The organism is Acidovorax sp. KPB24-03, assembly GCF_057546605.1.
Genome location: NZ_BAAJYR010000001.1, coordinates 57,672 through 110,983, shown reverse-complemented (window position 1 = coordinate 110,983; position 53,312 = coordinate 57,672). Strand labels below are relative to the sequence as shown.

General features: G+C 60.5%; 65 protein-coding genes, 1 tRNA gene and 4 pseudogenes (2 of these 70 cut by a window edge). 39 read left to right on the top strand and 31 right to left on the bottom strand.

The genetic code is table 11. From position 1 onward, the window contains the following. Window positions 1-31 carry the 5' portion of a LysR family transcriptional regulator gene (locus AC27KI_RS00610; protein ID WP_487087964.1) on the bottom strand. It extends 863 nt beyond the left edge of the window, so only the first 31 of its 894 coding nucleotides appear in the window; its start codon is at window positions 29-31; the stop codon falls past the left edge of the window. Here AC27KI_RS00610 and AC27KI_RS00605 point away from each other — a divergent pair. Beyond that, a pseudogene (locus AC27KI_RS00605) lies at window positions 6-812 on the top strand (SDR family NAD(P)-dependent oxidoreductase); the annotation flags it as partial. The gene AC27KI_RS00610 and the pseudogene AC27KI_RS00605 overlap by 26 nt on opposite strands. Window positions 813-1,073: 261 nt before the next feature. Here AC27KI_RS00605 and AC27KI_RS00600 read toward each other — a convergent pair. From AC27KI_RS00600 to mfd, 4 genes are all read right to left on the bottom strand, one after another. After that, window positions 1,074-1,859: a MetQ/NlpA family ABC transporter substrate-binding protein gene (locus tag AC27KI_RS00600; RefSeq protein WP_487088005.1), complete on the bottom strand. Its 786-nt coding sequence runs from the start codon at window positions 1,857-1,859 to the stop codon at window positions 1,074-1,076. A gap of 256 nt (window positions 1,860-2,115) precedes the next feature. Beyond that, window positions 2,116-2,829: a phosphoserine phosphatase SerB gene (gene serB / locus AC27KI_RS00595; protein WP_272564097.1), complete on the bottom strand. Its 714-nt coding sequence runs from the start codon at window positions 2,827-2,829 to the stop codon at window positions 2,116-2,118. Window positions 2,830-2,987: 158 nt separating this feature from the next. Then, window positions 2,988-3,965, bottom strand: coding sequence for a Bug family tripartite tricarboxylate transporter substrate binding protein (locus AC27KI_RS00590; protein WP_487087968.1), 978 nt, complete (start codon window positions 3,963-3,965; stop codon window positions 2,988-2,990). A 289-nt stretch (window positions 3,966-4,254) separates the two neighbouring features. After that, window positions 4,255-7,728: a transcription-repair coupling factor gene (gene mfd / locus AC27KI_RS00585; protein ID WP_487112149.1), complete on the bottom strand. Its 3,474-nt coding sequence runs from the start codon at window positions 7,726-7,728 to the stop codon at window positions 4,255-4,257. Window positions 7,729-7,881: 153 nt separating this feature from the next. On the opposite strand from mfd, the pseudogene AC27KI_RS00580 reads away from it, so the two are divergent. Both AC27KI_RS00580 and ispF read left to right on the top strand, forming a co-directional pair. After that, a pseudogene (locus AC27KI_RS00580) lies at window positions 7,882-8,732 on the top strand (IspD/TarI family cytidylyltransferase). 30 nt (window positions 8,733-8,762) lie between these two features. Next, entirely contained in the window at window positions 8,763-9,254 is a 492-nt protein-coding gene (gene ispF / locus AC27KI_RS00575; RefSeq protein ID WP_284399393.1) for a 2-C-methyl-D-erythritol 2,4-cyclodiphosphate synthase, read from the top strand. Here the strand turns inward: ispF and AC27KI_RS00570 are convergent. The 3 genes from AC27KI_RS00570 to AC27KI_RS00560 all read right to left on the bottom strand — a co-directional run bounded on the left by AC27KI_RS00570 (window position 9,235) and on the right by AC27KI_RS00560 (window position 11,867). Continuing rightward, window positions 9,235-10,734, bottom strand: a complete 1,500-nt coding sequence (locus AC27KI_RS00570) for a sensor histidine kinase (RefSeq protein ID WP_272564092.1) — start codon at window positions 10,732-10,734, stop codon at window positions 9,235-9,237. The genes ispF and AC27KI_RS00570 overlap by 20 nt on opposite strands. 76 nt (window positions 10,735-10,810) lie before the next feature. Further along, entirely contained in the window at window positions 10,811-11,542 is a 732-nt protein-coding gene (gene ompR, locus AC27KI_RS00565; protein ID WP_272564091.1) for an osmolarity response regulator transcription factor OmpR, read from the bottom strand. A gap of 88 nt (window positions 11,543-11,630) precedes the next feature. Then, window positions 11,631-11,867, bottom strand: a complete 237-nt coding sequence (locus AC27KI_RS00560; protein ID WP_487112147.1) for a hypothetical protein — start codon at window positions 11,865-11,867, stop codon at window positions 11,631-11,633. A 163-nt stretch (window positions 11,868-12,030) separates the two neighbouring features. Here AC27KI_RS00560 and AC27KI_RS00555 point away from each other — a divergent pair, with 163 nt between their 5' ends. From AC27KI_RS00555 to AC27KI_RS00515, 9 genes are all read left to right on the top strand, one after another. Continuing rightward, entirely contained in the window at window positions 12,031-12,390 is a 360-nt protein-coding gene (locus AC27KI_RS00555) for a hypothetical protein (protein WP_487112145.1), read from the top strand. Next, complete coding sequence (locus AC27KI_RS00550; protein WP_487112143.1) at window positions 12,387-12,782, top strand: hypothetical protein; 396 nt, start codon at window positions 12,387-12,389, stop codon at window positions 12,780-12,782. The genes AC27KI_RS00555 and AC27KI_RS00550 overlap by 4 nt, the downstream gene beginning before the upstream one ends. Next, window positions 12,779-12,952, top strand: coding sequence for a hypothetical protein (locus AC27KI_RS00545; protein ID WP_487112141.1), 174 nt, complete (start codon window positions 12,779-12,781; stop codon window positions 12,950-12,952). Before AC27KI_RS00550 ends, AC27KI_RS00545 begins: the two co-directional genes overlap by 4 nt. 428 nt (window positions 12,953-13,380) lie before the next feature. After that, complete coding sequence (locus AC27KI_RS00540) at window positions 13,381-14,631, top strand: replication initiation factor domain-containing protein (protein ID WP_487112139.1); 1,251 nt, start codon at window positions 13,381-13,383, stop codon at window positions 14,629-14,631. Window positions 14,632-14,660: 29 nt separating this feature from the next. Next, a complete protein-coding gene (locus AC27KI_RS00535; RefSeq protein WP_284407703.1) occupies window positions 14,661-14,975 on the top strand; it encodes a hypothetical protein in 315 nt (104 codons plus the stop codon). Continuing rightward, on the top strand, window positions 14,975-15,184 hold the full coding sequence (locus AC27KI_RS00530) for a hypothetical protein (RefSeq protein WP_284424511.1): 210 nt from the start codon (window positions 14,975-14,977) through the stop codon (window positions 15,182-15,184). The genes AC27KI_RS00535 and AC27KI_RS00530 overlap by 1 nt, the downstream gene beginning before the upstream one ends. A 103-nt stretch (window positions 15,185-15,287) precedes the next feature. Continuing rightward, window positions 15,288-15,425 carry a DUF8106 domain-containing protein gene (locus AC27KI_RS00525; RefSeq protein ID WP_487112136.1) on the top strand — a complete coding sequence of 46 codons (138 nt, stop codon included), beginning with the start codon at window positions 15,288-15,290 and terminating at the stop codon, window positions 15,423-15,425. 2 nt (window positions 15,426-15,427) lie between these two features. Continuing rightward, window positions 15,428-15,640 (top strand): hypothetical protein, encoded by a 213-nt coding sequence (locus AC27KI_RS00520; protein WP_284407700.1) that lies wholly within the window; start codon window positions 15,428-15,430, stop codon window positions 15,638-15,640. Between the two features lie 84 nt (window positions 15,641-15,724). After that, window positions 15,725-15,859, top strand: a complete 135-nt coding sequence (locus AC27KI_RS00515; protein ID WP_487112134.1) for a hypothetical protein — start codon at window positions 15,725-15,727, stop codon at window positions 15,857-15,859. 277 nt (window positions 15,860-16,136) lie between these two features. Here the strand turns inward: AC27KI_RS00515 and AC27KI_RS00510 are convergent, their stop codons facing one another. Continuing rightward, the gene (locus AC27KI_RS00510) at window positions 16,137-16,475 is read right to left on the bottom strand and encodes a hypothetical protein (protein WP_487112132.1); all 339 of its coding nucleotides are present in this window, start codon (window positions 16,473-16,475) and stop codon (window positions 16,137-16,139) included. Between AC27KI_RS00510 and AC27KI_RS00505 the strand changes: the two genes are divergently transcribed. The 3 genes from AC27KI_RS00505 to AC27KI_RS00495 are packed head-to-tail and all read left to right on the top strand — an operon-like array spanning window position 16,470 to window position 19,213. Next, entirely contained in the window at window positions 16,470-17,369 is a 900-nt protein-coding gene (locus AC27KI_RS00505; RefSeq protein WP_487112130.1) for a hypothetical protein, read from the top strand. The genes AC27KI_RS00510 and AC27KI_RS00505 overlap by 6 nt on opposite strands. Before the next feature lie 3 nt (window positions 17,370-17,372). Continuing rightward, window positions 17,373-17,753 carry a DUF2523 family protein gene (locus AC27KI_RS00500; protein WP_284424515.1) on the top strand — a complete coding sequence of 127 codons (381 nt, stop codon included), beginning with the start codon at window positions 17,373-17,375 and terminating at the stop codon, window positions 17,751-17,753. Then, the gene (locus AC27KI_RS00495; protein WP_487112128.1) at window positions 17,750-19,213 is read left to right on the top strand and encodes a zonular occludens toxin domain-containing protein; all 1,464 of its coding nucleotides are present in this window, start codon (window positions 17,750-17,752) and stop codon (window positions 19,211-19,213) included. Before AC27KI_RS00500 ends, AC27KI_RS00495 begins: the two co-directional genes overlap by 4 nt. On the opposite strand, the gene AC27KI_RS00490 is transcribed toward AC27KI_RS00495, so the two are convergent. Further along, entirely contained in the window at window positions 19,214-19,486 is a 273-nt protein-coding gene (locus tag AC27KI_RS00490; RefSeq protein ID WP_487112126.1) for a hypothetical protein, read from the bottom strand. Window positions 19,487-19,617: 131 nt separating this feature from the next. Between AC27KI_RS00490 and AC27KI_RS00485 the strand changes: the two genes are divergently transcribed. Beyond that, window positions 19,618-20,241 (top strand): recombinase family protein, encoded by a 624-nt coding sequence (locus AC27KI_RS00485; protein WP_487112124.1) that lies wholly within the window; start codon window positions 19,618-19,620, stop codon window positions 20,239-20,241. A gap of 126 nt (window positions 20,242-20,367) precedes the next feature. Beyond that, a complete protein-coding gene (locus AC27KI_RS00480; RefSeq protein WP_487087975.1) occupies window positions 20,368-21,084 on the top strand; it encodes an SIMPL domain-containing protein in 717 nt (238 codons plus the stop codon). Between the two features lie 92 nt (window positions 21,085-21,176). Here AC27KI_RS00480 and AC27KI_RS00475 read toward each other — a convergent pair whose 3' ends face one another. Next, window positions 21,177-21,959: a 3-hydroxybutyrate dehydrogenase gene (locus AC27KI_RS00475; RefSeq protein ID WP_284424867.1), complete on the bottom strand. Its 783-nt coding sequence runs from the start codon at window positions 21,957-21,959 to the stop codon at window positions 21,177-21,179. A 69-nt stretch (window positions 21,960-22,028) separates the two neighbouring features. Between AC27KI_RS00475 and AC27KI_RS00470 the strand changes: the two genes are divergently transcribed. The 3 genes and pseudogenes from AC27KI_RS00470 (at window position 22,029) to AC27KI_RS00460 (ending at window position 25,378) form a co-directional block, all read left to right on the top strand. Beyond that, a complete protein-coding gene (locus AC27KI_RS00470; RefSeq protein WP_487088007.1) occupies window positions 22,029-22,979 on the top strand; it encodes an alpha/beta fold hydrolase in 951 nt (316 codons plus the stop codon). 26 nt (window positions 22,980-23,005) lie between these two features. Further along, a pseudogene (locus tag AC27KI_RS00465) lies at window positions 23,006-25,232 on the top strand (RelA/SpoT family protein). A 69-nt stretch (window positions 25,233-25,301) separates the two neighbouring features. Next, window positions 25,302-25,378, top strand: a tRNA-Val gene (locus tag AC27KI_RS00460). Window positions 25,379-25,468: 90 nt separating this feature from the next. On the opposite strand, the gene AC27KI_RS00455 is transcribed toward AC27KI_RS00460, so the two are convergent. The 7 genes from AC27KI_RS00455 to AC27KI_RS00425 all read right to left on the bottom strand — a co-directional run bounded on the left by AC27KI_RS00455 (window position 25,469) and on the right by AC27KI_RS00425 (window position 31,466). Then, complete coding sequence (locus AC27KI_RS00455) at window positions 25,469-26,824, bottom strand: Arm DNA-binding domain-containing protein (protein ID WP_487112122.1); 1,356 nt, start codon at window positions 26,822-26,824, stop codon at window positions 25,469-25,471. A 97-nt stretch (window positions 26,825-26,921) separates the two neighbouring features. Then, window positions 26,922-27,296 carry a hypothetical protein gene (locus tag AC27KI_RS00450; RefSeq protein ID WP_487112120.1) on the bottom strand — a complete coding sequence of 125 codons (375 nt, stop codon included), beginning with the start codon at window positions 27,294-27,296 and terminating at the stop codon, window positions 26,922-26,924. A 129-nt stretch (window positions 27,297-27,425) separates the two neighbouring features. Next, window positions 27,426-28,592, bottom strand: a complete 1,167-nt coding sequence (locus AC27KI_RS00445) for a hypothetical protein (RefSeq protein WP_487112118.1) — start codon at window positions 28,590-28,592, stop codon at window positions 27,426-27,428. Next, entirely contained in the window at window positions 28,589-29,437 is an 849-nt protein-coding gene (locus AC27KI_RS00440; RefSeq protein WP_487112116.1) for a hypothetical protein, read from the bottom strand. The genes AC27KI_RS00445 and AC27KI_RS00440 overlap by 4 nt, the downstream gene beginning before the upstream one ends. Window positions 29,438-29,629: 192 nt before the next feature. Further along, window positions 29,630-29,968, bottom strand: a complete 339-nt coding sequence (locus AC27KI_RS00435; protein WP_487112114.1) for a hypothetical protein — start codon at window positions 29,966-29,968, stop codon at window positions 29,630-29,632. 177 nt (window positions 29,969-30,145) lie between these two features. Beyond that, window positions 30,146-30,364: a hypothetical protein gene (locus AC27KI_RS00430; protein WP_487112112.1), complete on the bottom strand. Its 219-nt coding sequence runs from the start codon at window positions 30,362-30,364 to the stop codon at window positions 30,146-30,148. Between the two features lie 265 nt (window positions 30,365-30,629). Further along, on the bottom strand, window positions 30,630-31,466 hold the full coding sequence (locus tag AC27KI_RS00425; RefSeq protein ID WP_487112110.1) for an ORF6N domain-containing protein: 837 nt from the start codon (window positions 31,464-31,466) through the stop codon (window positions 30,630-30,632). A 495-nt stretch (window positions 31,467-31,961) separates the two neighbouring features. Between AC27KI_RS00425 and AC27KI_RS00420 the strand changes: the two genes are divergently transcribed. Next, window positions 31,962-32,393, top strand: a complete 432-nt coding sequence (locus AC27KI_RS00420) for an Arc family DNA-binding protein (RefSeq protein ID WP_487112108.1) — start codon at window positions 31,962-31,964, stop codon at window positions 32,391-32,393. Between the two features lie 128 nt (window positions 32,394-32,521). Beyond that, on the top strand, window positions 32,522-32,752 hold the full coding sequence (locus AC27KI_RS00415) for a hypothetical protein (RefSeq protein ID WP_487112106.1): 231 nt from the start codon (window positions 32,522-32,524) through the stop codon (window positions 32,750-32,752). Window positions 32,753-33,102: 350 nt separating this feature from the next. Here AC27KI_RS00415 and AC27KI_RS00410 read toward each other — a convergent pair whose 3' ends face one another. The 4 genes from AC27KI_RS00410 to AC27KI_RS00395 form a co-directional block, all read right to left on the bottom strand. Then, entirely contained in the window at window positions 33,103-33,336 is a 234-nt protein-coding gene (locus tag AC27KI_RS00410; protein ID WP_487112104.1) for a helix-turn-helix transcriptional regulator, read from the bottom strand. 109 nt (window positions 33,337-33,445) lie between these two features. Continuing rightward, entirely contained in the window at window positions 33,446-34,135 is a 690-nt protein-coding gene (locus AC27KI_RS00405) for a hypothetical protein (RefSeq protein ID WP_487112102.1), read from the bottom strand. Between the two features lie 107 nt (window positions 34,136-34,242). Continuing rightward, the gene (locus tag AC27KI_RS00400) at window positions 34,243-34,443 is read right to left on the bottom strand and encodes a hypothetical protein (protein WP_487112100.1); all 201 of its coding nucleotides are present in this window, start codon (window positions 34,441-34,443) and stop codon (window positions 34,243-34,245) included. A gap of 153 nt (window positions 34,444-34,596) precedes the next feature. Then, on the bottom strand, window positions 34,597-34,839 hold the full coding sequence (locus AC27KI_RS00395) for a hypothetical protein (RefSeq protein ID WP_487112098.1): 243 nt from the start codon (window positions 34,837-34,839) through the stop codon (window positions 34,597-34,599). 24 nt (window positions 34,840-34,863) lie between these two features. Between AC27KI_RS00395 and AC27KI_RS00390 the strand changes: the two genes are divergently transcribed. Next, entirely contained in the window at window positions 34,864-35,757 is an 894-nt protein-coding gene (locus tag AC27KI_RS00390) for a hypothetical protein (protein ID WP_487112096.1), read from the top strand. A gap of 24 nt (window positions 35,758-35,781) precedes the next feature. Here AC27KI_RS00390 and AC27KI_RS00385 read toward each other — a convergent pair whose 3' ends face one another. The 4 genes from AC27KI_RS00385 to AC27KI_RS00370 all read right to left on the bottom strand — a co-directional run bounded on the left by AC27KI_RS00385 (window position 35,782) and on the right by AC27KI_RS00370 (window position 37,782). Then, a complete protein-coding gene (locus AC27KI_RS00385; RefSeq protein ID WP_487112094.1) occupies window positions 35,782-36,075 on the bottom strand; it encodes a WYL domain-containing protein in 294 nt (97 codons plus the stop codon). 185 nt (window positions 36,076-36,260) lie between these two features. Continuing rightward, window positions 36,261-36,557, bottom strand: a complete 297-nt coding sequence (locus AC27KI_RS00380; RefSeq protein ID WP_487112092.1) for a hypothetical protein — start codon at window positions 36,555-36,557, stop codon at window positions 36,261-36,263. A 62-nt stretch (window positions 36,558-36,619) separates the two neighbouring features. Next, window positions 36,620-36,925, bottom strand: coding sequence for a hypothetical protein (locus tag AC27KI_RS00375; protein WP_487112090.1), 306 nt, complete (start codon window positions 36,923-36,925; stop codon window positions 36,620-36,622). A 626-nt stretch (window positions 36,926-37,551) separates the two neighbouring features. Next, on the bottom strand, window positions 37,552-37,782 hold the full coding sequence (locus AC27KI_RS00370; protein ID WP_487112088.1) for a hypothetical protein: 231 nt from the start codon (window positions 37,780-37,782) through the stop codon (window positions 37,552-37,554). A 1,210-nt stretch (window positions 37,783-38,992) separates the two neighbouring features. On the opposite strand from AC27KI_RS00370, the gene AC27KI_RS00365 reads away from it, so the two are divergent. Further along, the gene (locus AC27KI_RS00365) at window positions 38,993-39,397 is read left to right on the top strand and encodes a hypothetical protein (protein WP_487112086.1); all 405 of its coding nucleotides are present in this window, start codon (window positions 38,993-38,995) and stop codon (window positions 39,395-39,397) included. Window positions 39,398-39,466: 69 nt separating this feature from the next. On the opposite strand, the gene AC27KI_RS00360 is transcribed toward AC27KI_RS00365, so the two are convergent. Beyond that, window positions 39,467-40,252, bottom strand: a complete 786-nt coding sequence (locus AC27KI_RS00360; protein ID WP_487112084.1) for a hypothetical protein — start codon at window positions 40,250-40,252, stop codon at window positions 39,467-39,469. Window positions 40,253-40,336: 84 nt separating this feature from the next. Then, on the bottom strand, window positions 40,337-41,098 hold the full coding sequence (locus tag AC27KI_RS00355) for a S24 family peptidase (protein WP_487112082.1): 762 nt from the start codon (window positions 41,096-41,098) through the stop codon (window positions 40,337-40,339). 81 nt (window positions 41,099-41,179) lie between these two features. Between AC27KI_RS00355 and AC27KI_RS00350 the strand changes: the two genes are divergently transcribed. The 9 genes and pseudogenes from AC27KI_RS00350 to AC27KI_RS00310 all read left to right on the top strand — a co-directional run bounded on the left by AC27KI_RS00350 (window position 41,180) and on the right by AC27KI_RS00310 (window position 47,075). Beyond that, the gene (locus tag AC27KI_RS00350) at window positions 41,180-41,407 is read left to right on the top strand and encodes a helix-turn-helix domain-containing protein (protein WP_487112080.1); all 228 of its coding nucleotides are present in this window, start codon (window positions 41,180-41,182) and stop codon (window positions 41,405-41,407) included. Window positions 41,408-41,724: 317 nt separating this feature from the next. Beyond that, on the top strand, window positions 41,725-42,318 hold the full coding sequence (locus AC27KI_RS00345; RefSeq protein ID WP_487112078.1) for a phage regulatory CII family protein: 594 nt from the start codon (window positions 41,725-41,727) through the stop codon (window positions 42,316-42,318). Between the two features lie 7 nt (window positions 42,319-42,325). Further along, the gene (locus tag AC27KI_RS00340) at window positions 42,326-42,460 is read left to right on the top strand and encodes a hypothetical protein (RefSeq protein ID WP_487112076.1); all 135 of its coding nucleotides are present in this window, start codon (window positions 42,326-42,328) and stop codon (window positions 42,458-42,460) included. Continuing rightward, window positions 42,453-43,340: a hypothetical protein gene (locus AC27KI_RS00335; protein ID WP_487112074.1), complete on the top strand. Its 888-nt coding sequence runs from the start codon at window positions 42,453-42,455 to the stop codon at window positions 43,338-43,340. The genes AC27KI_RS00340 and AC27KI_RS00335 overlap by 8 nt, the downstream gene beginning before the upstream one ends. Continuing rightward, a pseudogene (locus AC27KI_RS00330) lies at window positions 43,340-43,777 on the top strand (DEAD/DEAH box helicase); the annotation flags it as partial. The gene AC27KI_RS00335 and the pseudogene AC27KI_RS00330, both read left to right, overlap by 1 nt. A gap of 136 nt (window positions 43,778-43,913) precedes the next feature. Next, complete coding sequence (locus AC27KI_RS00325) at window positions 43,914-44,897, top strand: DEAD/DEAH box helicase (protein WP_487112072.1); 984 nt, start codon at window positions 43,914-43,916, stop codon at window positions 44,895-44,897. Further along, a complete protein-coding gene (locus tag AC27KI_RS00320; RefSeq protein WP_487112070.1) occupies window positions 44,894-45,835 on the top strand; it encodes a PriCT-2 domain-containing protein in 942 nt (313 codons plus the stop codon). Before AC27KI_RS00325 ends, AC27KI_RS00320 begins: the two co-directional genes overlap by 4 nt. Before the next feature lie 318 nt (window positions 45,836-46,153). Next, window positions 46,154-46,384: a hypothetical protein gene (locus AC27KI_RS00315; RefSeq protein ID WP_487112068.1), complete on the top strand. Its 231-nt coding sequence runs from the start codon at window positions 46,154-46,156 to the stop codon at window positions 46,382-46,384. Beyond that, window positions 46,368-47,075, top strand: coding sequence for a hypothetical protein (locus tag AC27KI_RS00310; protein ID WP_487112066.1), 708 nt, complete (start codon window positions 46,368-46,370; stop codon window positions 47,073-47,075). Before AC27KI_RS00315 ends, AC27KI_RS00310 begins: the two co-directional genes overlap by 17 nt. 161 nt (window positions 47,076-47,236) lie before the next feature. Here the strand turns inward: AC27KI_RS00310 and AC27KI_RS00305 are convergent, their stop codons facing one another. From AC27KI_RS00305 to AC27KI_RS00295, 3 genes are all read right to left on the bottom strand, one after another. Further along, window positions 47,237-48,214: a putative phage abortive infection protein gene (locus tag AC27KI_RS00305; RefSeq protein WP_487112064.1), complete on the bottom strand. Its 978-nt coding sequence runs from the start codon at window positions 48,212-48,214 to the stop codon at window positions 47,237-47,239. A gap of 223 nt (window positions 48,215-48,437) precedes the next feature. Continuing rightward, window positions 48,438-48,974: a hypothetical protein gene (locus AC27KI_RS00300; protein WP_487112062.1), complete on the bottom strand. Its 537-nt coding sequence runs from the start codon at window positions 48,972-48,974 to the stop codon at window positions 48,438-48,440. Between the two features lie 159 nt (window positions 48,975-49,133). Continuing rightward, on the bottom strand, window positions 49,134-50,141 hold the full coding sequence (locus AC27KI_RS00295; protein WP_487112060.1) for a hypothetical protein: 1,008 nt from the start codon (window positions 50,139-50,141) through the stop codon (window positions 49,134-49,136). Between the two features lie 215 nt (window positions 50,142-50,356). On the opposite strand from AC27KI_RS00295, the gene AC27KI_RS00290 reads away from it, so the two are divergent. From AC27KI_RS00290 to AC27KI_RS00265, 6 genes are all read left to right on the top strand, one after another. Further along, the gene (locus AC27KI_RS00290; RefSeq protein ID WP_487112155.1) at window positions 50,357-50,494 is read left to right on the top strand and encodes a DUF2158 domain-containing protein; all 138 of its coding nucleotides are present in this window, start codon (window positions 50,357-50,359) and stop codon (window positions 50,492-50,494) included. A 112-nt stretch (window positions 50,495-50,606) separates the two neighbouring features. Further along, the gene (locus tag AC27KI_RS00285; protein WP_487112058.1) at window positions 50,607-50,906 is read left to right on the top strand and encodes an HNH endonuclease signature motif containing protein; all 300 of its coding nucleotides are present in this window, start codon (window positions 50,607-50,609) and stop codon (window positions 50,904-50,906) included. A gap of 17 nt (window positions 50,907-50,923) precedes the next feature. Next, complete coding sequence (locus tag AC27KI_RS00280; protein ID WP_487112056.1) at window positions 50,924-51,274, top strand: hypothetical protein; 351 nt, start codon at window positions 50,924-50,926, stop codon at window positions 51,272-51,274. Between the two features lie 2 nt (window positions 51,275-51,276). Then, window positions 51,277-51,444, top strand: coding sequence for a hypothetical protein (locus tag AC27KI_RS00275; RefSeq protein WP_487112054.1), 168 nt, complete (start codon window positions 51,277-51,279; stop codon window positions 51,442-51,444). 255 nt (window positions 51,445-51,699) lie between these two features. Then, window positions 51,700-52,086 carry a hypothetical protein gene (locus tag AC27KI_RS00270; protein WP_487112052.1) on the top strand — a complete coding sequence of 129 codons (387 nt, stop codon included), beginning with the start codon at window positions 51,700-51,702 and terminating at the stop codon, window positions 52,084-52,086. Then, window positions 52,031-53,312: the 5' portion of a terminase large subunit gene (locus tag AC27KI_RS00265; protein ID WP_487112050.1), read on the top strand. It continues 650 nt past the right edge of the window; only the first 1,282 of its 1,932 coding nucleotides appear in the window; the start codon lies at window positions 52,031-52,033; its stop codon lies off the right edge, out of view. The genes AC27KI_RS00270 and AC27KI_RS00265 overlap by 56 nt, the downstream gene beginning before the upstream one ends.

Below are 53,312 nucleotides of genomic sequence, written 5' to 3'. Positions count from 1 at the left end.
CGGCAATGGGGGCAAGGAGATCGGGGGACATGGCGCCGATTGTGAAGCACTGCTTCATGCCGCATGCCGCGAGCACCCATTTATCTGAAGCGACGTTGTGCCTATCGTTGGCGCTTCTCCGGCCCGGCGCCGATGGGAATCCCAGCACTTCATTCCTCCACCCTCATCACCCCAAAGGAAAATCCATGAGCTCACTCTCGGGCAAGGTCGCGATCGTCACCGGTTCATCCAAAGGCATCGGTGCCGGCATCGCCGAGCGACTGGCCGCCGATGGCGCGTCCATCGTCGTGAACTACGCCACCGCCGCATCGGACGCGGACGCCGTTGTGCGCCGCATCACCGCCGCCGGTGGCCGGGCAGTCGCCGCGCAGGCAGACCTCTCGCAGCCATCGCAGATCCAGCCGTTGATCGATGCTGCCCTTGCACAGTTCGGTCGGCTGGACATCCTCGTGAACAATGCGGGCATCTACCGCATGGACTCGCTGGATTCGCTGACGGCGGACAGCATCGATGCCCACTTCGCGCTCAACGTGCGGGGTTTGCTTTTGACCACGCAGGCTGCTGCGCGCGTGCTGCCGGCGGGTGGCGTCGTGGTCAACATCAGTTCGGGGCTGGCCAAGAGTCCCTACCCGGTGGTGCATGCCTACTCGGCCACCAAGGGCGCCGTCGACACGCTGACGCGTTCGCTGGCCATAGAGCTTGGACCCCGCCAGATCCGGGTGGTGGGCATCGCCCCGGGCTTCGTGAAAACGGAAGGCAGTGCCGATGCCCCCAAGGAAATGGTCGACATGCTGGTCGGCAAGACGCCGCTCGGCCGGGTGGGGACGCCGGCGGACATCGCCGACGCCGTGGCGTTCGCGGTGTCGCAGCGCGGTGGATGGTCACCGGAACGACCATCGACGTTGCCGGGGGCATGGTGTTCTGAGCCCCATCGGAGTCCGGCGGCTCAAAGCGCCGGTGCGCTGCTGGCGCTGGCCACCGGAGGCGACGGCCGTCTGCAGGCGACGCGGCCCGCACGCATCGCCGCGTGTGCCAGTGCGTGCGGGCCGCGCAGGCGCGACGTTGGTCCGCCCTCAGAACGCGGGCACCACGGCGCCCTGGTACTTGTCCTGGATGAACTTCTTCACTTCCGGCGTGTGCAGCGCCTTCACCAGCTTCTGGATGCGGGGGTCGTTGGCGCGGTCGGCGCGCGCGGCCACCAGGTTGGCGTAGGGCGAGTCAGCGCCTTCGATGAACAGCGCGTCCTTGGTGGGGTTGAGCTTGGCCTCGATGGCGTAGTTGGTGTTGATGAGCGCCAGGTCCACGTCCTGCAGCGCGCGCGGCAGCAGGGCGGCTTCGAGTTCGCGGAATTTGAGCTTCTTGGGGTTCTTCACGATGTCGATCGGGGTGGCCGTGATGTTCTTGGGGTCCTTCAGCTCGATCAGGCCCTGCTTTTGCAGCAGGATCAGCGCGCGGCCAGCGTTGGACGGGTCGTTGGGGATGGCGACCAGAGCGCCTTCCTTGAGCTCGCCCACGGCCTTGATCTTCCGGGAGTAGGCGCCGAAGGGCTCCACGTGCACCTTGCCGTCGGGCACGGCGACGATGCTGCTCTTGCGGTCCTTGTTGTAGCTGTCCAGGTAGGGCTGGTGCTGGAAGAAGTTGGCGTCCAGCTGCTTGTCTTCCACCGCGGCATTGGGCTGGATGTAGTCGCTGAATTCCTTGACCTGCAGGTCCACGCCCTGGGCCTTGAGCTGCGGCTTCACGAAGTTCAGGATTTCCGCATGCGGCACCGCCGAGGCCGCGACCTTGAGCACATCGGCGGCATGCGCCGAGAAGACCAAGGTGGCAACGGCAATGGCGGACAGCGTTTTCTTCAGCATGGAGAGGGCTTTCATTTCAGTCGGTTGGATCGGTCGGCGGACGCCCCAGCGCGCGCCGTTAGAAGACGTGAATGTAGTGAAGGGCGCGGGCATGCGCCATTCTTTTATTTTCATATCGATATAACGAGCGATCCTCTTATGCGATCCAGCGGATCGCAGTTCGAATGAAAAGAGGCTGATGCCCTAGTATCGTTTGGCTTGGTTGCTATTGAAATAATAGCAATCGGGGTGGCGCGCCGATGGGCACGCCAGGGCGTCAGCGCAGCACTTCCAGCAGACGATCCAACCCGCCTTCGTTGATCGCCACCTTGGCCTGGGCCCGCACCGCCGGCTTGGCGTGGTAGGCCACCGACAGGCCCGCGGCTCCCATCATGGGCAGGTCGTTGGCGCCGTCACCCACGGCAATGGCCTGGCTGGGCGAAATGCCCAGGAGCGAGGCCACTTCCAGCAGCGTCCGGCGTTTCTCGGCGCCGTCGCAGATGTCGCCCCAGGCCTGGTCCACCATGCGGCCGGTGAGCACGCCGTCCTCGACCTCCAACTGGTTCGACCGCGCGAGATCGATGCCTAGCCCGGCGCGGACCCGGTCGGCGAAGAACGTGAAGCCGCCCGAGACCAGCAGCGTGGTCAAGCCCGCGGAGCGGGCCGCCGCCACCAGTTCCTTGGCGCCGGGGTTGAAGCGCAGCCGCTCGGCGAACACGTGTTCCAGGTGCCCGACGGTCACGCCGCGCAGCAGGGCCACGCGCTGGCGCAGGCTTTCCTTGTAGTCGGTGATCAGGCCCTGCATGGCGGCCTCGGTGATGGCGGCCACTTCGGCCTTGCGGCCCGCCGCGTCGGCGATCTCGTCCACGCACTCGATGTTGATCAGGGTGGAGTCCATGTCGAATGCGATGAGCTTGAAGTCCGACAGGGACAGCGGGGTGGAAAGGCCTTGGACGACAAGGCCGGGAGCGAATTCGGTGGCGGCACTCATGGATGGGGGGAGGAAAGATCCTGCGGCGAAGACAAAAGGAAGGGGAGGGGACTGCCCGGCGCGCAGCGGCGGCGTTCCGGGACACAGCGGGGATTATCCCCAGGTCGCCTGCCGCTGCCTGCCTCTGCCGGGATCGCTGCCGCTCCCGCCTCGTTGCTTCACTGGGGCGCCAGCCCGGCCGCCTTGACCAGTTCGGCGTGCAGTTTGATTTCCGCGGCGATGGTGTCCTGCAGTTGCTGGGTGGTGCCGGGCGCCACCTCCATGCCGCTGGCCGCCAGCCGGGTCTGGGTGTCACCCGCCAAGGCGGTGTGGGCGGCGCTGCGCAGCCGGTCGATGACGGGCTGCGGCGTCCTGGCCGGTGCCAGCAGGCCGACCCAGGCCGACAGTTCCACCTGCGGCACGCCGCTTTCCGCCATGGTGGGCACCTGCGGCAGCACCGCCGAACGCTGCGCGCTCATCACCGCCAGCGCCTGCAGCTTGCCCGACTGGATGTGCGGCAACGCTTCGGGCAGCACGGCGAACATGAGGTCCACGTTGCCCGCCAGCGTGTCGTTGATGGCCGGGGCACCGCCCTTGTACGGCACATGCAGCATGCTCGATTGCGTGCGGGTGCCGAACATCAGCGCCGCCAGGTGCTGCGGGCTGCCGTCGCCCGACGATGCGTAGGTCACCCGGCCCGGCGCGGCCCGGGCCGCCTGCAGCACGGCGGCCACGCTCGGAAACTTCTGCGCGTCCTTGGCCACCAGCACCATCGGCTGGTTCACCAGCTTGGTGATGGGCACGAAGTCGGCCTGCGGGTCATAGGGCAGGGTCTTGAAGATGCTCTTGTTGGTGGTCAGGAACGACGCGGGCGACACCATGATCGTGTAGCCGTCCGGCGCCGCACGGGCCACCATGGGCGTGCCGATCTGGCCCGAAGCGCCCGCCTTGTTGTCCACCACGAACGGCTGGCCCAGTTCGGCCGCCATCTTCTGGCCCACCATGCGCGCGATCATGTCGGCGCTGCCGCCAGCGGGGAGCGCGACGATCACTTTCACCGGGCGGTCCGGGTAGGTGCCCTGGGCCAGCGCGGGCGCTGCCGTGGCCACGAGGCCGAGGGCGCAGAAAAATGCCGGGATCGGGCGTGCAACACGCATGGGCGGACTCCTTGGATCGGTTGGAACGAATGGCCGCCGGTGCCATCCCGGCGCGTGCCATCGTCCAAGCAATTCCTGCACCCGTTCGCGGTGTGCTGGCGCGTGCGCCAGCGATTGGCATGTCGGATGCTATTATTTTTATAGCTATATGCCCTAGTACTTATTGCGCTCAGGGCACGTTTCGCTCTGAATGCAAAGGGTCCGGCCAGATGGCGGGGCGCCCCGGCCGGAAGGCACCGAACACCGTGCATGGCATGCCGCTCACCACGGCACCGTCCCAAGCCATCCGTCAGGCGGGCGCGCCCTGCGCCAGCGGCTGCCCCAGGCTGCGCAGCACGTCGCGCACCATCTGCACCCGGTCCTTGGCCTCGGGCAGTTCGCGTTCGATGCGCAGCTTCTCGTTGCCGGCCAGCTTGATGTGCTTGTTCTTCTGGATCAGGTGGATGATGTTCATCGGATCGATCGGCGGCTGCGGCTTGAAGGTGATGTGGATCACGCCGGGCGCCGCATCCACCTTGACCACGCCATAGGGTTGGCTCATGCAGCGCAGGCGGTGCACGTCGATCAGGGTCTGCGCCTGCGGCGGCAGCTTGCCGAAGCGGTCCACGATCTCCTCCAGCAGGCTGTCGATCTGGTCGGTGGTCTTTGCGGTGGCCAGCTTCTTGTAGAACGACAGGCGCAGGTGCACGTCGCCGCAGTAGTCATTGGGCAGCAACGCGGGCGCGTGCAGGTTGATGTCGGTGGTGACGGACAGCGGCGCCAGCAGGTCGGGCTCCTTGCCCGCCTTGAGCGAGCGCACGGCCTCCGACAGCATCTCGTTGTAGAGCTGGAACCCCACCTCCAGCATGTTGCCGCTCTGGTTCTCGCCCAGCACTTCGCCCGCGCCGCGGATCTCCAGGTCGTGCATGGCCAGGTAGAAGCCGCTGCCCAGCTCTTCCATCTGCTGGATGGCGTCGAGCCGCTGCGCGGCCTGCTTGGTCAGGCCCTCGATGTCCGGCACCATCAGGTAGGCATAGGCCTGGTGGTGGCTGCGGCCCACGCGGCCGCGCAGCTGGTGCAGCTGCGCCAGACCGAACTTGTCGGCGCGGCTCATGATGATGGTGTTGGCCGTGGGCACGTCGATGCCGGTCTCGATGATGGTCGAGCACAGCAGGATGTTGTAGCGCTGCGCCACGAAATCGCGCATGACCTTTTCCAGCTCGCGCTCGGGCATCTGGCCGTGGGCCACGGCGATGCGGGCCTCGGGCAATATCTCTTCCAGCTTCTGGCGCCGGTTCTCGATGGTCTCGACCTCGTTGTGCAGGAAGTAGCACTGCCCGCCGCGCTTGAGCTCGCGCAGCACGGCCTCGCGGATCACGCCCGTGCCCTCGTTGCGCACGAAGGTCTTGATGGCCAGGCGCCGCTGGGGCGCCGTGGCGATCACGGACAGGTCGCGCAGGCCCTCCAGCGCCATGCCGAGCGTGCGTGGGATGGGCGTGGCGGTGAGGGTGAGCACGTCCACCTCGGCGCGCAGCGCCTTCATCTGCTCCTTGTGGCGCACGCCGAAGCGGTGCTCCTCGTCGATGATGAGCAGGCCCAGGTTGTGGAATTGGGTGGATTCGGAGAGCAGCTTGTGCGTGCCCACCACGATGTCCACCGTGCCGTCGCCAATGCCCTTGATGGCAGAGGTGATCTCCTTGCCCGAACGGAAGCGCGACACCTCGGCCACCTTCACCGGCCACTTGCCGAAGCGGTCCATCAGCGTCTGGTAGTGCTGCTCGGCCAGCAGCGTGGTGGGTGCGAGGAACGCCACCTGCTTGCCGCCCGTGACGGCCACGAAGGCCGCGCGCAGGGCCACCTCGGTCTTGCCGAAGCCCACGTCGCCGCAGACCAGGCGGTCCATGGGGCGGGGCGAGATCATGTCCTGGATGACCGCGTGGATGGCCGCGTTCTGGTCGGCCGTTTCCTCGAAGCCGAAGTCGTTGGCGAACTGCTCGTAGTCCTGTGGCGAGTAGCGGAAGGCGTGGCCTTCGCGCGCCGCGCGGCGGGCGTAGATGTTGAGCAGCTCGGCCGCGGAGTCGCGCACCTGCTCGGCCGCCTTGCGCTTGGCCTTCTCCCACTGGCCGCTGCCCAGCTTGTGCAGCGGCGCCTCGTCGGCGCTCACACCCGTGTAGCGGCTGATGAGCTGCAGCTGGCTGACGGGCACGTACAGCACCGCCTTGTCGGCGTATTCGAGGTGCAGAAATTCCTGCAGCGCGGGCGTGCCGTCGGGGTTCTTCTGGCCCACGTCCATGTTGATGAGCCCGTGGTAGCGGCCGATGCCATGCGCGCTGTGCACCACCGGGTCGCCCACGTTGAGCTCGGACAGGTCCTTGATCAGCGCCTCGACATCGCTCACCTGCTCCTGCTTCTTGCGCCGGCGCGTGGTGGCGCCGGCGGCGAACAGCTCCGTCTCGGTCACGAAGTCGATGCCGTCGCCGAGCCAGCTGAAGCCCGTCGTGACGGCGGCCGTGGCGATGCCCACCTTCTCCTCGGCATGGGTCTGGAACTCGGCCAGCGAGTCGAAGGCCGGCGGGCTCAACTGAGAGGCGCGCAGGAAATCGAGCAGGCTCTCGCGCCGCCCGGCGCTTTCCGCCAGCAGCAGCACGCGGTGCGGGGTGTTGCGGATGTGGGCGTGCAGGCGCGCCAGGGGGTCTTCGGCACCGCGCGCCACCGACAGGTCGCCCAGCTTCTGGAAATGGGCGTTGTCGGCAATGTCCTCCACGCCCGGTCGCAAGGCGAGCTGCGGGTGCGCTTTGGCACGGGTGTAGAACTGCTCGGTGGTGAGGAACAGCGCTTCCGGCGGCAGGGCCGGGCGGTCTGGGTCGCCCTGGATCAGGCGGTAGCGGTCCTTCGTGTCCTGCCAGAACCGCTGGAAGGCCGGCTCCAGATCGCCGTGCAGCACCACGGTGGCCTCGGCGCCGAGGTAGTCGAACACGGTCGCCGTCTCGTCGAAGAAGAGCGGCAGGTAGTACTCGATGCCCGCGGTGGCCACGCCGTTGCCCATGTCCTTGTAGATGCGGCTCTTGGTCGGGTCGCCCTCCAGCATCTCGCGCCAGCGGCTGCGGAATTTGGCCCGCGCGTCGTCGTCCATCGGGAATTCGCGGCCCGGCAGCAGGCGCACCTCCGGCACGGGGTACAGGCTGCGCTGGCTGTCCGGATCGAACGTGCGGATGCTGTCGATCTCATCGTCGAACAGGTCCACGCGGTAAGGCACCAGCGAGCCCATGGGAAAGAGGTCGATCAGCCCGCCGCGCACCGCGTACTCGCCCGGGCTCACCACCTGCGACACGTGGGAGTAGCCCGCCAGCGTGAGCTGCGCCTTGAACTTCGCCTCGTCCAGCTTCTGCTTGACCTTGAAGTGGAAGGTGTAGCCCGCGAGAAAGGAGGGCGGCGCCACCCGGTACAGCGCCGTGGTGGCCGGCACCAGCACCACGTCCGCGTCGCCCTGGCTGATGCGCCACAGCGTGGCCAGGCGCTCGCTGATCAGGTCCTGGTGCGGGGAGAACGTGTCGTAGGGCAGCGTCTCCCAGTCGGGGAACAGCGCGCAGCGCAGCTCGGGGGCGAAGAACGCCATCTCGTCGATGAGGCGCCGCGCATCGGTGGCGTCGGCCGTCACGATGGCGGTGGTGCGCCGCGCGGCTTTCTCTCGCTCGCCCAGGCGCGCCAGCAGCAGGGCATCGGCGCTGCCCACCGGGCGTGGCAGGGTGAAACGTTTTCCGGGGATGAGTTTGGGGAGGTCCATGCGGGTGGCGGTGCGTCGGGCCCGGGACACCGGCCCCGGGGGCGCGGTGTGCGCGGCGGTCGGGCGGTGCGGGCGAGTGGCAATTCTAGGCGGGCGTGCTCTCGGCGCACGTTGTCAGATGGGGACGCCCGCCCCTCCTACAATGGCCGCCCCATGACCGATCTGCTCCCGCACCTTTCGCCGCCACCGCTCTCCGGCCAGGGGCGTTTCTGGGCCCTGGTGCCCTGTGCCGGCGTGGGCGCCCGTGCGGTGGCGCAGCCTTCGGGGATCGACCGGGTGGCGGCAGGCCAGGTGCCGGTGCTGCCCAAGCAGTACCAGCCGGTGGCCGGGCATCCCATGGTCCTGCACACCCTGGCCGCGTTCGCCGGCGTGGGCCGGCTGCTGGGCACGCTGGTGGCCGTGGCCCCGGGCGATGCGTTTTTTCGACGGCCAGCCTCAGCCCACCTTCTTCGTGGCCCCCTGCGGGGGGCGCCACCCGCGCGGCGACGGTGCTGGGCGGCCTGCGCGTGCTGCAAGAGCGCGGCGCGCTGCCCGAAGATTGGGTGCTGGTGCACGATGCGGCCCGCTGCCTGGTCACCACGGCGCAGATCGACGCGTTGATCGACGCCTGCGCCGACGACGCCGTGGGCGGGCTGCTGGCCCACAAGCTGGCCGACACGCTCAAGACCGCGATTGACGGCCCGGGCGGCGTGCGCGTGTCCTCCACGGTGGACCGCACCGACAAGTGGCTCGCCCAGACGCCCCAGATGTTCCGCCTCGGGCCGCTGCGGCAGGCGCTGGAGCACCTGGGCCCGGTGGCCACCGACGAAGCGAGCGCCATGGAGGCCATGGGCCTGCACCCCCGGCTGGTGCCGGGCGGCGCGCAGAACTTCAAGGTGACCTACCCGGCCGACTTCGCGCTGGCCGAGGCGGTGCTGGCGCAGCGCATGCATGCCGCCACCCTGGACCGCTTCGGCGGCGCCCGGGGCGAAGCCTCGGCCGTGCCGGGCAAGACGATTTTTTAGGCGCGCGCAGCGCCTGCAGGAACGCGAACGATGAACATCCGAATCGGCGAAGGCTGGGACGTGCATGCGCTGGTGCCGGGGCGCCGCCTCGTCATCGGCGGTGTGGACGTGCCGCACACCATGGGCCTGCTCGGCCATTCCGATGCCGACGTGCTGCTGCACGCCATCACCGACGCGTTGCTGGGCGCCGCGGCGCTGGGGGACATCGGCAGCCACTTCCCGGACACCGACCCCACGTTCAAAGGCGCGGATTCCGTGGCACTGCTGGTGGAGGCCGCGCGGCGCGTGCGCGCGCAGGGCTACGAGATCGGCAACATCGACAGCACGGTGATCGCGCAGGCGCCGCGTCTGGCCGCCCACATCCCCGCGATGCGGGCCCGCATCGCGCAGGCGCTGTCGCTGCAGGAGGGTCAGGTCAACGTGAAGGCCAAGACCGCCGAGCGGCTCGGCCCGGTGGGGCAGGGCCTCGCCATGGAGGCCCGGGCCGCGACGCTGCTGTTCGTCAAGCCTTCGCCGGCTTAGGGCGGCGCGGGGGCAGGTTGCGCTTGATCTGCGGGCGCTGCAGGCGCTGCTTGGGGTCCTTGCCGCCGGGCAGGTCGGTCGCCCGCTGCAATTGGATGTGGGCCACCAGGCCGCCCGATCCCGAATTGGCCAGGGCGAAGATGCCGCCCATGCGCTGCACGGTCTTGTCCACGATGGACAGGCCCAGGCCCGCGCCGGCGGCCGCCGTGCGGGCCGAATTGCCGCGGAAGAACGGCTTGGTCAGGTTGGCCAGCTGCTCCGGCGGCACGCCCGGGCCGTGGTCGCGCACCTTGATGAGCACCCACTTCTCGCGCCCCTTGGCCGCGATGTCCACGGTGGCCGTGCCGCTGTCGTGCGTCTTGCCGTAGCGGCGGGCATTCTCGAGCAGGTTGGAGATCACGCGCGCCAGTTCGACCTCGTCGGCCAGCACGTTCAGGTCCTCGGGCACGTTCATCGAGATCTGCAGCTCGCGATGGTCCTGCACGGCGTACACGCACGACGACACCACGCCATGCAGGTTGACCGGGTTCAGGGTCACGTTGTCGGGGCGGGCGTAGTCGAGGAACTTGTCGATGGTGGCGTCGAGCTGCACGATGTCGGCCACCATGTGTTCGCGGGCCACGTTGTCCGACACGCTCATTTCGGTTTCCAGCCGCAGGCGGGCCAGGGGCGTGCGCAGGTCATGCGAAATGCCCGCCAGCATCACGGCGCGGTCCTGCTCCAGCTTGGCGAGCTTTTGCGCCATGCGGTTGAAGCCGATGTTCACCTCGCGGATTTCGCTGGTCACGGCTTCTTCGTCGAGCTGGCTGGCGGCGAAGTCGCCGTCGCGCACCCGGTTGGCGGCATACGACAGCTGCTTGAGCGGCCGGTTGATGAGGCGCGCGATGGCTGCGGCACCCGCCAGCGACAGGGCCGCGGCGGTGATGAGCCAGATCATCCAGGTCTTGCCCCCGGCCGCGCTCAAGCGGGACCGGTCCATCAGCAGCCAGTTGGGGTCGCCGTTGATGGTGAAGCCCACCCACAGGCCGCTTTCGCCATTGACGTTGCTCGCCACGATGGTGCCCGGCCCCAGGCGGGTAGTGAGTTCTTCGGTCAGCCGCATGCCGAGCGCCGAGGCGTCCAGCAGGTCGAAGCGGTCGGACGGCTCGCGCGGCAGGATGCGAACGCCTTCCTGGTCGGCCATGGTCTTGATCAGCGAGACGCGCGCGATCGCATCGGCATGCACCAGCGCCGCGCGGCTCAGGTTCACCAGCGAGGCGATCTGCTGCGCCGTCTGCAGCGTGCGCGGCTCGAACTCCAGCGCCCGCAGCGTCTGCAGCCAGGCCAGGATGCTGCCCACCAGCAGCAGCGCGAGCAGGAAGAACGTGCGCCAGAAGAGGTTCAGCCCCACCCGTGCACGCTGCGCCCGCAGGTACACGGGGGCCTCCAGGGGGGCAGGGCTGGTGGCGTCGGACGACGCTGCTTCGTAGTTGGCGCTCATGTCGTGAGAATCATCGGGAAATTGCCGAAGGGCAGAGGGCGCCACGGAGAAAACGCGGCCCTCGGCAAAAGGGAGATCAGCTCGTGCCGTCCGGCACGAACACGTAGCCCACGCCCCAGACCGTCTGGATGTAGCGCGGCGCCGCGGCGTCCACCTCGACCAGCTTGCGAAGGCGGGACACCTGCACGTCCAGGCTGCGGTCGAACGGCTCGAACTCGCGGCCACGCGCCAGCAGGGCCAGCTTTTCCCGCGACAGCGGTTGCCGTGGATGGCGGACCAGCGCCTTCAGCATGGCGAACTCGCCGGTGGTGAGTGGCAGCTCTTCGCCGCTGCGCTGCAGTGCGCGCGTGCCCAGATCAAAGGTGAAGGGACCGAAGGTGACGACCTCGTTGTCGCCCGACGGAGCGCCCGGCGCCTCTTGCGGCGGCCTGCGGCGCAGCACCGCGTGGATGCGGGCCAGCAGTTCGCGGGGATTGAACGGCTTGCCCAGGTAATCGTCGGCGCCCACTTCCAGGCCCACGATGCGGTCCACGTCCTCGCCCTTGGCGGTCAGCATGATGATGGGAGTGCGATCGTTGGCGGCGCGAAGGCGGCGGCAGATCGAGAGGCCGTCCTCGCCGGGCATCATCAGGTCCAGCACGATGAGGTCCACGGTTTCGCGCAGCAGAATGCGGTTGAGGGCCTTGCCATCTTCCGCAACCATGACTTCGAAGCCCTCTTGCGTGAGATAGCGCCGCAGCAAATCGCGAATGCGGGCGTCGTCATCCACCACGAGAATCTTGTCGGTACGGTTGGTTGTTGAGGCCATTTGTTTCCCAAGTCCTATTTGTAACAGAGCCGATTCTGACCACCTTGAACCCCGAAGTTCGGCTTTTTGCCAGATACCTGACCAACTGTTACAAGATTTGCCCGGTGTAGGACGCTAGTTTTTTGGCCCAAAACTCCTTTTCTTCCTCTGGAGTTTTCTCGTAGCACAGGTTCATTGCTGCTATCACTTGCATAGCATCAAGGTTTGCGCTTTCCGCCATTTTTGCGATGGCCATGTCCGGCAGTCTGCGTCTGCCTTTCATGTAGTTAGAGAAGGTGCTGCCATCCAGTCCTAGAGCTTGTGCTGCTTCTTTGTCGAATCGCATTCCACATTTCGACTTATAGACTCCGACTATTGCCTCAATTGCATTCATAGCTATTTCTCCAGGTAAAAGTTTTCAATTTGAAATATAATTTTCAAAACGAAAGTTAATTTTCTAAATTGAATGGAAAGTTAACGCTTCTGACTTTACACCCATGGAGCGACACATGCCAGCCCTGCAGTTTTCTTCACTTGCTCAGTTTGTCAATTCCTATCCAGCCAGTGATAAATCCTTCAATGATGAGTCCGTGCGCTATTCCCTCGGGCTTGTCGCTGTCCTGGAATCTAGTGCTTGTCCTGCTCATGTCAGAGAGAGTCTGTTGCTTGCGCTGGGTGTACCCGTGGCGCATCTGGTTTCCGAGGTCGTAGGCGATAAGGAATGCGTGCTCGGTGGGTATTTCGCTGGCGGCGCCGATTTCCGCCATGCGATCTCGGACGCTCTCCAGAAACTGGCTGATCTGGGCCTCGGCGTCTCTGATGTTGTTGGGTTGATCGCTCATGAATCCTCCGAAGTGAGTGCTTCATGATGCCAGCCCTCCAACTCGGTTTTGAAGAATTTGCTGCGTTTGACGCGGCTAACGATTGCTGCCCTCCCGTCTGTGCAGGTGCATCTGCAGCCCTGGTCGCTCAGGTTGGCGGAGAGGGTGGCATTCAATCCGTTGCCGGGAACGAAAAGCGCAAGGGCCGGCCTGCAAAGCATGTTGATGCCGCCGCGCGCAAGGCTGCTTACCGTGCCGAAAGGGCGCGGATCGACTACACCGACCGTCCTGAAATCATCGCAAAGCTCCGGGAGACTGCTGCAACGTTGGATTGCAGCGTGAACGAGTTGCTGCAGTCGATGGTCCGGTTTGCTGAGTGCAATCGCAATTGGAAGCAAGTCGGCCTCTACGGTGCCCGGAAAAACGGGGTGCTGCAATGAGCGATAACGCCCGGTATCTGGTTCAGTTGCACAGCATCCATGATCGGTTGTGTAAGCAGCGGCGCACCCTCAACAATCAGGCGCAGCTTGATCGCCTGGATGAATTGATGCGTCATACGGCTATCCATATCATTTCCTGGGCCACCTGGGACGGTGCGGGGGTTCCATGAACGGCTTCAAATTTGGTGTCGTTGCAGTCCTTGGCGCTGTTGTTGGGCTGCTCCCTGGCTATTTGTTTCTGTCCCCTGTTGACGCGCGGCCCGAGCCTCCCCGTATGCCTGCCTGCCCCCTCCCTGGAGACAACCTGGGGACCCGTCAAAGCGCGACTAGCGCGTCGAGCGTAGCGAGCTTGACGGGGCAGGGTATGGGCAGCATGCCCATGTTGACCTGCGTGCAACCCGTGCCCCGTGTCATGGTTCGCGAGATTCGCCCTGCATTTGTCCCTGCTTGCCATGGTGTTTGCTCGGCTGCGCTCGGCGCGGAGGGGGCCCCGCTGGCGGGGGAGGCGTCCGCGCAGGCGGCAGGGGCGCAAGCCCTCCCCGATGGTAATCACGGGGATAACAAAAAAAGTGGCAGAGCCCACGCCTGGAGTGACAGCATGACCCGCCCCGCGAAGTCGGTTTTGAACAAGCATGCCCAAACGTGTGCCTTGGTCCTCGATGGCAATCAGGTCAAGGTTCGTTTACAGGCTGAACGGTTGGCCACCGGCGTCCCTGTGCATGTGGACTGGGTTCGTTTCACGGTCTTGCTGCGCAACGCTCCCTTGCCCGGTCCTGAAATCCTTTTCCCTACGCCTTCGGCGGACGACGAATTCGAGCCAGTCAGCGGCATGGAGCGCGATCAGCGCGGTGTGCGTTTGATGCGCCTTCGCAAGCTCCTGGCCCAGTGCAAGGATGCCGATTTTTCCCCTGCTGCTCAGGCTATGGAATTGGCTCAGCGCGTTTGTGAAACCCTCGGCCCCGACTACATGGTCGCCCCTGAGGTCCGCAAGGGTCATGACTTCTATGGTCGTCGTTGGTCCATCGAGCGCAACGACGTTGAGGTGGGTTGGGTTGGCTATTTGGCCTCGGGCGATAGCCCTCGCCAGCAAGCCCAGGCTAAAACCATGCATGTCAACGTGTATGGCTCTGCTTGCACGTTTGCCCAATCCGGTTGGCGCGACCACATGGCCAATCTGATTGATGACGTTGCAGGCGTTATCACCCGTTGCGATCTTGCCCTTGACTTTTTCGACGGCATCCGTGGCGGCATGGATCGTGTCAAGGCCGACTATGAAGCGGGTTTGATGGACTCAGGCGGTCGTCGCCTCAAGTGCAACATGGTTGGCGACTGGTCCAACGGCAAAGGGCGGTCGTTCTACGTTGGTTCCAAGGAAGTTGGAAAGCAAACCAATGTGTACGAAAAGGGCCACCAGCTTTTCGGCGACAAGGATGAATCCTGCTGGATGCGCGCTGAGCTGCGTTGGGGCAACAAAGCCCGCGTCTTGAACACCAACATGCTCCGCCGTCCTGCCGATTTTTTCGCGGGCGCCAGTGATTGGCATGCCGCGATATTGGCCGAAGCCGAAGCCGTTTCGTTTCAGGTCCATGTGCCATGCAATCCCCGTTTGGCTGCTGAAACCATCGAGGCCGAAGTAGTCCGCAATGTGCGTTGGCAAATCGATGTTGCTGCGCCCAGTATCGCCTTGGCTTTCGAGCATTTGGGCATCGATGAGTTTCTCGAAATCGTCATGCACAAAAAGGCTCCTGGCCGTCTGCAGCGGTTTGGAAAACAGGAAATCGCCTGCGCGTATGCAAAGGCATTCAAACGAGTCACCAAGGGTGCCGGCGCTGGTCACGCCATGGCATAGCCCTCAACAAAAGACCAAAGGAAACCATCATGAAATTTCAATCCGAAGTCATCGTTCACGGCGTCAAGGAAAGCGAAGGAACCATCGAGGGCCGTGCATTCAGTTCCACCACGTTCCATTGCGAAGTGGATCTCGCTGAAAACAGTGCAGGCCGCAGCATCGGCCGTGCAACCCGCCCCTTCAAGCTCGGTGATGCGAAGGAATTCGACAAGTGGGCGCACCTGGGAAACAGTCTGCCGGTGAAGGCTGTCGCAACCTTCGAAATGCAAGCCGGCGCGCAGGATGCAACGAAGCTCACGCTGGTGGACATTCGGCCGGTCGATCAGGCCAAGAAAGCAGCGTAATGGCCTACGTCATCCAATCCGGCACTACGGGGGCATTCCTGGCGCCGTCTATGGATGACGGTCAGCCTGAATGGGTCATGTCGTTGCGTGAAGCCTGCCCTGTCGTGGACCTCGAGGACTGTGCCCAGTTGATTGAGGACCATGCAGAGCCCTGGCATCGGGCTCAGGTTATAGACCTGACCCAGCTCCACCGGCCGGTGTCTTTCTGAGGGTTTCAAAACGTGTTGTGGACCGAATGTAGCTCTCGATTCGTTCCTGGTCTTTTTTTTTGCTCAGAGTGTTTAGTAAAACTAAACAGAAAGGATGGAAAACATGGATGACGAACAGGATTGCCCGCACTGTGGCCATAAGGGCAATGTCGATGATTTCGTGAGTGATTCCGAAACGGCAGACGCTGCTGGTGTGTTGGTTTGCCCTGAGTGCGGCGATCTGATTTGGGGCGATGAATAGCCATGAACTTTATCGTCTGCAACGTCCAGACGCTGCCGTGTCCGGCGGATCAGCAGGCGTTCCTGTCTTTCTCGCGTGTCGAGGATTTCGCGGCGCTGGGCTTGACCCCAGAAGTCATTTTGGCCGCTTACGTCTTTGGCGCCGGATCGGTCGTCACGTGGTGGTTTCTCGGATTCGTCATCAGTTTGGGCATCAAGCTCATTTCAAAGGCCTGATTTCAGCCGGTCGCCTTGCGTGCAGGGCATCCGGGTGCAATCCGCATATCGCGGCCCACCGTATTTTTTTTTGGAGCATCCAATATGTCTGAAATCTTCGCAGCAGTCGACCTCACCACCGTTGCATCCGCTGTCGTGGTCATCGGCGTGGCCGTCATCGGCATTCACATGGCCTTCAAGGGCATCGACCTGGGCAAGCGCGGCGTGCGCAAGGCGTAAGGTCTCGCCATGCTGATAGGGGCACTGCTCGCTCTCTTCCTGGTCCTGGTGGCCGTGATGGGGGCGGTCAGTGCCCTTGTCTTTTGCATACAGGTGCGCAATGGTTAAATTGCAATGGATTCGGCCTGTATTGGCCTTTTTGTGTTTGTGCAGTGCTGCTTTGGCCGTGTCTGCAGCAACCTGCGTCGAGTGGTCTGCTGATAACGGTAAGACGTTTCAGGCCTCTACTGCTGCGGCATGTGCGGTTCTTAAGTCTGTGCCTGGGTACGGCAGTGCATCAACGGTCATCACTGTTCAGAGTGAAGGGTCTTGCAGGATTGTGGACAGTGGTACTGCTGTCAGTCTCTTTCAGTTGTTCCGGCGTGATGTTGAGTGTCTGCCCCCTTGTCCCGCGGGCGAGGTCCGAAATGAAGCTGGCCAGTGCATCAAGCCGCTTGATCCGTATTGGGACACGGATGATGGCAAATGCAACGTTGCCAATAACCTTTGGAATGCAGTCGGAAACCCGGACCGAGGAGGCCGTGTCAACGGAAAAATTCCCCTCGGAAAGCCCACGAATGTTTGTGTGGACAGTGGTCAGACCGGTAGTGGTGGAAAGCCTCTCGGCTGCTTGCATGAGTTCACGGGTGCTGCATCGTTTGATACTGGCTCTGGTTGGGTCACTGAGGGAGATTCCTGGGGCGCACGTGGCATCAGTACGGGCACTGGAAATCAGGTTGCAGGGTTGGCCTGTGCCCTTGGCCTGGGCGAAGCGGAAGACCCGACAAAGCCTATTGATGCGAGCAAGCCTGACAGCGATTGCAAGGGCGGGCAAAAAGGGCGGGTGAACGGCGTGGACGTGTGTATCGACCGCAGCAGCGGCGAGCAAACGGGCGTTGATTGGACTCGCATCCGTGATACGGCGGGCAACAGTGTCGATGTGACCACTCAGGTCGATTGCAAGCGTGAAAGCTGCACAGTCACAGAAACTCGCAAGCCTTCGGCTGGCGGTGATTCGACCGTCACGGTGACCAATGGCGTGGACCGTGCCAATTACTGCAATGCCAATCCTAAAAACCCGGTTTGCAGGGGCTTGACGGATCCTACCGGTAGCTCTCGTGGCAACGGTACCAATACGGGAAACGGGACCGGGAACGGAAACGGCAATGGCAACGGCAACGGGAATGGTGAATCCGAAGGTGTCGGTGATGTGGGTTCGGTGGGTAGTGGCAAGGAACACGGTCAGCCCGACCTGTACGAAAGCAAGTATCCCAAGGGCATTAAAGGCGTTTGGGAGGCATCTGGCTTGGGTGGCGATCAGGGCAAGTTCAACGTTCTCGCGCGTGCTTTTATGCCTGACATTTCGGACAACGGCGGTTCTCCCTTGTCGTTCAAGGTGCCGTTGAATTTGGGCATTGTGAACTTTGGAATTGTGGACGTGTCCCCGCCTGCTGCGGTTTGGCCGTTCATCCGCATCTGCATATTGATCACGGCGCTGTGGCTCGCCCGCTCGCTGATTTTTGGAGGTTGACCCATGGCCGAAGAATCGGGAATCACGTCGGCGATACGTGCGATCGTCAACGGTATCCAAAAGGTGGTGGACAAGCTCGATGGCTTCATCGATTGGTTTTTCGAGCTCGTCCCACGCTTTTTCAAATCGCTGGTCATCATCCTGCAGGATTTTTTCTTGTGGTCTCTGGAACAGGTCTTCGGCTTGGTCAAGACCCTGATCGATGGCATTACGGGCATGGATGAGATGGTCGCCAGATTGGCGGGCATCTGGGCTGGTGTCCCTCCTGAGGTCACGTTGATGATGCAAACCATCGGGCTTGGAACGGCGTTCGGCATCATCGTTGCAGCGATCGGCATTAGGCTGGTCCTGCAGTTGATTCCATTCACACGGCTTGGATCATGATCAATCTGCTTGAAGGCGTTCCGGGCTCTGGAAAGAGCTATGAGGCCGTGGTTTACCACGTCTTGCCAGCGCTCAAGATGGGGCGCAAGGTCATTACCAATCTCCCGTTGAAGCTGGAGCAATTTGCGGCGATTGATCCTGGTTACTTGGACCTGATTGAGTTGCGTAAGGCCCCTATGCCTATCTTGGGCAGGTGGGATGCTGAAGCCGCAAACCGTGGCGAGAAAGCCTTCATCGTTGGGGAGTTTGAGGATCAGTCTGAGGACGAATCTTTCAATTTCCCCTCTCGCGGGTTGTCTGTCCTGGGTCGTCGTGTGCAGCCTGCCGTGCAGACGATGATTGTGCATAACGGTAAACCTGCCCGCACGCCCCCTGCAAACCAGCGCTTGTTCGGTGGCGTTTGGGACTTTTATGACGAGTGGCGGGGGGATGGGAACGTGGGCGCACTGTTCGTCATTGATGAGTGCCATGTGAGTTTTCCAAAGGAGAATACGCGTAAGGGTCGCTTCACGGCCGATGAGGTCATCCAGTGGTTCAAGATCAGCCGTCATTTCGGCGTCGATGTGCTGTTGATGACTCAGCGCATGCGCGCGCTCGAGGAGGAGGTGGCGGGCCTGGCGGAAATGCACATTCGCGTGCGCAAGGCCGCATTCCTGGGTGATGCGGAAACCTATATAAGGCGCGTGTTCGCTGGCCTCAACGGCGGCGAAGTGTCTTCGGATCAGAGGCCATACAAACCGCAGTACTTTGGCCTGTACAAAAGCCATACGCAAGGTGCTGCGGTCATCGAGGCGTCTGCGCAGGATGTGCAGCCGGCCAATGTCAAATGGCGCAGGCTATCGCGCATCATGTTTGCGGTGGCTGCTATCGGTTTTGTGTGGTTGGGTTTCAGGATTTTCGGGCCGAAGTCGCAGCCTGCTAAACCCGCCACGCCGGCCGGTGTGCTGGTCATGCAGAAAGGGCATTTGCTGCAGCCTCCTCAGCCGGTCTCAGCCGCTGCCGCTCAGTCTGTCGCCCCGCGCACCTCGGGCGATCATCAGAAGTCATCCGTGGTGCCTGCCATGGAGGTCAGAGTGCCTCCTGAGCCCATGGAGGCGCGCGGTTTGCATCTCTCCGGCTGTATGGTCATGCAGGCAAAAACCGCCTGCGTCATCCTTGTTTCTCAGAATGGGCAGCCGGTCTTTACGGTCACTGATGCTGACTTGCAGGCCATGGGCTACAAATGGCGCCGCTTGGCCGATTGCATGGCCGTTGTCTCCTGGCAGGGCAAGGATAGATCTGTCATCTGTGACAGTCCGCAGATTGGCATGGGCGTGCCGATGGTCACTTCTCATGATCCCCATCAGGATGCCAAGGCGGTGCGTAGCGTGCCCATTCCTGAGGTCCACCAGCCTGACCCCAGTTTGATATCGCCGCGTCAGGTCGCCAGTCAGTGGCGCGAGGGGTCGTTGCCCAATTAGCTAGTCAGCTCGCATGTCCGGCATGGGCTGGTCGTGCTTCTCTGCAAAGTGGGGTAATGCGGTTGTCGGCACCAGCACCCATACGAACCCATCGGGTGCGTGTCCTGGGGTCCTGGCGCTTGCGCTGTTGTGCTGCAGCTTGATCGTGCTGCGTGATAGCCCTGCTGTTACGCCTGCCTGGATGCCGCTGGCTAACACCCAGTACATGACGGCTGCAGCTATGCAGCCGATGGCGATTGGTAGCAGCAATCCTAGACCGATGATCGTGCCCATGAAATTCCCCCTTTGGCGCTGGATGGTACTGCTCAATGCGGCCTGAAATAGGGCCTTTTGGGGCGTTTGGCTACACGGGCATTGCAGCAATATTTTCTCGTTTCGTTCCCGTTCGCAAATAAGGAGGATGAATGCAGCAGCAGCTGGGCAGGTTGGTTGGGTATGCGCGTGTTTCGACTCGCGAGCAGGAAACGCGGCTACAGCTTGATGCGCTGGAGCGAGCCGGTGTCCATGAGGTGTTTCAGGAAAAGGCTAGCGGTGTCAGTCATCGGCCTGTGCTGCGCCAGTGTTTGGCGTCTATGCAGTCCGGCGACGTGTTTGTGTTTTGGCGGCTTGATAGGGTTGCCCGGTCTCTGTTTGATCTTCTTGCGATTCATGAGGATCTGCAGGCGCGCGGGGTCATGCTGCGGTCGTTGTCAGAGCCTTTTGACACGACTACTGCATGGGGAGTGTGTGCATTTCAAACGCTCGGCGCCTTCGCTCAATTGGAGCGCTCAACGATCAGGGAGAGGGTGATTGCTGGGCAGGTTGCTGCAATGCGCGCTGGTGTGCAATTTGGCCGGCCTAGGATCGTGGCTGGCGAGTTGGCGTTGACAGCTGCTCGGATGTTTTCTGATGGTTTGGCCAAAGCGGAAATTGCTAGGCGTCTTGGAGTGAGTCAAGCAACGGTAAGGCGGTCATTGATGGACTTGCAGGGCGTGCCTAGGAAGGTCTATAAGCCTCGTTACATTCGCGATCTTGTCAATCAAAACTAACAAGTTTTGCCCCGCCACGCACAGACGCTATCGGGCCTTTACCGCCGATTGATCCGGACCGGTTAACGTAGCGTGTCAAGGGTGTCCGATGCACCCGCCCACTTTCTCTTCACAAGGATTCCGATCATGAGAATTGCTACAAAAATTATAGCTGCAGGTGCTTTTCTGGTGTGCACTGGCGCCGCTTTCTCCCAAAACGCCGTGATGCCGCCACCGCAGAATGTGCTGCAGCTGTCCGCGACCGGCACCGTGGATGTCCAGCAGGACCTGCTGGTGCTCACGCTGGCCACTAGCAAGGAAGGTGCCGATGCAGCCACGGTGCAGACGCAGCTCAAGCAAGCGCTGGACTCCGCGTTGGCGGAGGCCAAGCGCTCTGCCCAGCCGGACCAGATGGATGTGCGCACCGGCGCGTTCGGCATGTACCCGCGCTATGGCAAGGAGGGCAAGATCAACGGCTGGCAGGGCCGGGCCGAGCTGATCCTGCAGGGCCGTGATTTCTCGCGCATCACCACCACCGCCGGCAAGATCCAGTCCATGCCGATCAGCCAGATCGCCTTCGATCTGTCGCGCGAGGCCCGCGAGAAGGTGGAGGGCGAGGCGCAGACCAAGGCCATCGAGCAATTCAAGGCCCGTGCGAATGAACTGGCGCGCGGCTTCGGCTTCAGCGGCTACACGCTTCGGGAGGTGGCGGTGAACAGCAACGAGATGATCCCCGGCCCCCGGCCGCGCATGATGGCCATGGAGGCCAAGATGTCGTCGATGTCCGCCGATGCGCCCGTACCGGTGGAAGCCGGCAAGGCGCAGGTGGTGGTGAACGTCTCTGGCGCCGTGCAACTGCGCTGAGGGGTTGGCGGGCTGACGCCCGTGCCGGACCGCCTCCTTCCCTGGATGCCAGGGCAGGGCGCCGGTGATCGGGCGGTTAAGGCTTTTCGTTCTTACTGGGCGGCCCAGCCACCGTCCATGTTCCAGGCGACGCCGCGGACATTGTTGGCCGCCGGCGAGCAGAAGAACACCGCCAGTTCACCCAGTTCTTCGGGCGTGGTGAACTGCAGCGAGGGTTCTTTTTCGCTCAGCAACTGCTTCTTGGCGTCTTCGTTCGACAGGCCCTGGTCGGCCGCCTTGGCATCGACCTGTTTCTGAACCAGCGGCGTGAGCACCCAGCCGGGACAGATCGCATTGCAGGTCACGCCGGTGGTGGCGGTTTCCAATGCGGTGACCTTCGTCAGGCCCACGATGCCGTGCTTGGCTGCCACATAGGCCGCCTTCTGGGCCGAAGCCACCAGCCCGTGCACCGAGGCGATGTTGATGATGCGGCCCCAGTTGGCCGCTTTCATTGGAGGCAGGGCCAGGCGCGATGTGTGGAAGGCGCTGGTCAGGTTGATCGCCAGGATGGCATCCCACTTCTCGACGGGAAAGTCCTCCACGTTCGCCACGTGCTGGATGCCTGCGTTGTTGACCAGGATGTCCACGCGCCCGAACTGGCTGGCGCTGTACTTCATCATGTCCTCGATGTCCGCTGCGCGGCCCATGTCGGCGCCGTGGTAGGCCACCTGCGCGCCATGGCTTTCGCCGGCCGCCAGCACCTCGGCACGGGGGCCGTCCACATCGCCGAAACCATTGAGGACGACGTTGGCGCCCTGGCGCGCGAGCGCCTTGGCGATGCCCAGTCCGATGCCGCTCGTGGAGCCGGTGACGAGGGCGGTTTTGCCTTGAAGCATGTGAGTCTCTCCGAATGAATTAGGATGAACGCAACCATTATCGAGCGCCCCCGCGACGAATTCGTTCCCATGACCGAGCCTACGCTGAATTACGTGAATTGCCCTGGAATCGCTGCCAAGGAGGGCTCGGCGGACGATGCAGCCGCCAGCCATCGCATGGCGTATTGGGAATGGAACGCGACGGGCCAGCCGGGCCATCCCCATGTGGTGGTTTGCGTGCATGGCCTGTCGCGCCAGGGGCGTGATTTCGATGTGCTCGCCCGCCGTCTGTCCCACCACGCCCGTGTGCTGTGCCCCGATGTGGCCGGCCGCGGCCGCAGCGACTGGCTCGCCGACCCCATGGCCTATCAGGTGCCGGTGTATGCAGCCGACATGCTGGCACTGCTGGCCGACGTGCATGGCCGTGCACCCATCCAGCATCTGGACTGGGTGGGCACCAGCATGGGCGGGCTGATCGGCATGGCGCTGTGCGGCCAGCCGGGCCTGCCGCTTCCCGTGCCGGTGCGCAGGCTGGTCCTGAATGATGTAGGGCCGGTGATCGAATGGAGTGCGCTCCAGCGCATCGGCCAGTACCTCGGGCGGCCCGCCCACTTCGAAACGGAGCAGCAGGCAGCCGATGCCCTGTGGACGATCTCCTCCAGCTTCGGCCCCCATACGCCGGCGCAGTGGCTGGCGTTGTCGCGCGCCATGCTCCGGCCTGCGCCCGAGGGTGGGTTCGTGCTGCACTACGACCCGGCCATCGCCCAGCCGTTTCGCGCGATGACGCAGGAGGCCGCCGTTGCGGGCGAGACGCAGCTGTGGCAGCTGTATGAACAGATCAGTGCGCGCACGCTGCTGCTTCGCGGTGCGCAATCGGATCTGCTCTCGCGCTCGACGGCGCAAGCCATGTCGCAACGCGGGCCCCGCGCGCAGGTGGTGGAGTGGAGCGGGGTGGGGCACGCCCCGACGCTGGTGGCGGACGAACAGGTGGATGCGGTCGAGGCATTTCTCTTCGACCCCGGCGAAAGAGGTGGGCTGTGAAGAGTCTGTCCACCGCCACTCCCGGCATGCAGGGCCAGGGGGGCGCGGGGAGCGCGTCGCCCCGGTCCGATGCCGTGCCGCAGCTCATCGCTGCCACGGCGCTGTCGCTGCCCGAGCAAGCGGGCGCGCTGGCGCGGGCCCGGGCCTTTGCGGAACCGCTGCTGTCCAGCGAGACGCTGGAGACCGGTGAGAACACCTTCGCGCATGCCGAAGCCGTCGCCTCCATCCTCAAGAACATCGGTGGGTCGGAAGCCATGCAGGCGGCCAGCTATCTGGTGCATGCCTGCTCGCACCTGAACAAGCCCGAGGAGGTCATCGCCAAAGCCTTCGGGCAGAACTTTGCCGCCCTGGCTGTGGAGACCACCAAGCTCATGCGTGTGCAGCAGCAGGCGCGCGAAGCCCAGCTTGCCGGGCAGCCGGTGGACGACCCCGCCACGCAGACCGAGAACGTGCGCAAGATGTTGCTCGCATTCTCCCGGGACCTGCGCGTCGTGATGCTGCGTCTGGCCTCGCGTCTGCAAACCCTGCGCTTCTATGCCGCCACCAAACGCGCCGTGTCGCCCGGCATCGCGCGCGAGGCCCTGCAGGTGTTCGCGCCGCTGGCCAATCGGCTCGGCATCTGGCAGATGAAATGGGAGCTGGAAGACCTGTCCTTCCGGTTCCTGGAGCCGGAGACCTACAAGCAGGTGGCCCGGCTGCTGGACGAAAAGCGGGCCGAGCGCGAGGTGTACATGGAGCAGCTTCGCGGCCGGCTGGAGTCCGAACTGCGGCCGCAGCATCAGCGCCAGCGTGCAGGGCCGGCCCAAGCACATCTACAGCATCGTCAAGAAGATGCGCGGCAAGTCGCTCGACTTCGAGCATGTGTTCGACATCCGGGCGCTGCGGGTGGTGGTGCCTTCGGTGAAGGATTGCTACGCCGCGCTGTCCTGGGTGCACGAGCATTTCAAGCCCATCGACGCCGAGTTCGACGACTACATCGCCAAGCCCAAGCCCAACGGCTACCAGTCGCTGCACACCGTCGTGCGCGACGAGACGGGCAAGGCCATCGAAATCCAGATCCGCACCCAGGCCATGAACGACCACGCCGAGCATGGCGTGGCCGCGCACTGGGCCTACAAGGAGGCCGGCACCAAAGGCTATGCGGGCGTTTCGGCCTCCGGCGAATACGACGCCAAGATCGCGGTGCTGCGCCAGTTGCTGGCCTGGGAGCGGGACATGGCGGGCACCGTGCAGCACGGGGGGCTGTTCGAGGACCGCATCTACGTGCTCACGCCGGACGCGGCCGTGGTGGAGTTGCCGCAGGGCGCCACCCCGGTCGATTTCGCCTATGCGGTGCACACCAGTGTCGGCCACCGTTGCCGCGGCGCGCGTGTCGACGGGGCCATGGTGCCGCTCAACACGCCGCTGCAGAACGGGCAGACGGTCGAAATCACCACCGTCAAGGAAGGCCGCCCGTCGCGCGACTGGCTCAATGCCGAGCTGGGCTACCTCACCAGCCACCGCGCCCGCGCCAAGGTGCGTGCCTGGTTCAACGCCCAGGCCACGCATGAGACCACGGCGCGGGGCCGCGAGGCAGTGGAAAAGCTGCTGCAGCGCGAGGGCAAGACCGCCATCAAGCTCGACGATCTTGCCGTGCAGCTGGGCTTCAAGACGGCAGACGCCTTGTTCGAAGTGGTGGGCAAGGACGAGTTCTCGCTGCGTACCATCGAGACGCTGCTGCGCCCGCCCGAACCCGTGCTGCAGCCGGACGATTACCTGCTGCTCAAGAAGACGCGCACCTCCGAGACCGCGCCCAAGGGCGGGGTGCTGGTGGTGGGCATCGATTCGCTGATGACCCAACTGGCCAAGTGCTGCAAGCCTGCGCCGCCCGACAGCATCCGGGGCTTCGTCACGCGCGGCAAAGGGGTCAGCGTGCACCGCGCCGACTGCAGCAATTTTCGCGAGATGGCGGCGCGCAGTGCCGAACGCGTCATCGAAGTGGAGTGGGGGCAATCCAAGGCGTCCGCCGGTGCCGGCCCGTCGGTCTATCCGGTGGACGTGTCGGTCGAGGCTGCAGACCGGCAAGGCCTGCTGCGCGACATTTCCGAGGTCTTCGCCAGGGAGAAGACCAACGTGATCGGCGTTCAGACGCAGTCCGTGAAAGGCACGGCCTGGATGACGTTCACGGTGGAGGTGGCCGACTCCGGCCGGCTCAACAAAGTGCTCGGCATCGTGGCCACGGTGCAAGGCGTGCGCTCTGCGCGGCGCCGTTGAAAGAAAGCGCGCAAAGTTGCCTGAAACGTGTATTTTTTACTGCTACAATCTCGCTTCTCGAATACACACAGGCGCGTAGCTCAGCTGGTTAGAGCACCACCTTGACATGGTGGGGGTCGTTGGTTCGAGTCCAATCGCGCCTACCAAGTTTCTCCACTGAAAGGAACCAGCTTTCAGAATCTCGGGGAACTTGCAGGGAACTTCACAGGTTCCCATTCAGATTAAGCCGCCTTCTCTTAGGCGGCTTTTTCGTTTCTGAGTGCAGCTTCCAGATTCGCTTTTTCCCTCCCACGGTCTGCCCCGTCGATCCACTTGGCATAGACGCTGAATAGCATCTTGGCATTCTTATGCCCCATCTGCCTGGCGATGTACGCGGGGTTCACCCCCGCCGCGAGCGCATTGGCGGCATAGGTGTGGCGCGTTTGGTATGCGCGCCGGCGACGGATGCCCAGACGGCGCAGGCTCGGGGTCCAGTAGTGGTCGCGCTGGCTTCGCTCGTCATGCCACGGGCGGTTGGTCACCGGGTTCTGGAAAATGGCCGAATCCACTCCGCCCATGCATGTCCAGGGCTTCATTGTTTGCAGCGCGGCGACGGCCCGCGCCACAAGGTCCACGTCTCGCGCGTTATACGTCTTCAATTCCTTCTCTTCGCCTGCGGTGCGGGCGCGCTCCACGCGAATGGTCCCGTGGTTCCAGTCCACGTCACCCCACTGTAAAGCGATCAGCTCTTCCGGCCGCATGCCGGTGAGAAAGGCGAATTCGAAATAGGCGTGCACGCGCTGGTCGTAGCGTTCCCTCAAGTCGGCGAGGATGCGCTCCATCTCCGCAGTCGATAGCGGATCAGGTGCGGCCGCCTGGTGCTTGGAGTTCTCGATGCCTTCCATGGGGTTTTCCGTCTTCAGTTCTCGCCCGGCCAACATGAACACTCCACGCAGGGGTATCAGGTAGTTGTTCAGCAGCTTGGCAGACTTCCATGGGTAGCCGCCGACTTTGGCGGCCACCGTGGCATGTGTGAGTTTCTCCATCGGTGACTCTGCCCCCAGCAGGCCCTGCCAGATGGCAAGGGCGTTTTCATACTGACTGAGGGTGCGCTTGGCCAAGCGCCCTTTAGTCTGCAGCCACAGTTCGCACCACTTGCCGAAATTCCTTTCCTCGGCGGCCGGGGCTACGCTGGAAGCTCTCGGGCTATCGGGGAAGAAGTCAGCCAGCACGAAGGTTCCCAGCCGAATCTTGTCCCGGATCTCGGCAGCAACACGGTGTGCGTGCTTCACGTTGGCAGCCGTGGGCGCGAGCGGTTTGCCAGCCATCGTCAGAGTCTCGCGGCACCGCGCGCCATCGTGCACGAAGAACAGTCGGATGCTTCTTTCCCGGACCTCTACTCCGTCTCTAAAACCCATGCCTCTATCCCCTTGGTGTCGATCCAAATGCGACCGTCGCGCCCGCGTCGCCATTCCTTTTTTTTCCAGCCACAAGCCTCGTTCGATACGCTTCTCGATGGCCGCCGGTGAAAGCCCTGTCATGGCGGCGCACAGTTTGATGGTCACAAACCGAGCCGACTGCACGAACGGCTGGGTCGTCATTTCAACTGTCATGGTTCTGCTCCTCCTGCAGGTTGCTGCTCACGTCTCGTTAACTGGCCAGGCTCGGCTGTAATGTCGATTGGGCACATCAGGTTCAACTGGGGTTGCTTCATGCATTCCCCTGGAGAAACGCCATACCGCCGACCAGAGGGAATGGCCAGCATGCTTGCAGCCGTGCCTTCTCCGCCTCCGCAGCTGCGATGAGATCGACACTCAGTTGCACATCGACAGCAAAGCCGTTCCGATCTTTGAAGATGCGCTTGCGGCCCGGCTCGGCACCGCAGTAGTTGCCCGTTCCGCGTCCGGCGCGTCTGCCATCCGGCGTGAACGTGCACATGGTCTTGGGATTGCCGGGCTGTCCGGGCAGTTGGCTCTGTTCCACCACCCCTGCAGCGACCAGCGCTTCGGCGGTGCCGCGGTACACCATCGACCCATAGCCAGGTGAGCGGAAGACGCCAGGGTGGATTTCAACGCGGTCAGACACGGCTGGCCTCCATTGTTTCAAGTGCGCGTAGCGCTTTCTTGATGCACTCGCCGGCGGTCTCTGGCTGAATCGGCGGAGAGACGGCCTTGTGAGTGGCCACGCTGCGGGCTTTGGTAGGGGTTTCAGCCATCACATAGCCCCTTTGAAATATCGCATGAGATCTTCCAGCGGACGTGACCCAAAGCTCTCGGGGTCGTCGCCGTGCAGTTCCGCGCCATTGAAAACGATCTCGCTGAGCACGAGGATTCGCGCCATGATGCCGTGCGTGATTGGATGCTCCTCGTAGCCGTGCTCCGCATTCACGATCTGCATGGCCTCCGCCAACTTCTGGATCTCCAGGCAGGCCTGCCGCGCAAGCTCCAGGCGTTCGGCTGGAGTTCCGAACCCTGCTGCTGCATGGCTTTCTGCAGGTGCGTTCTGGGGCGCTTCGGTGCCTCGTGCGGCACTGAGCGTGGGGCTGGTGGTCGCGGCGTCGAACACCTTGCCAAGTCCATAGAGGGCAACTTGTTCATCAAGGCTTGAATCAATTCGGCCCTTGTCTGGATGCTCTTCATCGAACTCCCAGAACTCGGTGCACGCCGAATGGCTGAGCCGGGCGATGTCCTCGATCAACGGAGCGTGCTCAACCGACTCCGTGAGGATGCAGGTAAGAGCAGAGGTGAAGCCATCAAACAGGCGATCGTCTTCAGCCAGCACGACCAGCGCTGTGGCTGCAAGGTTCACCTGCGCGACGCCTGGTGGGCGGTACGAGGCATTGATGTCCGTTTCGGTAGCTTGGGGGCGGCATAGCGCTGCCTGCCCAAGGAGCGCGCCAAGTGCTTTGCCGCGCATGTAATCGCGCGCCGTCACGTCCCCTTTCGGGAGCAGAGCTGTCAGCTCGCGCGCTTCCAGATTGTCCTGGGCCTCGTCCAGAAGGTCGTGGACGCTCTGCAGCGAGTGCGAATAGGTGTCCCCCGCCAGACCGCGAGCGAGCTCAACGCCGCCTTCGATCAGTGAAAGAGGCTTGTACAACCGAGTGATTGCTGTGTCTGCGTCGTCTCGGTAAAACGGCTGGGTGCCGAGGATCGTGACGACTGTGTGCAATTCATCGGCGGCAGAGTCGAGCAAGCTGGTAATCGCGGGCGCTTCTTCGCACTGGTCCGCGACCTGTTGCACGACCACTGCCGCGCCTCGTATGTCTTGCTGAATGAGGGCGATTGCTTCTTCCCAGTCCTTCGCAGGTGCTGGCGCGGGTTCGGCCTTCGCGGCCCGACGCTCTTGGCGCGTCGGCTTCCTTGCTGTTGCAACGGCGTTCATGCGAGCGCCCCCATCGGCAACGTCTTGGCGCCAGCGTAAAGGGCGGACTGCACTCTAGCCAGCGATTCGCCGTCTCGGTCCAGGTGGCCCATGAGAAGGCCATTCAAATTCTTTACCCGCGTGCCGTAGCAGCGAAGCAGCGCAGCCATTTTGAATTCGGAATTCACGGCCGCCTCGTCCCCCAGCAATGTGACTTCGTCGGCTAGCTGCTCAATTTCATAGCAGGCGTTGATCAACAAGCGGTCGCCGAATTCACCTGCCCGGTGGGACGGCGTGCTGGCGGTGATAGTGCCTTTCTCTGGCAAGCCTTCAAGCCCGGTGATCGGTTTCTGAAAGCTGGTCAGTTCAGACAACGCGGGCGCAGTGTCCGGCAGTCCTGCATAAGCCTGCTGAAGACTGGTCGCTATTTTCAGCGCTTCACCCACCAGCAGGCGGGTGGAATAGAGGAGCGCCGCTTTTTGGCCTTGCGCTGAACACGCAACCAGTTCAATCATGGCGGTGTGCAAATTCGCATGAATTTTGGGAATCAGCTGGGCAACCGTGGGCGGAGCCGTGTCTTCATTCCATTCCGCTTCAATATTGCTCAGGTCCCAAGCAAAGTTGGCCGCCTCGTGAAGTAGGCCAATCCCTGGAATGCTCTCTGCGTCAAAAGTCCCTTCGACCGCATGCGCAAGCAGGTAATAAATCTGTGATCCCACCGCTACGTCCCAGTAATCGCCCTCGCTCAACGGGGGGCGTGCTGGCCTTTCGGCGGGCGCCGGGGCTGGCGCAGGATCGGCGGTGCGCTGGCTGCGCGAAGGGGCCCGGGTTGCGCCCGCTGCGGGGCGCGCGATAATCGCGTTCATGATTCGTCCTGGTAAGGGTGGGATCTAGAAGCCCGGGCAGGTCAGAGCGCCCGGGCTTCGCCTTTTGGAAACGTTAGGTTCGAGTGCCTCGGGTGCGCCACAGAAGGCCTGCAGCCCAAGTGACGGATTCGACAGTCCCTGCGCCAGTGCGGTGTCGCATGCCAGCTAAGCGGCACAACAAGGTGATGTGGTTCATCGTCCATATCCTTTCCATTCGGCGTCGTGTTCAGCGATCGCCGCTCGTGTCATGTGCCCGTAGTCCGGGGCGTCCTTGATCAACTGGCTGGGTGTGCGCGTCTTAGACAGCGCGGTGCAGTTCGCAGCGGCGCGTCGGTGTGCTTGCGCTTGGATCGTGTCTCCGCCCGTGTGCGGGTCCTTTGGCAGACAGTCGGCGGCCTGTGTATACAGCTCGGCTGCCAAGCGCCACTGCAGGGCTCCCATGGCTTTCTTCGCGGCCTGTTCCAGCATCACGGCTTCTTGGCTGCATGCTCGGGCGTGAGCGGTGTTGAGAAAGCTTGAAAGCGTGTTCATGCGAAAGCACCTTTCGGCATACGGATTCCCAGCGCTTTTGGCCGGAGCGAAGCGTTCGCTCGCGAATTCTTGTGACGGTTGGAGGCTTGCATCTCTCGCTCCTGTGAAGTGCATTGCTGGAATGAATAATAGCGCTGATACTTAACTTAATAAATAGCGCTACTGCTATTCATCGAGTCACAGGCCAGAAAAGTTTTGGCCGTAGTTCCACTCGTCGTAGTCGCCACACACGCCGCAGCCGGAGGCGTGGTCTGCCATGCCGCCCACAAGCACACAGATGGACTGCGCTGCATCAATGAGCACCTCGGTGCGCGCAGCCTCACCAGGCGTTTTTGCCTGGATCAGCAGTTGGTTCAGGGTGTCCATCTGGCTGGCGATCGCTTGCAGTACGGTCAAGAGCTGACTGCCAGATAGAGAAGAAAGGGAAGGGTGGGCGGCCTCTTCCGATGTGAAAGCCGCGGGCGGGATTGCGTCCGCGTATGGGCGAGTGTTAACCTCAGACATAGATCTGATCCTTTTTCAACGGGGTTTTTGGTCTAGAAGTCGGTTTGCGGGTCCAAGCGCTTACCGGCTTCGCCTTTTTCGAGTGCACACTTTTCCGGTGTACACCATATGTCTACGGGGACGGGCGGGTCCTCTCGACCTCGCGCGAGTCTGGTTTTCACGCGGCCTCTTTCTGATCTGTGGGCAGCGCCTGTAGCACAGCAACTGCCGTGTGCGACCACTTCATTTGGGTGACGGGGACTCCGCTACCGTGACGCTTGCCTGTGTCGTAGATCCGCGCAAAGTCCTTGCCCGCCTCGCTGGCTTCCCACACATCACCACGCTTGAACTGCAAGCCAGCTTCGGCCAACAGCAGGTTGACTTGACGTGCTGAGACAGGCGGCGTCATCTGCTTGCCGAGTTCGGTCGGCGTATACCAGTGATCCTGCTTCTCAGCTTCCAGATGCGTGTGCCCGAGTTGCTGCATCAGATTGATGCTGGTCATCGAGTAGATAGCTTGGTTCGCTGAGATCACCGCAGCGTTCTTGTCGCAGCCGAACAGGCGGGCAGCGCGTACCAGATGGGGGAGCGCCTTCGCCGCTTCGGCCGTTGCCTTAAGCGGAGTGATGGTGCTACTAGCGGTGTAGGTGCCGGTCTCAGCGCGAAAGTACGCGTCTTCGAGCTGCTCGAAAATATCCCAGGCCCTGTCGGTAGTAAGCATCTTGGCGTGGCGAGCTGCGCCCAACTCAGTCCAGAGAATGACTTTCGGAGCAAACTTCAGAGGTTCCCCGATTTGGTCGGGCAACCCCACCTTGAACGCGCGCAGCACTTCCCCTTCGAGGAGCACGAAATGCTTGTCCTCCTCGAACCTCTCGCGGTTGTTGCCGTAGTTGTCGCTCAGGTTCTTTTCCGAGCAGTCATAGAACTGCGCGAGTTGAAACGTAGTGCAAACCGGGCGGTCCTTGTACGTGATGAGCGTGGACTCCACGCCGCCGATGGTCACGATATCGGGCATCTGATTTCCTTGAAGTTGCGGTTCGGAAATTGTCAATAGGAAGGTTGCTTTCGGAAAACCCTACTGGGGGGCTCCGGGGCTGATTGTCTGAAAGCCCCTGCTGACAAAGGATTGCGCGCTATAAAAAACGAATTGACTCATTGCTGCTGTTCTTTCTGCTGGAGTTGCTGGTCGGTCTTTCGGCTGGCTTCTAGGCGCAGCTCAATTTCGGCCGTGAGGCTGCGTTTCGCCGCACTCGCTTGTTGCTGAAGCCAGTCTTTTAAGCGGCTTCTGCACTCGCACCTTGAATTGGCACGTTTCAGGCTTTATCGCGATCACTCTGAGCCTTTCTGAACCACCGTGGTCCATGATTTGAAATGTAAACCACCGTGGTCCATCCTGCAAATGGTTGATGTGGGCGTGGGGGTTTTGCACCACCGTGGTCTATCATTCGGCCCATGAGCCGCGAAGACCCACAGTTGAAAATTCGCCTCCCGGAAGCGTTGAAGGCCAAGATTGAGCGCTCGGCCGAGGCGGCGGGGGCGCAGCATGAACAGCGAGATCGTCGCGCGCCTTCAAGCGACCTACGACGAGACTGTCGTTACCACTGTTGAAGCGCGAGTGATGCCAGGCGCGCAAGAGAAGCGCTTTGAGTTCAACGCAGATGAGATCGCAGACAAGGTGGTGGAGCGTCTCGAAGGGCGCAAAAAGCGCAACACTCCTACCAAAGTCGTCATTACAAACAACCTCGATAGATCGCCTGACTTCCGAAGTGTGTACGACGATTTCTACGCGAACATAATTCTGCGCGGCGCTCGATCGAATGCATCTTTCCCGGGCGGCCAAGAGCCAGAGTTGAAGCCGCGGGGCAATGAGCCATACGGGCCACGGAAGAGCGCTAACGCTTCCAAGAGCTTGCCCAAGAAGCCGCGCGGGAACAAGGCCTGACCCCACTACGAAAGATTCGTGGTAGCCGACACTGGCTGAGTTCGCCATCACACAGCCCTCCAAGCCAGCGCCGAAGGGCATCCGCTACGGAGCACAATGTTTTCCCAGATATCCAGCGCGACCACCCTATGACCGATAAATCCTTGAAGAACTTTTCTCTCGCGCAAATCGAAGAGAGCGTGGCCAAAGCCTTGAATGAGCTCACTGGACGGGAGGTCAAGGTAACCATAAACGGAATTGAGCATCCACCGCTCTGCACGGCTGAGAGACTTATGAGCGGCGAGGGCGCTTGGCAGGCAAGTTTCGCGGTCCAAGCGAACCACGAACCTGATAGCTTGGGACCCGATGCGCCCTTCTGAGGGGGCTCGCAATGCTTGAAATGTCATAGGCCTACGCCGACATGTGGCGAGCTCTGTGTGAGATCGTGCGATTCATATTTCCAGTGTCTTGGTACCGTGCAATCGTGTCTTGTGTACGCGGCAACAGAACAAGGCTCTGCGGCTGTGTTACCTGAGGTCGGCTGCCCAGGCAGCAGTCCCCAAACACTTTGAGCCCGCTGAGCGACGCATGCTGGTCATTCGGTTCAGAAATGCGATTCCAATGGCCTCTTGTCCTTTGTATTAATGATCCCGATGCTTATTACTGTGTCGCTTCCAGGAGTTATTTGAGCCGATGCGTGTTTTTTTCCTAAGGCCGACATATGTCGGCCTTACTTTTTTGGGCAGTCTGCGGTAGTGATGTAGCTTCGCCGGGTGTGCAAGGCCGCGTCTCTCCACGCCAGCAACTCATCCCGATCAAAGACCGTGCACCTGGCGGACAGCTTCCGTGCCTTGGGAAAGTCAGGACGTTCTTTGGCCCAGCGCCAGAATGTCGCTGGGCCTATGCCGAGCAGTTCGGCGGCTTGCTTGGGGCGCAGTGATTGCGCAGCGGAGGGTGGTGTCACAGTTCATCCCAGTAGGTCCCGCGTTTGCGGTATGGGAGGGACTGTGGCGAAGTGAGGGTTCGAGCAGGGGCAATTGCCCACGCGAAATAGGCAGTTGCCTATGAATCCCTTATTTCATGCGGGCTGCGACCGCGTCGGGAATTTTCTTTAGGTGCCCTTCGATAGTGGTTTCGCCGATGGAAATGCCCAGCCTTGCAGCACTGTCTTGGATAAACGCTGCTGTTTTCGAGGATTTCGAGTAGTCAAGTTTTGCTTCTCGGCATACCACCGCGATGATCGACAAGAGGGTGTCCCTCTCTCGTGTTCCAACTGGCTTCTCTGCTCGATACTGTTGTGGTGCCTCGACATCGTGAATCGACTCGTACCTCAGCACTTCCTCCATCAGAAACGCTGCTTCAAGCTCCACGCTGGCCATCTCAATTTCGTGTGACAGCCAGAACCAGTCATACAAGGGCGTATCCCAAGGTTCGGCCGGTACATCGGGATCGCGCTCGCGACTAGCTAAGCGGAACTCGCAATTTAAGGGCGTTAGGTGTCCGGGGCGCTGAAGGTAGAGCCACCCGGTAGGCTGTACTTCCAATTGGAAGCCCTGAGCATCCTGCCTGTCTCCGCATGGGACACACCCATCGGCCATCGGGTCGTATTCCCAGTCGACCAGTTTCAGTCCTTCGGTGGCCTTAACCGCAGGCTTGAGTTCCCCATTCACGATCAGATAGCGCAGATCGTTTTCTGTGCACTGCCAGCGCAGCAAAAGTTCACTGAATGTCAGGTACTTCCGTGGTGGGATTTTTATTGCCATGCGTGTCTTGCGTAGAGTGTTACGGATCGGTCACCATCCACCCTCGACATTCTGCGCGACAACTTGGCACTACGTGGGACGAGTGCGAGGCAGCGTCCCGTCTTCCCCTATTTGCCACGGGTGGCAAGCGCATCGGGGATCTTCTTTAGATATCCTTCAATCGTTGTTTCCCCAAGGGATATGCCCATCTGCGCCGCCGTGCTTTGAATCAGTCCCGCCGTTTTCGCGGGCTTTCCATAGTCGAGCTTGGCTTCCTTGCAGAGCGCGACGATGATGCACAGCAAGGTGTTTTGCACCTTCTGGTTCACGCCGTCAGATTGGTTCGGCTCCCGCGGCGTCGGCTCTTTGAAGTAGCCAGCCTTCCTCGCCCCCTCAAGCCATTGAACCTCGATGCCTTTGGAATCGGCCCATGCAAAGAAGAACTGCGGTTCGGCACGGTCGGGGTGACCAGGGTTTGAATCTCATAGGCGTGTTAGATCGGCAATCTGCTGGATGCAGTTGTCCTTCTCCCCGTGGTCGTTGTGGAGTAGTCCTCCCGTGACCTTAAAGAACCCAAAGCCTTCGTAGATTTGGGTTGGGATCACTCCGGCGATCAGAAATATGGCGGCTTCCTTTGGCCATGTGTCCATGATCAGCCACTGATGTAGTTCTTCGCGGTCCTCGCCCATCCGGGAGAAAATGTCCCACTCAACTTCTTTGTCCATTTTTCGCCTGACGGTCTACAGCGCTTGATCACGCCTAAATTTACTTTAGCGCCGGGTCTCTCTAAATGTTTGAAGGAATTTATGGCTGCTAATTCTGGGCCAAGCCAGTGGCGAGTAGTTGGTTCGCTGGTTCACTCGTTCGTGGTTGCACTAGTGTTCACGGTGAGCGGCATTGCGTGCCTTTGTTTTGGCGTCTGGGTACTCCTGCGGGAACGCAGCATCGAACTAGGGCTAGGCACTTTGGGCGCGGGCGTAGCACTACTTTTCGCGTCGATGCTTGGCCGGTTTGAGTCGCTCAAGGTTTGGGGCGTGGAGGCAAAGATTCGCAAGCTGAACGAAACGGTGGACAAAGCTGAGGAAGCGCTAACTCAACTGAAGAAGCTGACCGAGATCACAAGCCAGGTGATGGTCCGTGTCTATAGCGGAATGGGCCGCTACGCAGACGCACCGAACATGAATGAACTCAGCTCGCTGGCTTCAAATGTTCGGTTAATGCTTGGCCAAATTGGATCGTCCGAAATTGACATTCGAAAAGCGCTCGAGCCGTGGGTAAGAACTGCGGCCCTCCTTGCACATAAAAATCTTCGGGAGGCCCTACACATATCTCTGGAGCCAAGACGAATCCAGCTTATCGCGCGAAAACAGATAGCTCCTCCACCAGAGCTCCTGACACTGATGCCAAGACTTGAAGCGCTGGAGGGGTACATCGCTGGAGAGGGGAATGATGTCCTTACATGGCCTCTTGAGGGAATTGCTGCGCGGATTGAAAGCATGGTTGCGCACGCACCAGAGCTCTCGTCTGTAGAAAGAACGCGCCTGAAGGACTTGGCAGCTAAGGCGGCGAAGGAGGTGCGTCACCTAACAGCCAACTACGAACTGGGAGACAAAGACTACTGGAGCGCTCTTAGGTATCAGTGAGCAAGCAGTTGCTCATTAAGCGAGTCAGACCTGCGCGTAGACCTGCCTCATCGGGTTGTCGCCCCAAGGAGAGGGCGTCGTTCTAGGAATGAACTTCTGCTGGGTTATCGCCAAGCTGTGGATCTTGGAGATCAGGAGCATTTTCCAACCTTCAGCCTTCCCTGAACTGCTGCCCCCAGCTATCTGATAACAACTGACAGCCTCGTGGCCTGCCGAGTTGATGCCATAGACGTGAGGTTCGACCATCCTGGTATAGCCATCGTAGAACACGGTCAGGGCCCGCCGTTGCTGGATTGCTTCGATGATGGTTGGGTGCACGGGATTCTCCGAATGAGTAGGCTGTGGAGGAGGCTCGACACACACGCTTCCTGAAGTACGCCCTATTGCCGAACCTCAACTCAGATCAGCTGTTCCTACCAGGCACTGATCACCACTGTGTCCATTTCTTCGAGACCTCAATTCGCTTTCATGACCGACCGCAATGGGCCCGCAGCGGACATCGACTAGGCGCTGAAAGGGCCTCGCATGACCCGGCCAGAGCCCACGATCGCCGGGCCTTCAAAAACTTCGAAATGAGTGCCAACCACCAATGCGGAGTAATCGACGCCGGGCTCGTACATCAGTGCAGCTAAGGCATAGGTCATTGACCCGGGATGCGCCTGCGGGCCATCAACAAAAGAGACCCCGAGGTATTCGCCATCCGCCACGCGCAGATGCGGACGATAGATGCCCCCGTTCAGGACGGGCATCGTTGCACGTCCTTCGATGGTCAATTCCACTTCGATAAGACGTCTCGTCATTTGGTCCGCTCCTGGCCGAATTCTGCCCGCGCTTCCAAGCACAAGAAGTGTTGGGCAACCCATCAGGGCATACGTTTTTTGTGGAGCGATAGGAGAGCTGCCACAGGCCAAGCTGTAATCGCACAAACCCAACCAAGCGGTGACCACATCATGTGACGCCCCAGAAATTCGACGTCGTGCAACCCGAGGTAGCGACCAAGCCAATTCGGGCCGGACAGTAAAAGAGCAACCGTCAATACCAACGAGAGCAGCACGAAAGCAATCTGAGGACGAACTCCACGCTGGAGTCTCCACATCAAAGTACCGCCGACCAGCAAAGGAGGCAGGATGACCCAAAGGATAAAGATTGCGAACTCTGATTTGGTCATGTCTCAAGCGTCTGCTTCTGGCCGATTGCTGTTGCCTGCAAAGCCTAGCCACGGGGTTCTTACATTCACGTATAAGTTCGTTCGGGATGCGCAACAGGGAAAATCACAAGGCAAAGTGTGACGTACCGCTATTGTGCTTCCAAATGTTTCGGTTCAGCATTCCCTGGGCGGTGGCCACTCGAGCAGCCATTCCAGCAGCCACACGAGTTCCAGCAGCACCAATTCTTCCGGTGGAAGCCACTCGACAAGTGGATACACCCGCAAGGATGGAACCTATGTCGCGCCCAGCCATGCGACGAACCCGAACGTCAGCAAGGCTGACAACTGGAGTCAGAAGGGCAACGTCAACCCGTACACGGGCAAGGAAGGAACGAAGCAATGAAGCGCCGTTTCTTCGGTGCCGCACTGGTTGCCGGCCTCCTGGGCCTGACATCTGCTGAAGCAATGGCGCGTGGCCGCTCCGGTGGCCGTTCTACAGGACGCAGGGCCAGCTTCAGTGGGGGAGGGGGAGGCGGTGGAAGCCGCGGTGGTTGCGGCTCACGGGGTGGGCCTGGCTACCGCAAAGCCGACGGGAAGTGCGCAAGCCATAAAGACTAGGACTCTGGTCCACCTACCGAGCGCCGAACTCAGCCGTCGCTCGGCTCCTCTCCCAGCACGTCGCCCAAGCGCTTGTTAGCCCATTCGTGGCTGAGCGATTCTGTCGAACCGGTCGGAATGGTTCTATCTGGGGCAGGAATCGATTCATCAAGCGCTGATCCCGGATCTTCTTCACCCGCCACCGATTGCTCGTGCCGGGTCTTTGGGCCAGGGTTAGGGGGCAGGGTGGCAAACGGAAGGTCTTCGGGCTTGGTGGTCATGACGTGCTCCTTGGGGACAGGCGGGATTGCCTGTAGCCATGAGGCATCCGCCGAATTCTTAAGGCAGTGGGACGCTACCAAGCCGTGGCGTAGGCGAGGAATACAACTAGTAGGAATGTGCAGACTGTGAACTTGGCTCACTTTGGGCTTAAGGGGTACGCGAGCGAGGCGGTGCAGCACGACCCGGCAACTGTTCAGGCTCCTGGTACGCATGGATGCTTGATTACGATAGGCGTATGGGACTGGGTCAGACTCGAATCGGCGATAGCGCGCGTTTGCACGGACTCTCGCGGTCCCTTTAAGCAATCAAACTTCGTTGCAAAGGCTCTGCGTGTCTCTGAATGCTATAGTTCTAGGAGCTGCCAGCCCTTTTCCCAATTGACTTCTAGGCCTTTAGTGCAATGCCGACATGGAAGGTGGCAAATTACTCACCCTAATTGCCCTGACCGTCAACAACACTCACAATTGACAACGCAGTGAACCCGACGTGAGTCGTCATCTCAAACATTGCACAAGATCGGCCATCAACTGGAGTGCGTTACTGCCGACACGCAAGAGCACAGGTCGCTCTTTAAGACCTATCACTGGAGAAATTCATCATGTTCTGGAAGCGTCGTAAGACTGAGCACGAGCCGCAAGAGGCCGTCGTGCAAGTTCACGTTACAGATACTGGGCGCGTGTGGGTGGACCCTAAGCAAGTGGTCCGCACAGACGAGTTCAAGCGACAGCAAGCAGCTGTGAAAAGGCTTCGTGAAAAGCGCGAGCAGACTAACTCTGAAGAGTTGGCGTTTTAAATTGGACTCAGCCCTTGCTCTATTACTCCCCCTTATAGGGGGATTTCTTTTTGTGAAGGATACGAACTTCATTAAATATGAGGTTGCTCGTGAGGATGGGCATCGATTCTATTTCAGAGTGTCCTATTATGGACTATTCTTTTTTATATTGTCGTGCCTCTTTTTCTTATTCTTTTATTGGATCAAGAAATGGATCCCGTTTCTTGGATTTATGCAAGATACCTTGGTATCGGTTTTTGGCCCGATGCTGAAGGATAAAAGCAATTCACAATCTCAGATAAATTTTCTTTGCATCTGTTTGTTCTCTGTTTTTCTTGGTCGGACTTCCCCGTGCTTTGTTAATAGAGTAATGAAGAATAGTGCTCAGCTGGCACTTCGCGAGGCGGTGGGGAAAGACGAGTTAGAAGGACTTCTTGTTGACGCCATTACAGATAAAAAAAACCATCTCCGTTACACTATCTTCAGGAAAAGTGTATGTGGGTTGGCCCATCGGCACGGCAGAGCCTAGATCTTCGAGAAAAGCAATTGCGATATTGCCATTAATGAGTGGTAGTCGTACAGATGCGGGCGGCATTGAATTTACAACTCATTATGATCGCGTCTACGATCAAAAGGGTGTAGATGCTGGAAGCTTTAGGCTTGTAATGCCTGCAGATAAAATTTTGACCGCGGCATTTTTTGATGTGGAAGTTTATGAGCGCTTTGGCGGAATTAATTATCCAGTAAAGACTAATGGTGGGAGGAAGGTTTCTGAAGGGGCGTCTTTGCAGCAACTTCTGAAACTTATTTTTGATTTGCGAACGCTGCTGTTTAGGAAGTGATCAACTTACTATGCACGCAAATTGACCCTCGGACTGGTGAGTCTACTTGCGGTCATCTGAAGATGGAGGTTAACCACCAAAGCCAAGAGCACGCAAGCCAGAAGGAATAAGCTGCGCGGCCGTAACGACGCCCACCACCCACAAGATGATCTTGTTGGCGCTGGACGAGACGGATGATGTAACGAAGTCCTTGGAAGGCAGTTCGCCAATTTTCTTGTCTTGGGCATCAATCTTCTTGTCTACCCCCTGCAGCGTAGATTCGACACGCACGAGGCGGTCGCGGACTTCCCTCATATCCTTCTCGAGTGTCTCAATACGCTTTTCCATTCCCCCATTGTCATCCGTGCCGTGTGGCGGTGCAACCGGTGGGTTTGGTGGTTGTCCAGATCCTAGTTGATATGTCCGCGCCCTGGAGTCAGCAGGTTTGCCTTGCTGAAGATTGTCCATTCGAGAGAAGTGGGCTGAAAGATAAATTGCAGCTTTTGCAAGTGGCGCCAACACATCCGCATGAGGTAAGTTTTTCGAAAATACAAACACCAAATGCTCCGCAATGCGCTTGGCCTGTTCGGCTGCAACAAGAGGGGCATTGGTTTCTAGATCTGCACGCATCTCTTCGGGCGTGAGTAGAGCAGGCAATTTCGGCGTCGGCAGTTCCTGTTCGGCTGCAAATATTTTTCTTTTTGCCTCAAGTTCTATTTTTAGTTGGTCAAGCAAATCACGCATGCGATGCGAGTCTCTGATGAGTTTTTGCCCCTCATCTGAAGCTACTAAGGCGCCGGTATTCACAAGATTCTGAATAAACAGTGCCGCCCCCTCGTCAGTCGGACTCTCTGGTGCTAACACGTCTTCTGCCATAACCATCCCCTTTGATACTTGTAATCACATTCCACCACACAGTTGCTGGGCGATCGGTCTGCACTCCTTGCGGTGTTTGCCCTTCTAAAACTGCTCACTGCGCCAAACAGTGAGCACTTTACCCAGCACCTCAAAGTGCGGGTTCTTCGGCGACAGGTCGTAAGGCGGGAAGTCCGGGTTTTTTGAGATCACCCGCAGGATCACTCCAGGGCCATCGAACTCCGGCACTCGCTGGACCAGTTTGATGTAGCCCTCATCGCCCACGCGGAAGAAGTACACGCCTTCGTGATCGATGACCTTCACCCCGGTATCCACGAGCAGCGGGTCTCCTGGATTGAACATGGGACGCATAGACGGCCCAAACCCGGTGACGATGGCCAGGTTCTTTACTCCAGTGTGCGTGGGCACATTGAAGCGTAGCCAATCGTGGTCAACCCGCCAGCTTTTGATCAGGCCTGGTGGGTGGTCGGTCAGGTTGAACCCATGACCCATCGCGCCGCCAGTGTCGTACTGCGCGATCAACACATCTTGCAATGCGCCGCGCTCTCCTGAGACCTCCATTGCATGGGCCTGTGGGCTCGCGAGTCTGTCCAATTCCTTTGCTACGCGAGGACTGAAGTCCGCGACGCTGCATCCTAGTTCCGCTGCGAATGCTGCGGCGGCTTTTGGGTTTAAAGGACTGCGCCCATTGAGGTAGTGGCCAACATTGGCTTGGTTGCCGAGTCCATAAACCTCGCCGAACACAGCCTGGGTTCTATGGGGACGGCCGTCATCCCACAGGGCTTTCAGGCGAGAAGCCTCTTCAAGAAGCTCCGCGGTCATCTTCGAACGTTTGTTTTCTGCCATGCCTAATTATTAGTGGCGCTGCTGTAGTAACAAACTATTGGCGATATTGCGTAATCTGCCTAGAGGCGCTAGGATGGCGCTATGCAAAACCTTCGAATCATCAGACAGCGGCTTGGCATCACCCAGCGGGTTGTGGCCGATGGGATTGGTTGCACGCAGGGAAATGTCGGGCACTACGAGAACGGGCAGACGGTACCGCCCGCAATGGCGCGAAAGCTCATCGCGTTTTGCGCATCTCGCGGTTTGCCGATCACCTTCGAGCACATCTACGACGACGCGAAGCTGCCAGAACCCGCGGTCGAGGACTGAAGGATGGCTCACAAGGAACCACGCATTCGCAGTGATGGCCCACGCGTGCGATTGACCAATGGCATCACCAGTCGTGTCGCTATCCCAGTGACCCGCAATTCGCCGCTTTCCCATCGCATCGCGACCCTGGACGTGAGGAACGCTTGCGTGCGTTGGCCCGTATGCGGGTCCGTGTTTTCAGATACCGCAGTGCGGGTACTGGAGTGGAAAGGACGGGCAAAAGCCGGCTTTGAAGGGGCAGGGCGAGTAGTTCTCATGGCCGCAATGGTCGCGCTGTCCGCGAGTCGCGTCCACGTCCAAGTTTCTGGGAGCCGGACATGAGCTTGCACGACTCCTTGCGCCGTGGCGCTGACACCTTCCCCGGTGGGCGTGCAGTCATCTCCCTGCGCCTTGGCAAGACCGACGAGGTTTTGCGCAAAGAGCTTGCCGGCTCGGCGACCCACAAGCTGGGTGCCATGGATGCGTTGGCGATCGCGCGGCTTTGCGTCGAGACGAAGACGCCGCACTGCTTCGATTACGCCTCGTTCGTGGCCCAGGAGTGCGGCGGGCGTTTTGTCCCCAACGACGAGGCCGAGCCAAAACCTTCCATCGACCCGATGCGCAAGGTATCCCGCCTGATGCGCGAGACATCTGATGTCACCAGCATCGTGATCGAAGCACTGAGCGATGGAGTGATCTCGGACAACGAACTGGCGTGCATCGAGCAGGAGATTGCGGAGGCCGAAGAGGTTCTTCGCAGGCTGCGCCGCGCTGCCCAGGCGGTCAATGCGCAGGGCAAGCCAAAGAGCGAGTGCTCGCACGTGAATCTGCCTGTCCTTGATCGTATGGAGCGCCAAGCGGCCTCGCCATTCGCAAAGGCTGGAGGTCAGCCGACCGAGAGCGTGCGGACAGATCAATTGGTCGGCGAGTGAATCGGCCATGCAGATCCTGACCACCTTCACCCGTTCGCTGTCACGCGCCTGGACGCTGGCAGTGCTTGCCATTCATTTCCGATCCCTGTCCATGGCGCTGTGGGTGCGCGAATACGAAGAAGCGGAGATTGCCCGTGATTGATTCCTCCCTGCAGCAGCACCCCCTTTCGGCCGCCTTTCCTCCACTGACGGCCGACGAGTACCAGACCCTCGTGGACAGCATCACCGACCTGGGCGTGCAGAACGCCATCACGATCTACCAAGGTCAAGTGCTGGACGGTTGGAACCGATACCGCGCTGCGATCGAACTGGATATGGATTGCCCAACGCGTGAGTTGGAGCCCTGGATAGACCCGCGCTCGTTCGTCCTAGCGCAGAACAAGGCGCGCCGGCATGTCACTGTCGCTCAGATGGCCATGGCAGCCGCCTCGGTCTATGAGTGGAAGGCTGTCGGGCGGCCCTCAGGAAATTCGGCACTGAGTGCCGAATTAAAGCAAAGCGCAGTTGCGGAGCAGGCGGGCGTCAGCGTGCGTTCGCTGAGGCAGGCCAACACGGTGATGAAGGATGCGGTTCCTGCGGTGGTTGAAGCCGTTGTTGGCGGCGAGATCGGTCTGGTCAAGGCCTCCGCCATTGCCAAGTTACCTAAGGACGAGCAAGTCGCAGCAATCAGTCAACCGGCTCCCAGGCCTCGCCCAGCTCCAGCTCCAGCTCCAGTCAGCGAGTCCTCGGCACAACCGGAGGCCACTGCACCCGAGTACACCGAACTCGATGCTGCGCGCGATCAGATCGCCGACCTGCAAGCGGCACTGTCGCTGGCCAATCTGGGCGACGTCCTTGATGAGGACCGCAATCAGGCAGCTGAGTTGATCGAGCACCTGCAAGGCGAGGTCAAGGGACTGACCGCCCAGCTGCGCACTGTCACCAGCAGCCGGGATTTCCTCATGCAGGAGAACACGCATTTGAAGCAGCAGTTGGCCTCCCAGCGCCGCGAAATCGACCGCATGAAGGCGGTTGCAGCGTGATGGATCAGGCCACGTCACCGGCCCTTGATGGTGACCGTCAGGAGTCCCCTATGCAAGCTTTGCAGTTGCGTCCCTACCAGTCTGATAGCGTGGAACGTCTGCGCGACGGCTTTCGAGCGAAGCATGTGCGCCAGGTGCTGGCCGCGCCCACCGGTTCCGGAAAGAGCCGGATCATGGAGCACATGATCAAGTGCGTGCAGGAGAAGCGCACGCGCATCATGTTCATTTGCGAGCGCCGCGTCTTGGTGGAGCAGTTCTCCAGGCACCTGGACCGCGCCGGTATCGACCATGGCGTGCTGATGGCAAAGCACTGGCGCTTCCGCCCGCACCTTCCGGTGCAGATCGCGAGCGCACAGACGCTGGAGCGCATGGAGACGCTGCCGCAAGTGGACCTGGTGTTCATCGATGAGCTGCACGCCTGCCTGCGCAAAAGCATCATCAACATGATGGTGAACCAGCCGAACCTGCGTATCGTGGGAGCAACTGCGACGCCATTCCATCCGGCCATCGGCACGCATTTCACGAACGTGGTTAGCGTCACCACGATGGCTGCCCTCGTGCGAGACGGCCACCTTGTTCCATTCCGCGTTTTTTGTCGCCAGGGCAGTGGATACCAGCGGCTTGCCAACGGTGGCCGGAGAGTGGAAGAAAGACGAGTTGGAAGAACGTGGCCGGCGCATCGTCGGCGACGTGGTGGCGGACTATGTGCGGATCTCGCACGAGGTCTTCGGCGAATACCGAAAAACCATTTGCTTCAGCTGCGGAGTGCAGCACGGGGCCGAGCTGGCCCAGCGCTTCAACGATGCGGGCATTAACGCCGTGCAGATCAGCTCGGACGATGAGGACGACTACCGGGATCAGGTCCTGGAGGAGTTCGCGCGCCCTGACACCGACATCAAGGTCGTGATCAGCGTCGCCATCCTGAGCCGGGGCTTCGACCAGTCGGACATTGATCACGTCATCCTGGCCCGACCGTTGAAGAAGTCCTTCAGTGAGCATGTGCAGATGGTGGGCCGCGGCGCGCGCGTGCATGACGGCAAGGCGCTCTGTGTGATTCAGGACAACAGCGGCAATTGGCTGCGGTTCCAAGACGACTGGGACAAGCTCTACCACCACGGCGTCGAGGCTCTGGGCCCGGGCACGGACACGAAGCCGAAGAAGGAGCCCAGCGACGCGCAGAAGGAGGCCGCGAAGTGCCCGAAATGCTCGGCACTGTGGCCGCCCAAGACCGATACATGCACCCATTGCGGGCACGTCCGCGTGCGCGGTAACGATGTGCAGGCCGTCGCGGGGGAGTTGATCGAAGTGGGGGGCACAAAGCCTGCCAAAGCCGAGAAGTACAGCGCCGACTACAAGCGCACGTTCTATGCACAGTTGCTGTGGAATGCCCTGGACAAGGGGCACAACCCCGGCAGCGCGTACCACCGATACATAGAGAAATTCGGTGTGGGCCCGTCTGGTCCAAAGCCCGAGCTCGAGCCCATGGGTGAGGAGGTACGCAAGTGGCTGGTGAGCCGCAATATCCGCAATTCGAAGCGGAGGGCTGTCGCAGCATGACCGACCGTATCCGCGACGCATTGCAGTACCTGAACCACGACGACCGCGAGGTTTGGATCATGGCGGGAATGGCCATCAAGCATGAGCTTGGCGAACATGGCTTTGATCTGTGGGACAGCTGGAGCCAGCGTTCTGGGTCCTATAAGGTCAACGCTGCCCGCGCGTCCTGGCGAAGCTTTCGCGGCTCAGGGGTAACCATTGGCTCCCTATTCCATGAAGCCCAGGCGGGAGGCTGGAAGCCAGCCGATGACGGCACCTGCACAGTGCCCACCGAGGCGCAGTTACAGGCCCAGAGGCAGGCCCGGGACGCTCGCGTGGCCGCGGAGCATCAGCAGCGAGACCAGGAGCAGGAGCAGGCAGCACGCAAGGCCGGATGGATCTTGCATCAGTGCAAGCACGAGCAGCACGCTTACCTGCATTCCAAGGGCTGGCCCGAGGCCACGGGCACCGTGTGGTGGCCGTCCAAGGAGCAGAACCTTCTTTGCATCCCGATGCGTGTGGGCCGCAGCCTTGTGGGCGTGCAAATGATCGATCGCTGCGGGGAAAAGAAGTACCTGAAGGGCCAGCGCACGAGCGGCGCCGAATACTGCATCAGCAATCCCGGTCATGGGGCTCTGGACTGGTGGGTCGAGGGCTATGCGACGGGGCTCAGTCTGCGCGACTGCCTGCACGCGCTGCGCATGCGCTACCGAATCCACATCTGCTTCAGCGCAGGCAACCTCAAGCGCATGGCCACCGCAGGCGTGGTGGTGGCTGACAACGACGCAACGAAGACCGGTGAGACGGCTGCCCAGGCCACCGGGCTCCCGTACTTCCTGCCGCCCCCTGGCGATTTGAACGACATGCACAAGGCGCAGGGCGTGTTTCGCACCTCTCAGGCGCTGCGGAGGTGGCTCAGCGGCATCCGCACGCACCAATCCCAGGAGGTAGCCATGTAGCCCACCCCATGCAACCTCTGCCAGCGGTTCGATACGCGGGGGCAGGGGCCAAGCAACGGCTACCCGGAGTGTGCAGAGCCGAAACGTGGGTGGAGTACCTAGAGCGTGCGCAGGGTCCCGATGTGGGGGCTGTAAGTCTGGGTTACTCGTGGGGCGCATCGGCCACCGCGGGGCGCTGAACGCTGGGCTAACTGCCACTGCCTCTTGCGCATATCCACGAACCCAGGGCCTCCCCTGGGTAAGGGGTGGTATGCGCAGTCCACCGGGTCTTCAGCCTTGCCTCAGTAGGGAATAGGTAGACATAGGAGTAAGGGATGAATGGATTACGACAAACACAAAAGGCTGATGCTGGACCACTGCATCCGGATGGCCGAAGTGGACAAGCACTACGCCTGGTGGGCGGCCAACCACTACGCCAGGGAGTCGGCAGGCGCGCTGGATGACCTTCCCGACTTGCTCGCAGCAGAAATGAAAAGGCGCGCTGCAGAACGAGCGCAAATCACAACGGAACGAAATCAACAGGAGCCCGCGAATGACCATTGCCCTTGACCGCCCCACCATTGCCGAGCGCTTGACCAGTGCAGGCAACAGCAGCGACCTGACGGTGAGCTGCGACGCCCGAGGGGACGTTGACCTCCTGATTGCAGCGGGCAGCACTACGGCCAGCCTGGGCCGCTACGTGTACCAGCTGATGACGGAATGGGATGCCTGCGCCAAGCCCCGTGTTCCGACCGCCGCGGATATCGAGCGGCTGGCCGAGCACCTTCCCCGCATCAAGGTGGAAAAGCGCAATAAGCGCGGTGTGCGCCAAGTGGAGGCGCTGGACCTTCAAGGAGCTATGGGAGAGGCGGATGCCTGGCTGATTGCAGAGCGGCGCCGGGTGCTGGGAAGGTTGCGTAGCCTGCCGAAACTGATGGATCGGAATTCAGGATTGCTGCCGTGGGTGGCGGCACAGGGCTACACATCCCCTGACGTGAAACTGCTGGATGTGCTGGGCTGGTGGGCTGATCGCCGCTGCCCGGTCTGCAGTGGGACGAAAGTGCGCGATGGAAGGGGGTGCAAGGCCTGCCGCGGGGTGGGCGAGCGCGACATCCCGCACGGCAGGGAAGGGCAGGCCATCTCCGAACACATCGCGATGCATGTTGATCGCGCACGGCAGGGCGTCCGTAGCGGCCTGTCTGGTCTTAACCGGATCAAGGCTTATGCGGCAGCACGCGATGGATGCCGAACGGCCCCCTGATTCATGTATACTGCGGCCCTAGAGCGCAGGCGCATTGAAACCGCTTTGCCAACATGCCGTAATTGGCCCCCAGGCGGTGAGTCTGGTCAGGTCCCAAGTTGTTGGAAAGTCGCGCCCAGAATTGAGAAAGCCCCGATGCAGTGATGCGCCGGGGCTTTTGTTCATGCGTCTAGGTCTACTTCTAGAGCTTTTTTTGCTAGACCTGAGTTAAATGCGCTGGGCTTGTAAGGCCAAGGTGCATCGCCATCGCGAGTTCTTGGTCTTTTTTGGGAATCGCACTCAGTCAGTTCGTAGGTTCCGAATCGTATGAGTTCGTCGGAGGCAACGAAGTTGTCATATAGGGCGTACTTATTGGCGTAGCTGGACATCTTCTCGCCCTCTCGGATGAGACCGTTGTAGTAAAGAAAAACCAGCTCTGGCCAAGAAAGTTGTGATCGCACTAGCGTTGCGTAGTGCCACTTTTGCTCATTGGTCAACTCGCTTCGATCTATCCAGCGAATCAAACGGTAAAGCGTTCTGAACGGCGCATCTAGATCCGACTTATGGGTGAGATACAACCTTTGATAAGCGATTGATGCCCGAAAAACGAGCTGGCCAAGTTGTTCAATGCCTTCAACTCCCGGCACATTGAGTCGTATCAAAATCTGGTTTCCCTGGGATTCATTTTCAGCTTGTGCGCCCGTCGCAAAACCGGCCGTAATTTTTGGCGAGAGGCATTGGTTGTACAGATGAAGCAGAACCTTGCGGCCTTTGTACTTTCCTTCCTCTATTTCTCTGATTTGGGAATGGTAATTTTCGAGCCAGGCGAAGAGTGACTGTTCGAAGCTCATCTTCGTCGCCGACTCGTTCGCGTGCTGCATCTCTTTCAGGGACGCGCGAAGTTCTCGCCGTTGGATAGTTACGGAGGCAACGATCAAAAAGACGGTTACAACTCCCACCGCTGGATTTATGACCCCGCCCAAGTAGTCCCCGAACTGCCCCCACTGGCCCGGATCATTGGATAGACCACTGCCAGCGAATCTAAGGATGTATACGGCCACCACTACTAGTGCGAACAGCGCGACAGCCATGAAGGCTTTAGCCATTACCGAAACGAATTCGTCGTCTGACAGCTTGTCTTCTTCCTGGTTCTCGGACATTTCCCTCTCCTGTTGTTTAGCGGCCAGTATGACAGCAGGAAATCGTTCACCGCCGCCGGGGATTCCATGCTCCAGGCGGTGGCAACCTATTTGGAGAGCGAGATGCTTGAACTCCGTCCCAACTCCCTGGCCTTCCATCAGCGCAACGGCCTCGTCTTAGAATTTACAAAGCCTGTTAAGCTGGCGGCTTTTTGTGTGTCGATTGGTGCCGGGGTACTGGAGTTCATCCGAGTCCCGGCACGCGAGAAAGAAGTCTTCCGATCGTCGCGATGGCTTCAGGACCTTTCTCAAGGCCGAGGTCCACAAGTTTCAATACGAGGTGTTTTGTGGTCTCGGCGGGTAGCTCTCGAAGCTGATCGAGGAATCGCTTCTTATCTGGCTCAGGAAGGTTGGACTGAAGAATCTTCGATTCGATGAGTAGCTTGATCGTGTCGTCGTGCAGCTTGATCGTTACGACGCCGAGGATTGCGGAGAGTCCACCATCGTCTGCCATGAAGTCCATGCCTTGATTGGTTGCACTAGCACTGATTACGTAGCGCTCTCCGTCGTAGTACTGACCTGCCGACAGATCGATTAGACCGTGCTGATTGAGATAGATAAGGTTGGCATAAAAGGTGCCTGGTTCGATATGGGTAAAAGCCCTGAATAGCTCGGGACCATCAAAGTCATCGGGATATGTATCGCAAAGCTTCGCTAACACCTCGCGCTGTAGTATCCGATCAAGTTTCATTTTTCTTATCTCCGTAATGGCTGTGAACAAGCGTGCATCCTCGCTATTAGGCTGGCGCGAAACTGAATCTGGAGCGCGCATCAAACCGTGAACAAGTCCCGCAGCCCCGCCGTTGCCACCCGCATTACCATGGCCCAGGCCACACGGGTGCAGCAGGCTGCGACAGAGTTAGCAGAGTGTGTTCCTGGGCTATAGATCTTGGGGAGTGGACGGCAAATTTGGTGTTCCCAGCCTTTCAGCTTCTCTTATACGCCGGTCAGCTTCGATGGCGCTCTTAAGTTCAGAAGTGCACACGCGCTCAGAAACTTTCTGGGTCTGAAGAATCTCCATTGGCTCGGTAAGCACAGGGGATCTATTGTTTTTGAAGTAAATCGACAGATCTGCGGAGTGAAGGATCTGTCGGGTCAAAACCCAGCGATAATGGGCGTAAATTGAGCTTGATTCGATGTAATCAAATTCGATGTCAGTGTGCTCGGGCGTCGCGCCAAGGTGCTCCCGGCCAATCTTATTAAGGATCTCATACTTGTTTGCAAGCAAGTAGACGTTCTCGTCGCGAAGATGGTTTGCATCAATTCTTGGACTAGGGTTAAACGCCCAGGCCTGAGTGATGTACTTCCTTGTGGATTCCTGCTTTCTCACGTGCACCGCCAATCCTCCGCCAAGGGAGACTCCGACAGCAACGAAGGGAAGGTTTTTGGTCTTGTCGTTTGCCGCAACATCTATGACGTACTGCCGAGCGTCGTCAAACTGGACTGGGAACACCCAGAGGTTGTGGAGAAAGTAGTCCCTTTTCTGGTTAGAGCCACCGAATGAAATGATGGTTTGTAAGGGCGTGCCATCCTTGTCGTGCAAGATGAATGTCATGGCATCAAACCCATTTCGGAGATTCCGTCGTAACTCGACAATTTCCTTCAGGCGGACTGGCTTGGTGAAGTGAAAGTCCGTCTCATCATTGTCTTGCTGAAGCGGCATGACGGCCGCCAAAGCGAAGATGTAGCCCTCTTCGGACAGCTTTAAGCGCTTGCGGAATTCGGGGCCGGACTTCTCTGGATTTTGATAGTATTTATTGGTATCGAGGTAGCGCACGTCGCACCACGCGCGCCCCTCTAGCTTTCCCCAGTTGGATGGAAGGATTCCGCATCCGAATAGCAGGGCTGAGAGCCCCAATAGGATGATTCGCACCAGGATCTTTTGCATGATTTCCCCCTCTGTTGTAGGTGTCATGAATCCTAGCTGTCCATAGGTGGTGGGTCTATGGGGCATGCCTGGAGGCGACGATCGAAACAGGTGCGGCACCTCGTAATTCAGATTACTCTTCTATAGAGTGATTGACATCAATTGAAAAATCAGGGTATCTACCGGGGTTTACATTTAGCCTTCAGCCCTTAGATGACGACTGCCGATGTTGGCGTATGGGAGGGTATATGTCAGGTATACAAGTGGGCGACGTGGTGCAGCTAAAAAGTGGCGGGCCTTATATGACCGTGAAGACCATCGATGCTAAAGATGCTTACGGCAAGGGCGGATACATCGGCTGTCAGTTTTTTTAGCGGCGACAAGCTTATTGAGGAGCAATTCACGGCTGCAGTACTTTTGCTGAAAAAGTAGGCCGAGGTTCTTTACAGGGCCACCTTCGGGTGGCTTTTCATTTGTAGGGCCGCGATGACAGATCGCATCAGTGGCCGCCGACTTCAGGCACGACGCCTCAAGGTCTGGAGCAAGGACCCCCACTGCGCGATGTGCGGAAAGCTGGTGGAGTTCAACAACATCCCCGGCCGCGGCTTCGAGCTCGACCACATCAAGGCTTTGAAGGCTGACGGCGGAACCGGCGAGGACATTGAGTCCAATACCCAAGTGCTGTGCTGCGGCCCCGATGGCTGCCACGCCAAGAAGACAGCGAAAGACATGGGCTACCAGTTGCGCCAGGCCATTGGTGTGGATGGCTGGCCCCTTGAAACCTAATGCACCAAGGATTGACCATGAGCAACATCAAGATCGAAGGCCGTGGGTCCTCGGCAGTCGTGCTCGTGGACGGTGTAAGCCTGACCTGCCTGACCTCCATCTCTGTAGGTATGAGAGCGGGCCATGTCGCAGAGGTCCAAGCAACGATGTTCCTTCGGGAAGCTGACATTGCTATTGAGGGGGCAGTCTTTCGCATCTCAGGGTGCGAGATGCCAGAGGCGGTTGAGGAGGCGCTACTCGATCATCTGTGCGCCAAGTACCCCCTGCAGAGCATGGTCAAGCGCTCAACGGGCGGTCTCTTCGATCCGCCCAAGACGGCGGATGAACTACAGCGTTTGAAGGACAGGACTGCGCTGAACGGAGATTGACCGTGCACGAAAACTTGAGCCAGACGGTGACTGCGTTCCTGGCTGAGGTCGAGCAGGTGTGCCGTCGCCACGGCTTCGCTCTGGCGCCGTCGGCATATGACAGCCTGGAGGTCTGGCCGCTACAGCCGGGCGACGAGCCTTTGCAGTTTCCCGGGATCGAAGAGAAATGACCACGGCATCCGTCCGAAGCATCCGATGCGAGGCTGATACGCATGCAACCGCGATCCGTGCAGATGACTCAGGCGCGGCCCTCCTTCGATCACCGCTCCAGGGCCCGCCTGACGCGTCCCAGCGGGCAACGTGGGCGGGTGTGACGGGGACGAGCCGGTCAAGGGCAGGGGGGGTGATACCCCGAGAAAACCTGATTCCCTGGGAAACCGACCTGTTCCCCTTCTTCGCGCATCCACAATTCAGGATACAGGGCAATGCCACGACAAAGAACACCGAAAGCCAAGGCCGAAGTGTCCGGGGCGATGGCCAAGAACGCCGGTCGTTTCAAGGATCGAAAAGGGCCGAAAGTTGCGCGCCCGTTGGGTGAACCCTACGTCACCATGACGGCCGAGCAGAAGGCCGCATGGGCGGAGATCCAGCATGAGATGCCCTGGTTAACTAGCTCGGACCGGATCATGGTCCGGCTCGCATGCTCATGGATCGCCCGAATGGAAGAGGACGATCTGGGTGTGGCAGCCTCCAGTGCACTAGCCAGCATCCTGTCCAAACTGGGTGCGACGCCCGTTGATGTCAGTAAGGTCAACCATGGCGGCAGCGAAGAAGAAGACCCCTCTGACGAATTCTTCGGGAGACCGCACTAAAGCCTATGCCTCGGCCGTCGTGGCTGGTGAGATCGTGGCGGGACCACATGTACGCAACGCATGTCGGCGTCACCTGCAGGACTTGAAAGAGGGTAGTAAGCGCGGCCTGCGATTTGACCTTGAGGCCGCGAACTATGCGTTCCGGTTCTTCGAGGGCATGCTGATGCTCTCGGAAGGGCAGTTCGAGGGAACGCCTTTTCGCCTCCACCCCAGTCAGGCATTCATCATCGGCTCGCTGTTCGGATGGAAGCGAGCCGATGGGACGCGCCGGTTTCGGCGAGCATTTATCGAGCAGGGCAAGGGCAACGGCAAGAGCCCGATGGCCGGCGGCATTGGGCTGTACGGTTTGACCGCAGACCATGAGGCCGGGGCACAGGTTTATGCGGCGGCGGCGAAGAAGGAGCAGGCGGGCATTCTGTTTGCCGACGCAGTGAAGATGGTGAAGGCCTCGGCGAAGCTGAAACAACGCCTGGAGTTCTCCGGCGGCGAAGGGCGCGAGTACAACATCGCGTTCCATCCGAACGGCAGCTTCTTTCGCCCAGTCTCCCGCGACACCGGCAAGACTGGATCGGGGCCCCGGCCCCATTTCGTGCTGGCCGATGAGGTGCACGAACTGCCGGATCGCAAAAGCATCGAAATGCTGGAGCGGGGCTTCAAGTTCCGCCGCCAGCCGCTGCTATTCATGATCACCAACAGCGGCAGCGATCGCAACTCGGTGTGCTGGGAAGAGCACGAACACGCCGTGAAGGTGGCGGCGGGGCATACGGAGGCCGTGAACGACCCCGCCTATGTAGGCGAGGTGATTGACGACACGACATTCAGCTTCGTGTGCTCGCTCGACCAGGGGGACGACCCCCTGCGTGATCCGTCCTGCTGGGCAAAGGCCAATCCGCTGCTTGGAGTGACGATCACCGAGCAGTACCTGAGGGATGTGGTTGCGCAGGCGAAGGCCATTCCTGGGCAGCTGAATGGCATTCTCCGGCTGCACTTCTGTGTGTGGACAGATGCCGATACGGCGTGGATGACCCGGGCAACTCTGGAGCCCGCGCTCGCCGACTTCAATCCGGAGGTGGATCACGCGGGTAAGAAGGTGTTCACTGGCTTGGATCTGTCCCAAAACAGAGACATCACGGCGAAAGCCTCTGTTGTCCAGACGGGGCATACCAAAGACAACAAGCCGACGTTCGATGCGTGGATCGAGGCGTGGACGCCGGGCGACACGATCA

Bases quoted from the DNA above. Each gene is read 5' to 3' on its own strand.
- AC27KI_RS00600 (WP_487088005.1), bottom strand. From the start codon at position 1,859: ATGCTGAAGAAAACGCTGTCCGCCATTGCCGTTGCCACCTTGGTCTTC.
- serB (WP_272564097.1), bottom strand. From the start codon at position 2,829: ATGAGTGCCGCCACCGAATTCGCTCCCGGCCTTGTCGTCCAAGGCCTT.
- AC27KI_RS00590 (WP_487087968.1), bottom strand. From the start codon at position 3,965: ATGCGTGTTGCACGCCCGATCCCGGCATTTTTCTGCGCCCTCGGCCTC.
- mfd (WP_487112149.1), bottom strand. From the start codon at position 7,728: ATGGACCTCCCCAAACTCATCCCCGGAAAACGTTTCACCCTGCCACGC.
- ispF (WP_284399393.1), top strand. From the start codon at position 8,763: ATGAACATCCGAATCGGCGAAGGCTGGGACGTGCATGCGCTGGTGCCG.
- AC27KI_RS00570 (WP_272564092.1), bottom strand. From the start codon at position 10,734: ATGAGCGCCAACTACGAAGCAGCGTCGTCCGACGCCACCAGCCCTGCC.
- ompR (WP_272564091.1), bottom strand. From the start codon at position 11,542: ATGGCCTCAACAACCAACCGTACCGACAAGATTCTCGTGGTGGATGAC.
- AC27KI_RS00560 (WP_487112147.1), bottom strand. From the start codon at position 11,867: ATGCGATTCGACAAAGAAGCAGCACAAGCTCTAGGACTGGATGGCAGC.
- AC27KI_RS00555 (WP_487112145.1), top strand. From the start codon at position 12,031: ATGCCAGCCCTGCAGTTTTCTTCACTTGCTCAGTTTGTCAATTCCTAT.
- AC27KI_RS00550 (WP_487112143.1), top strand. From the start codon at position 12,387: ATGATGCCAGCCCTCCAACTCGGTTTTGAAGAATTTGCTGCGTTTGAC.
- AC27KI_RS00545 (WP_487112141.1), top strand. From the start codon at position 12,779: ATGAGCGATAACGCCCGGTATCTGGTTCAGTTGCACAGCATCCATGAT.
- AC27KI_RS00540 (WP_487112139.1), top strand. From the start codon at position 13,381: ATGACCCGCCCCGCGAAGTCGGTTTTGAACAAGCATGCCCAAACGTGT.
- AC27KI_RS00535 (WP_284407703.1), top strand. From the start codon at position 14,661: ATGAAATTTCAATCCGAAGTCATCGTTCACGGCGTCAAGGAAAGCGAA.
- AC27KI_RS00530 (WP_284424511.1), top strand. From the start codon at position 14,975: ATGGCCTACGTCATCCAATCCGGCACTACGGGGGCATTCCTGGCGCCG.
- AC27KI_RS00525 (WP_487112136.1), top strand. From the start codon at position 15,288: ATGGATGACGAACAGGATTGCCCGCACTGTGGCCATAAGGGCAATGTC.
- AC27KI_RS00520 (WP_284407700.1), top strand. From the start codon at position 15,428: ATGAACTTTATCGTCTGCAACGTCCAGACGCTGCCGTGTCCGGCGGAT.
- AC27KI_RS00515 (WP_487112134.1), top strand. From the start codon at position 15,725: ATGTCTGAAATCTTCGCAGCAGTCGACCTCACCACCGTTGCATCCGCT.
- AC27KI_RS00510 (WP_487112132.1), bottom strand. From the start codon at position 16,475: ATGCAAGCAGCCGAGAGGCTTTCCACCACTACCGGTCTGACCACTGTC.
- AC27KI_RS00500 (WP_284424515.1), top strand. From the start codon at position 17,373: ATGGCCGAAGAATCGGGAATCACGTCGGCGATACGTGCGATCGTCAAC.
- AC27KI_RS00495 (WP_487112128.1), top strand. From the start codon at position 17,750: ATGATCAATCTGCTTGAAGGCGTTCCGGGCTCTGGAAAGAGCTATGAG.
- AC27KI_RS00490 (WP_487112126.1), bottom strand. From the start codon at position 19,486: ATGGGCACGATCATCGGTCTAGGATTGCTGCTACCAATCGCCATCGGC.
- AC27KI_RS00485 (WP_487112124.1), top strand. From the start codon at position 19,618: ATGCAGCAGCAGCTGGGCAGGTTGGTTGGGTATGCGCGTGTTTCGACT.
- AC27KI_RS00480 (WP_487087975.1), top strand. From the start codon at position 20,368: ATGAGAATTGCTACAAAAATTATAGCTGCAGGTGCTTTTCTGGTGTGC.
- AC27KI_RS00475 (WP_284424867.1), bottom strand. From the start codon at position 21,959: ATGCTTCAAGGCAAAACCGCCCTCGTCACCGGCTCCACGAGCGGCATC.
- AC27KI_RS00470 (WP_487088007.1), top strand. From the start codon at position 22,029: ATGACCGAGCCTACGCTGAATTACGTGAATTGCCCTGGAATCGCTGCC.
- AC27KI_RS00455 (WP_487112122.1), bottom strand. From the start codon at position 26,824: ATGACAGTTGAAATGACGACCCAGCCGTTCGTGCAGTCGGCTCGGTTT.
- AC27KI_RS00445 (WP_487112118.1), bottom strand. From the start codon at position 28,592: ATGAACGCCGTTGCAACAGCAAGGAAGCCGACGCGCCAAGAGCGTCGG.
- AC27KI_RS00440 (WP_487112116.1), bottom strand. From the start codon at position 29,437: ATGAACGCGATTATCGCGCGCCCCGCAGCGGGCGCAACCCGGGCCCCT.
- AC27KI_RS00435 (WP_487112114.1), bottom strand. From the start codon at position 29,968: ATGAACACGCTTTCAAGCTTTCTCAACACCGCTCACGCCCGAGCATGC.
- AC27KI_RS00425 (WP_487112110.1), bottom strand. From the start codon at position 31,466: ATGCCCGATATCGTGACCATCGGCGGCGTGGAGTCCACGCTCATCACG.
- AC27KI_RS00415 (WP_487112106.1), top strand. From the start codon at position 32,522: ATGACCGATAAATCCTTGAAGAACTTTTCTCTCGCGCAAATCGAAGAG.
- AC27KI_RS00405 (WP_487112102.1), bottom strand. From the start codon at position 34,135: ATGGCAATAAAAATCCCACCACGGAAGTACCTGACATTCAGTGAACTT.
- AC27KI_RS00395 (WP_487112098.1), bottom strand. From the start codon at position 34,839: ATGGACAAAGAAGTTGAGTGGGACATTTTCTCCCGGATGGGCGAGGAC.
- AC27KI_RS00380 (WP_487112092.1), bottom strand. From the start codon at position 36,557: ATGACGAGACGTCTTATCGAAGTGGAATTGACCATCGAAGGACGTGCA.
- AC27KI_RS00375 (WP_487112090.1), bottom strand. From the start codon at position 36,925: ATGACCAAATCAGAGTTCGCAATCTTTATCCTTTGGGTCATCCTGCCT.
- AC27KI_RS00370 (WP_487112088.1), bottom strand. From the start codon at position 37,782: ATGACCACCAAGCCCGAAGACCTTCCGTTTGCCACCCTGCCCCCTAAC.
- AC27KI_RS00360 (WP_487112084.1), bottom strand. From the start codon at position 40,252: ATGGCAGAAGACGTGTTAGCACCAGAGAGTCCGACTGACGAGGGGGCG.
- AC27KI_RS00355 (WP_487112082.1), bottom strand. From the start codon at position 41,098: ATGGCAGAAAACAAACGTTCGAAGATGACCGCGGAGCTTCTTGAAGAG.
- AC27KI_RS00350 (WP_487112080.1), top strand. From the start codon at position 41,180: ATGCAAAACCTTCGAATCATCAGACAGCGGCTTGGCATCACCCAGCGG.
- AC27KI_RS00345 (WP_487112078.1), top strand. From the start codon at position 41,725: ATGAGCTTGCACGACTCCTTGCGCCGTGGCGCTGACACCTTCCCCGGT.
- AC27KI_RS00340 (WP_487112076.1), top strand. From the start codon at position 42,326: ATGCAGATCCTGACCACCTTCACCCGTTCGCTGTCACGCGCCTGGACG.
- AC27KI_RS00320 (WP_487112070.1), top strand. From the start codon at position 44,894: ATGACCGACCGTATCCGCGACGCATTGCAGTACCTGAACCACGACGAC.
- AC27KI_RS00315 (WP_487112068.1), top strand. From the start codon at position 46,154: ATGGATTACGACAAACACAAAAGGCTGATGCTGGACCACTGCATCCGG.
- AC27KI_RS00310 (WP_487112066.1), top strand. From the start codon at position 46,368: ATGACCATTGCCCTTGACCGCCCCACCATTGCCGAGCGCTTGACCAGT.
- AC27KI_RS00305 (WP_487112064.1), bottom strand. From the start codon at position 48,214: ATGTCCGAGAACCAGGAAGAAGACAAGCTGTCAGACGACGAATTCGTT.
- AC27KI_RS00295 (WP_487112060.1), bottom strand. From the start codon at position 50,141: ATGCAAAAGATCCTGGTGCGAATCATCCTATTGGGGCTCTCAGCCCTG.
- AC27KI_RS00290 (WP_487112155.1), top strand. From the start codon at position 50,357: ATGGGAGGGTATATGTCAGGTATACAAGTGGGCGACGTGGTGCAGCTA.
- AC27KI_RS00285 (WP_487112058.1), top strand. From the start codon at position 50,607: ATGACAGATCGCATCAGTGGCCGCCGACTTCAGGCACGACGCCTCAAG.
- AC27KI_RS00280 (WP_487112056.1), top strand. From the start codon at position 50,924: ATGAGCAACATCAAGATCGAAGGCCGTGGGTCCTCGGCAGTCGTGCTC.
- AC27KI_RS00270 (WP_487112052.1), top strand. From the start codon at position 51,700: ATGCCACGACAAAGAACACCGAAAGCCAAGGCCGAAGTGTCCGGGGCG.